At 70.7% G+C, this 52113-nt stretch carries 51 protein-coding genes; 5 read left to right on the top strand and 46 right to left on the bottom strand.

Going from position 1 to position 52113, the window contains the following annotated elements; all coding sequences use genetic code 11:
• The coding region (gene zapE, locus KBA23_RS03560; RefSeq protein ID WP_290736968.1) for a cell division protein ZapE at positions 1-968 on the bottom strand (968 nt) is incomplete at its 3' end.
• Positions 965-1696, bottom strand: coding sequence for an alanyl-tRNA editing protein (locus tag KBA23_RS03555; protein ID WP_290736966.1), 732 nt, complete (start codon positions 1694-1696; stop codon positions 965-967). The genes KBA23_RS03555 and zapE, both read right to left, overlap by 4 nt.
• Before the next feature lie 201 nt (positions 1697-1897).
• On the opposite strand from KBA23_RS03555, the gene KBA23_RS03550 reads away from it, so the two are divergent.
• From KBA23_RS03550 to aspS, 3 genes are all read left to right on the top strand, one after another.
• Positions 1898-3154 carry an MFS transporter gene (locus tag KBA23_RS03550; RefSeq protein ID WP_290736964.1) on the top strand — a complete coding sequence of 419 codons (1257 nt, stop codon included), beginning with the start codon at positions 1898-1900 and terminating at the stop codon, positions 3152-3154.
• Between the two features lie 78 nt (positions 3155-3232).
• Positions 3233-3649, top strand: a complete 417-nt coding sequence (locus KBA23_RS03545; RefSeq protein ID WP_290736962.1) for a globin domain-containing protein — start codon at positions 3233-3235, stop codon at positions 3647-3649.
• Positions 3650-3918: 269 nt separating this feature from the next.
• On the top strand, positions 3919-5703 hold the full coding sequence (gene aspS / locus KBA23_RS03540) for an aspartate--tRNA ligase (protein WP_290736960.1): 1785 nt from the start codon (positions 3919-3921) through the stop codon (positions 5701-5703).
• Positions 5704-5754: 51 nt separating this feature from the next.
• Here the strand turns inward: aspS and KBA23_RS03535 are convergent, their stop codons facing one another.
• The gene (locus tag KBA23_RS03535; RefSeq protein ID WP_290736958.1) at positions 5755-6387 is read right to left on the bottom strand and encodes an MT-A70 family methyltransferase; all 633 of its coding nucleotides are present in this window, start codon (positions 6385-6387) and stop codon (positions 5755-5757) included.
• 130 nt (positions 6388-6517) lie between these two features.
• Between KBA23_RS03535 and KBA23_RS03530 the strand changes: the two genes are divergently transcribed.
• Positions 6518-7132 (top strand): septation protein A, encoded by a 615-nt coding sequence (locus KBA23_RS03530; protein WP_290736956.1) that lies wholly within the window; start codon positions 6518-6520, stop codon positions 7130-7132.
• Positions 7133-7135: 3 nt separating this feature from the next.
• Here KBA23_RS03530 and KBA23_RS03525 read toward each other — a convergent pair whose 3' ends face one another.
• From KBA23_RS03525 to gltX, 38 genes are all read right to left on the bottom strand, one after another.
• Positions 7136-7852, bottom strand: coding sequence for a tRNA (guanosine(46)-N(7))-methyltransferase TrmB (locus tag KBA23_RS03525; protein WP_290736954.1), 717 nt, complete (start codon positions 7850-7852; stop codon positions 7136-7138).
• On the bottom strand, positions 7849-9018 hold the full coding sequence (gene metK / locus KBA23_RS03520) for a methionine adenosyltransferase (protein WP_290736952.1): 1170 nt from the start codon (positions 9016-9018) through the stop codon (positions 7849-7851). Before metK ends, KBA23_RS03525 begins: the two co-directional genes overlap by 4 nt.
• Positions 9019-9233: 215 nt before the next feature.
• Positions 9234-9602, bottom strand: a complete 369-nt coding sequence (locus KBA23_RS03515) for a helix-turn-helix transcriptional regulator (protein WP_290736951.1) — start codon at positions 9600-9602, stop codon at positions 9234-9236.
• Positions 9603-9744: 142 nt separating this feature from the next.
• Entirely contained in the window at positions 9745-11295 is a 1551-nt protein-coding gene (gene lnt, locus KBA23_RS03510; RefSeq protein WP_290736950.1) for an apolipoprotein N-acyltransferase, read from the bottom strand.
• A 9-nt stretch (positions 11296-11304) separates the two neighbouring features.
• Entirely contained in the window at positions 11305-12243 is a 939-nt protein-coding gene (locus KBA23_RS03505) for a hemolysin family protein (RefSeq protein ID WP_366935292.1), read from the bottom strand.
• Positions 12244-12253: 10 nt separating this feature from the next.
• Complete coding sequence (ybeY, locus tag KBA23_RS03500) at positions 12254-12733, bottom strand: rRNA maturation RNase YbeY (RefSeq protein WP_290736948.1); 480 nt, start codon at positions 12731-12733, stop codon at positions 12254-12256.
• Positions 12726-13733, bottom strand: a complete 1008-nt coding sequence (locus KBA23_RS03495; protein ID WP_290736946.1) for a PhoH family protein — start codon at positions 13731-13733, stop codon at positions 12726-12728. The genes ybeY and KBA23_RS03495 overlap by 8 nt, the downstream gene beginning before the upstream one ends.
• A gap of 106 nt (positions 13734-13839) precedes the next feature.
• Complete coding sequence (gene miaB / locus KBA23_RS03490; RefSeq protein WP_290736944.1) at positions 13840-15153, bottom strand: tRNA (N6-isopentenyl adenosine(37)-C2)-methylthiotransferase MiaB; 1314 nt, start codon at positions 15151-15153, stop codon at positions 13840-13842.
• Between the two features lie 108 nt (positions 15154-15261).
• The gene (locus KBA23_RS03485) at positions 15262-15693 is read right to left on the bottom strand and encodes a MucR family transcriptional regulator (RefSeq protein WP_290736942.1); all 432 of its coding nucleotides are present in this window, start codon (positions 15691-15693) and stop codon (positions 15262-15264) included.
• 404 nt (positions 15694-16097) lie between these two features.
• Positions 16098-18125 (bottom strand): M3 family metallopeptidase, encoded by a 2028-nt coding sequence (locus KBA23_RS03480; protein WP_290736940.1) that lies wholly within the window; start codon positions 18123-18125, stop codon positions 16098-16100.
• A 55-nt stretch (positions 18126-18180) separates the two neighbouring features.
• Positions 18181-19092, bottom strand: coding sequence for a cytochrome c (locus tag KBA23_RS03475; RefSeq protein WP_290736937.1), 912 nt, complete (start codon positions 19090-19092; stop codon positions 18181-18183).
• A 13-nt stretch (positions 19093-19105) separates the two neighbouring features.
• Complete coding sequence (locus KBA23_RS03470; RefSeq protein ID WP_290736935.1) at positions 19106-19552, bottom strand: cytochrome c; 447 nt, start codon at positions 19550-19552, stop codon at positions 19106-19108.
• A 59-nt stretch (positions 19553-19611) separates the two neighbouring features.
• The gene (locus tag KBA23_RS03465; RefSeq protein WP_290736933.1) at positions 19612-20856 is read right to left on the bottom strand and encodes a cytochrome P450; all 1245 of its coding nucleotides are present in this window, start codon (positions 20854-20856) and stop codon (positions 19612-19614) included.
• Positions 20844-22004 carry a PLP-dependent aspartate aminotransferase family protein gene (locus tag KBA23_RS03460; protein ID WP_290736931.1) on the bottom strand — a complete coding sequence of 387 codons (1161 nt, stop codon included), beginning with the start codon at positions 22002-22004 and terminating at the stop codon, positions 20844-20846. The genes KBA23_RS03465 and KBA23_RS03460 overlap by 13 nt, the downstream gene beginning before the upstream one ends.
• A gap of 13 nt (positions 22005-22017) precedes the next feature.
• Positions 22018-22998, bottom strand: coding sequence for an ATP-grasp fold amidoligase family protein (locus KBA23_RS03455; protein ID WP_290736929.1), 981 nt, complete (start codon positions 22996-22998; stop codon positions 22018-22020).
• 173 nt (positions 22999-23171) lie between these two features.
• Positions 23172-24101 carry an ATP-grasp fold amidoligase family protein gene (locus tag KBA23_RS03450; RefSeq protein WP_290736927.1) on the bottom strand — a complete coding sequence of 310 codons (930 nt, stop codon included), beginning with the start codon at positions 24099-24101 and terminating at the stop codon, positions 23172-23174.
• 223 nt (positions 24102-24324) lie between these two features.
• Positions 24325-24894 (bottom strand): peroxidase-related enzyme, encoded by a 570-nt coding sequence (locus tag KBA23_RS03445; RefSeq protein WP_290736926.1) that lies wholly within the window; start codon positions 24892-24894, stop codon positions 24325-24327.
• 156 nt (positions 24895-25050) lie between these two features.
• Positions 25051-25440 (bottom strand): RidA family protein, encoded by a 390-nt coding sequence (locus KBA23_RS03440; RefSeq protein ID WP_290736924.1) that lies wholly within the window; start codon positions 25438-25440, stop codon positions 25051-25053.
• Positions 25437-25856, bottom strand: coding sequence for a thioesterase family protein (locus KBA23_RS03435; protein ID WP_290736922.1), 420 nt, complete (start codon positions 25854-25856; stop codon positions 25437-25439). The genes KBA23_RS03440 and KBA23_RS03435 overlap by 4 nt, the downstream gene beginning before the upstream one ends.
• 3 nt (positions 25857-25859) lie before the next feature.
• On the bottom strand, positions 25860-26546 hold the full coding sequence (locus KBA23_RS03430; RefSeq protein WP_290736920.1) for an ABC transporter ATP-binding protein: 687 nt from the start codon (positions 26544-26546) through the stop codon (positions 25860-25862).
• Complete coding sequence (locus KBA23_RS03425) at positions 26543-27295, bottom strand: ABC transporter ATP-binding protein (protein WP_290736918.1); 753 nt, start codon at positions 27293-27295, stop codon at positions 26543-26545. Before KBA23_RS03425 ends, KBA23_RS03430 begins: the two co-directional genes overlap by 4 nt.
• Complete coding sequence (locus tag KBA23_RS03420; RefSeq protein WP_290736916.1) at positions 27288-28268, bottom strand: branched-chain amino acid ABC transporter permease; 981 nt, start codon at positions 28266-28268, stop codon at positions 27288-27290. Before KBA23_RS03420 ends, KBA23_RS03425 begins: the two co-directional genes overlap by 8 nt.
• Positions 28269-29177, bottom strand: a complete 909-nt coding sequence (locus KBA23_RS03415) for a branched-chain amino acid ABC transporter permease (RefSeq protein WP_290736914.1) — start codon at positions 29175-29177, stop codon at positions 28269-28271.
• A gap of 151 nt (positions 29178-29328) precedes the next feature.
• Complete coding sequence (locus KBA23_RS03410) at positions 29329-30480, bottom strand: ABC transporter substrate-binding protein (RefSeq protein ID WP_290736912.1); 1152 nt, start codon at positions 30478-30480, stop codon at positions 29329-29331.
• 59 nt (positions 30481-30539) lie between these two features.
• Positions 30540-32030 (bottom strand): NAD(P)/FAD-dependent oxidoreductase, encoded by a 1491-nt coding sequence (locus KBA23_RS03405; protein ID WP_290736910.1) that lies wholly within the window; start codon positions 32028-32030, stop codon positions 30540-30542.
• An 8-nt stretch (positions 32031-32038) separates the two neighbouring features.
• The gene (locus KBA23_RS03400) at positions 32039-32485 is read right to left on the bottom strand and encodes a cupin domain-containing protein (RefSeq protein ID WP_290736908.1); all 447 of its coding nucleotides are present in this window, start codon (positions 32483-32485) and stop codon (positions 32039-32041) included.
• Positions 32486-32507: 22 nt separating this feature from the next.
• The gene (locus tag KBA23_RS03395) at positions 32508-34139 is read right to left on the bottom strand and encodes an AMP-binding protein (RefSeq protein ID WP_290736906.1); all 1632 of its coding nucleotides are present in this window, start codon (positions 34137-34139) and stop codon (positions 32508-32510) included.
• Between the two features lie 22 nt (positions 34140-34161).
• Positions 34162-34989 (bottom strand): tryptophan 2,3-dioxygenase, encoded by an 828-nt coding sequence (gene kynA, locus KBA23_RS03390; protein WP_290736904.1) that lies wholly within the window; start codon positions 34987-34989, stop codon positions 34162-34164.
• Positions 34986-35438: a cupin domain-containing protein gene (locus KBA23_RS03385; protein ID WP_290736902.1), complete on the bottom strand. Its 453-nt coding sequence runs from the start codon at positions 35436-35438 to the stop codon at positions 34986-34988. The genes kynA and KBA23_RS03385 overlap by 4 nt, the downstream gene beginning before the upstream one ends.
• On the bottom strand, positions 35435-36601 hold the full coding sequence (locus KBA23_RS03380; protein WP_290736900.1) for an acyl-CoA dehydrogenase family protein: 1167 nt from the start codon (positions 36599-36601) through the stop codon (positions 35435-35437). The genes KBA23_RS03385 and KBA23_RS03380 overlap by 4 nt, the downstream gene beginning before the upstream one ends.
• A complete protein-coding gene (locus KBA23_RS03375) occupies positions 36601-37398 on the bottom strand; it encodes an enoyl-CoA hydratase family protein (RefSeq protein WP_290736898.1) in 798 nt (265 codons plus the stop codon). Before KBA23_RS03375 ends, KBA23_RS03380 begins: the two co-directional genes overlap by 1 nt.
• Positions 37395-37868 (bottom strand): MarR family transcriptional regulator, encoded by a 474-nt coding sequence (locus KBA23_RS03370; RefSeq protein WP_290736896.1) that lies wholly within the window; start codon positions 37866-37868, stop codon positions 37395-37397. The genes KBA23_RS03375 and KBA23_RS03370 overlap by 4 nt, the downstream gene beginning before the upstream one ends.
• Positions 37865-38629, bottom strand: a complete 765-nt coding sequence (locus tag KBA23_RS03365) for an SDR family NAD(P)-dependent oxidoreductase (RefSeq protein ID WP_290736894.1) — start codon at positions 38627-38629, stop codon at positions 37865-37867. Before KBA23_RS03365 ends, KBA23_RS03370 begins: the two co-directional genes overlap by 4 nt.
• 4 nt (positions 38630-38633) lie before the next feature.
• On the bottom strand, positions 38634-40934 hold the full coding sequence (locus tag KBA23_RS03360) for a bifunctional salicylyl-CoA 5-hydroxylase/oxidoreductase (protein WP_290736892.1): 2301 nt from the start codon (positions 40932-40934) through the stop codon (positions 38634-38636).
• Positions 40935-41225: 291 nt separating this feature from the next.
• Positions 41226-41966 carry a TlyA family RNA methyltransferase gene (locus KBA23_RS03355; protein ID WP_290736890.1) on the bottom strand — a complete coding sequence of 247 codons (741 nt, stop codon included), beginning with the start codon at positions 41964-41966 and terminating at the stop codon, positions 41226-41228.
• 82 nt (positions 41967-42048) lie between these two features.
• The gene (locus KBA23_RS03350) at positions 42049-42552 is read right to left on the bottom strand and encodes a YbaK/EbsC family protein (protein ID WP_290736888.1); all 504 of its coding nucleotides are present in this window, start codon (positions 42550-42552) and stop codon (positions 42049-42051) included.
• On the bottom strand, positions 42530-43828 hold the full coding sequence (gene gltA / locus KBA23_RS03345; protein ID WP_290736886.1) for a citrate synthase: 1299 nt from the start codon (positions 43826-43828) through the stop codon (positions 42530-42532). Before gltA ends, KBA23_RS03350 begins: the two co-directional genes overlap by 23 nt.
• Positions 43829-43924: 96 nt before the next feature.
• Positions 43925-45364, bottom strand: coding sequence for a glutamate--tRNA ligase (gltX, locus tag KBA23_RS03340; protein WP_290736884.1), 1440 nt, complete (start codon positions 45362-45364; stop codon positions 43925-43927).
• Between the two features lie 74 nt (positions 45365-45438).
• On the opposite strand from gltX, the gene KBA23_RS03335 reads away from it, so the two are divergent.
• Positions 45439-47571 (top strand): ComEC/Rec2 family competence protein, encoded by a 2133-nt coding sequence (locus tag KBA23_RS03335; protein ID WP_290736882.1) that lies wholly within the window; start codon positions 45439-45441, stop codon positions 47569-47571.
• A gap of 96 nt (positions 47572-47667) precedes the next feature.
• Here KBA23_RS03335 and lexA read toward each other — a convergent pair whose 3' ends face one another.
• From lexA to trpD, 5 genes are all read right to left on the bottom strand, one after another.
• Entirely contained in the window at positions 47668-48363 is a 696-nt protein-coding gene (lexA, locus tag KBA23_RS03330) for a transcriptional repressor LexA (protein ID WP_290736880.1), read from the bottom strand.
• 90 nt (positions 48364-48453) lie between these two features.
• Positions 48454-49641, bottom strand: coding sequence for a gephyrin-like molybdotransferase Glp (glp, locus tag KBA23_RS03325; protein ID WP_290736970.1), 1188 nt, complete (start codon positions 49639-49641; stop codon positions 48454-48456).
• Positions 49642-49658: 17 nt separating this feature from the next.
• On the bottom strand, positions 49659-50135 hold the full coding sequence (gene moaC / locus KBA23_RS03320; RefSeq protein ID WP_290736879.1) for a cyclic pyranopterin monophosphate synthase MoaC: 477 nt from the start codon (positions 50133-50135) through the stop codon (positions 49659-49661).
• Positions 50136-50148: 13 nt separating this feature from the next.
• On the bottom strand, positions 50149-50955 hold the full coding sequence (trpC, locus tag KBA23_RS03315; RefSeq protein ID WP_290736877.1) for an indole-3-glycerol phosphate synthase TrpC: 807 nt from the start codon (positions 50953-50955) through the stop codon (positions 50149-50151).
• A 3-nt stretch (positions 50956-50958) separates the two neighbouring features.
• On the bottom strand, positions 50959-51993 hold the full coding sequence (gene trpD / locus KBA23_RS03310) for an anthranilate phosphoribosyltransferase (RefSeq protein WP_290736875.1): 1035 nt from the start codon (positions 51991-51993) through the stop codon (positions 50959-50961).
• Between the last annotated feature and the right edge of the window lie 120 nt (positions 51994-52113).

The following is a 52113-nucleotide window of genomic DNA, read 5'->3' as shown; positions in this document are numbered from 1 at the left end:
GCCTCATAGAGCGCGTCGATCAGGGTCACGAAGCGCTTGGCCTCGTCGGCGCGCGCCCGCGACAGGGCCGGCACCCGGTCGAGGAGAAGCGCGTCGACCGTGCGGGCGATGGCGAGGTAGTCGCCCGGCCCGAGCGGCCGGCCGCAGAGCTCGGCGAAGCTCGCCCGCGCCACGCCGTCGCGAAAGGCGGGCAGGATCAGCGTGCGCCCGGCGACCTCGAGGTCGAGCGGCTCGCCCGGCCCCCCGGCGAGCCGGTCCCAGGCGCGGTCCATCGCCGCGTCGGCCTCCGGGCCGAGCGGTGCGTGCCAGGCCCTTTCGCCCTCGACGCGGCCCATGCGGTGGTCGCGGGCCGAATCGAGCTCGTGGACCTCGAGGCGCTCCTTCAGCATGGCGATGAAGGGCAGGAAGAGGTGGCGGTTCAGCCCGTCCTTGTAGAGCTCGTCCGGCGCCCGGTTCGAGGTCGTCACGACGACGACGCCGCGCTCGAAGAGGCGCTGGAACAGGCGGCCCACCAGCATCGCGTCGGTGATGTCGGTGATCGTCATCTCGTCGAAGGCGAGCAGCGTCGCCCCGTCGGCGATGACGTCGGCCACCGGCTTGACGGGGTCGGCGAGGCCGCGCACCCGGGCGGCGTGGATCCCGGCGTGGACCTCCTGCATGAAGGCGTGGAAGTGGACGCGGCGCTTCGGGCTGATCGCGGTCGCCTCGAAGAACAGGTCCATCAGCATGGACTTGCCGCGCCCGACGCCGCCGCAGAGGTAAAGGCCGGGCACCGGCTTCTGCTCCAGCCGGTCGCGGCCCCAGCCGAAGCGACCGAGACCGACGCGCTTCGGCCGCGCCGGGTTGTAGTCGGCGAGGCGCATCCAGAGGAGTTGCAGCTTCTCCATCGCCAGCCGCTGCGCCGGATCGGCCGCGATCGCGCCCGAGGCGATCCGGGCGCGATAGACCGCCATGGGCCCGTCGCTCACGCCGGATCCGCCAGCAGGAGGTGGACGCGGCGGTTCTCGCGCCCCTTCTTCTCGACCTTGCCGATCGCCAGCCGGCCGATCTCGCCGGTGCGCGCCACATGGGTGCCGCCGCAGGGTTGCAGGTCGACCGTCGCGTCGCCGGTCCCGATCCGCACCAGCCGCACCCGGCCCTGGCCCGTCGGCGGCTTCACCTTCATCGTCTTGACGAGATCCGGCCGCGCCGCCAGTTCGTCGTCGGTGATCCACTCCGCCGTCACCGGGAGATCGCGTGCGACGAGATCGGCGAGCGCCGCCTCGACCGCCGCGAGGTCCTCCGGCGGTGTCGCCATGTCGAAGTCGAGCCGCCCCTTCTCCTCGCCGATCGCGCCGCCCGTCACCGGAAAGGGCAGGACCACCGAAAGCAGGTGGAGCGCGGTATGGACCCGCATCAGCCGGCGCCGGCGCGCCGCGTCGAGGCGCAGCGCCACCGCCTCGCCCACGGCGGGCACGGGCGCTCCCTCGGCCAGAACGTGCAGCACGCGGGTCCGGTCGCCGCCGGGGTGGACCGTATCCACGACGCCCGCCTCGCGGCCGTCGGCGAGAACCAGCACGCCCGTGTCGCCGGGCTGGCCGCCCGAGGCCGCGTAGAAGATGGTCCTGTCGAGTTCGACGCCCCCGGGTCCGACAGCCGTCACCCTGGCTTCGGCGTCGGTCAGGTAGGCGTCGTCGCGGAACAGGTATTCGGTCATCGGCAGCCCCTCCGCAGCGTTGCCTAGCAGCCGCCGCGGCGAAGGCCAAGCGGCTCGCAGGGCGCTCGATGCGCCGGGATGAGGGCGCGGCGAGAGGGCCTGGGTCCATCACGCTCGGTGATGGGGGGCGCAACGCAATCTCCTTTGACGCGCCCGCAGGTCGCGGTCAGATTGGCGGGCCTGTGTCCTTGCGAGTCCCCCATGCCCGCCGTCCCCACCACCCGCGCGAAGCTCTTCACGCCGATCCTGATCGCCGCCTCGGTGATCCTGATGGTCGGCTTCGGCGTACGCGCCAGCTTCGGGGTCTTTCAGATACCGATCGCGTCGCAGTTCGGCTGGCCGCGGGCGGAGTTCTCCTTCGCCATCGCCGTGCAGAATCTCGCCTGGGGCATCGGGCAGCCGATCTTCAGCGCCATGGCGGAGCGCTTTGGCGATCGCAAGGCAATCGTCCTCGGCGCGCTGTTCTACGCGCTGGGCCTGACGCTCTCCGCCTTCGCGGTGACGCCCGAGGGGCACCAGTTCTACAACATCCTGATCGGCTTCGGCATCGCCGGCACCGGGTTCGGCGTCATCCTCGCCATCGTCGGCCGGGCGGCTTCGCCCCAGCATCGCTCGCTCACCCTCGGCATCGCCACCGCCGCCGGCTCCGCGGGCCAGGTGATCGGCCCGCCGATCGCGGAGGCGCTGCTTTCGGTCATGAGCTGGTCGGGCGTCTTTCTCGTCTTTGCGGCGGCGGTGCTCGCGAGCCTCGCCGCGCTCCCGTTCCTGCGCGCCGCCCCTGCCGCCGCGCGCGTGGCGGCCGCGCCCGACGAGCCGATGGGACGGGCGCTCGCGCGCGCCTTCCGCGATCCGTCGTTCACGCTGATCTTCGTGGGCTTCTTCTCCTGCGGCTATCAGCTCGGCTTCATCACCGCGCATTTCCCCGCCTTCGTCACCGAGGTCTGCGGACCGATCGCGCCGGGTTCGATGCTCGCCGGGATGGGGATCACGACGACCTCCGCGCTCGGCGCCATCGCCATCTCGGTGATCGGCCTCGCCAACATCTGCGGCACGCTCGCCGCCGGCGCGCTGGGGGCGCATTTCCGCAAGAAGTACCTGCTCGCGCAGATCTACCTCGCCCGGACGGTCGTGTCGGCGGCGTTCATCCTCGCGCCGATGACGCCGGGAACCGTCCTCCTGTTCTCGCTCCTGATGGGCGCGCTCTGGCTCGCCACCGTGCCGCTCACGTCGGGGCTCATCGCCGAGATCTACGGGCTGCGCTACATGGGCACGCTCTACGGGATCGTGTTCCTCAGCCACCAGATCGGCGGGTTCGTCGGCATCTGGCTCGGCGGCGCGCTCTACGACGTCTATGGCAACTACAACCTCGTCTGGTGGGTCGGCGTCGGCGTCGGCCTGTTTTCCGCCATCGTCCACCTGCCGATCCGCGAGCGTCCGCTCCTGCCCGTTGCGGCCTGACGCGCCGGCAGTTTGCGCGGGATCAAGGTTCCCGCCGCCCGCCTCGTGCTTTGCTGGTCGCGAATCGGGGAGGGGGCCATGGCGATTGCTCCGGACGACGTGCGGCGGGTCAGGGAGAGCCTGCCGCTGCTGCGCGAGCACTTCGAGCCCGCGGCCTCGCGCTTCTACGACAACCTCTTCTCCCTGGCGCCGGAGATGCGTGCGCTTTTCCGCGGCGACATGGACGACCAGGGGATGAAGTTCATGTCGACCATGGCGATGATCGCCGAGGTGGTGGGCGATGCCGACGCGCTCGCCGGCGCGACGGCGGGCCTTGCCCGCGCCCATGCCCGCCTCGGCGTGGCGCCCGAGCACTTCGCGCCGATGGGCCACGCGCTCCTCGTCACGCTCGGCGAGACGCTCGGGCCCGACTTCACCCCCGAGGTGCAATCGGCTTGGCGCGCCGCCTACGCCACCCTTTCCGAGGCGATGATCGCCCACGGCGCGATGGCCTGACGGTTCCGTCCGAAGACTTCGGCGTCAAGGGTTTACGGCGGATCCTTCGATGCACGCTCCATGCACGACGTATGCACAACGCATATGCCAAGCAAAAGAGTCAGAATTGAATCGTTAATGCAGGCGCGAGACAGCGGCTCCACCTTGGGAACGAGGCCCCGCCGACCCTTCCGGCATTCGCGCCGGCTGCTTCCGACCGCCGGCTATTGCCTAGCGGGCGGGCGGCCGATATGTCCGGCCGGCCTTTCCCGAGCCTACGAGGGCCGATCATGCACGCCTATCGCACCCATACCTGCGCCGACCTGCGCCTTGCGAACGTCGGGGACGTCGTGCGGCTTTCGGGCTGGGTTCACCGGGTGCGTGACCATGGCGGCGTGCTGTTCGTCGACCTGCGCGACCACTACGGCGTGACCCAGGTTCTGTGCGACGGCGACAGCCCCGCCTTCGCCGAGGTCGAGAAGCTCCGCGCCGAATGGGTCGTCCGCATCGACGGCGAGGTGAAGGCCCGCGACGCCGCCCTCGTCAACCCGAAGATCCCGACCGGCGAGATCGAGGTCTTCATCCGCGACGTCGAGGTGCTGTCGGCCGTCGAGGGAGAACTGCCGCTCCAGATCTTCGGCGAGGCCGAGTATCCCGAGGAGACCCGGCTCAGGCACCGCTTCCTCGACCTCCGCCGCGACAGCCTGCACCACACGATCATGCTGCGCTCGAAGGTGATCCGCCACCTGCGCGAGGCGATGCACGAGCAGGGCTTCACCGAGTTCCAGACGCCGATCCTCACCGCCTCCTCGCCCGAGGGCGCGCGCGACTTTCTCGTGCCCTCGCGCCTGCATCCGGGCAAGTTCTACGCGCTCCCCCAGGCGCCGCAGCAGTTCAAGCAGTTGATCATGGTCGCGGGCTTTGACCGCTACTTCCAGATCGCGCCGTGCTTCCGCGACGAGGATCCGCGCGCCGACCGCTCGCCCGGCGAGTTCTATCAGCTCGACATGGAGATGAGCTTCGCCACCCAGGAGGACGTCTTCCAGGTGATCGAGCCGGTGATGCGCGGCGTCTTCGAGACCTTTGGCGGCGGGCGGCCGGTGACGCCGGAGTTCCCGCGCATCGCCTATCGCGACGCGATGCTGTGGTACGGCTCGGACAAGCCGGACCTGCGCAACCCCCTGAAGATGCAGGTGGTGAGCGAGCATTTCCGCGGCTCGGACTTCAAGGTCTTCGCCGGTCTGCTGGAACAGCCCGGCACGCAGGTCCGCGCCATCCCGGCGCCGGGGGGCGGCAGCCGCAAGTTCTGTGACCGGATGAACGCCTATGCCCAGTCCGAGGGCCTGCCGGGGATGGGCTACATCTTCTGGCGCGCCCTCGACGCCGGCGGCATGGAAGCCGCCGGCCCGGTCGCCAAGGCTCTCGGACCGGAACGCACAGAGGCGATCCGCTCGCAGATGGGCGTTGGCGAGGGGGACGCGGTCTTCTTCCTCGGCGGTCTGCCGGCGAAGTTCGAGGCCGTCGCCGGCAAGGCCCGCAACGTGATCGGCAAGGAGCTGGGGCTGACCGTCGAGGACCGCTTCGATTTCGCGTGGATCGTCGACTTCCCGATGTACGAGAAAGACCCGGAGACCGGGAACCTCGACTTCAGCCACAACCCGTTCTCGATGCCCCAGGGCGGCATGGAGGCGCTGGAGACGAAAGACCCGCTCGACATCCTCGGCTATCAGTACGACATCGTCTGCAACGGCGTGGAGCTGTCCTCCGGCGCGGTGCGCAACCACAGGCCCGAGCTGATGTACAAGGCATTCGAGGTCGTCGGCCATGACCGCGCCTTCGTCGACGGCCATTTCGGCGGGATGATCTCGGCCTTCCGCACCGGCGCGCCGCCGCACGCGGGCATCGCGCCGGGCGTCGACCGCATCGTCATGCTGCTGGCCGGGGCGGAGAACATCCGCGAGGTCATCATGTTCCCGATGAACCAGCGCGCCGAGGACCTGATGATGGGCGCGCCCTCGGCCCCGACCAACGAGCAGCTCCGCGACCTCGGGCTGAGGCTCGCGCCGAAGGCGTGAGCGGGCGCCGATCGGCCTGCCGCTCGGCACGGTTGGCGGGGCCGGCGACGGCTACCCGGCGGCGACCGAGCCGGAGTTGTAGGCGTAGGTGTCCCAGTCGGGCCTGTAGTCGTCGTCGGCCTGGTTGCCCCAGACCGTCCAGCCCTTGCGCAGTCCCCGGCCGAAGAGTTCGAGACAGGGTCCCCACGAGCAGGCCTCGATGACGTCATACTGCTCGTCGGGCTTGCGGGAATGCTCGCGCTTGCGGGTGGCGAGCAGATTGACCTGACGGCGCCCGGGGGGCAGCGTGCGGACGTCCCGTCCGCGCGTGCCGAAAAGCAGCAGTTCGGTGACGTTGCGGAAGTAGAAGCCGACGCCGCGCCCGTCGGAGCCGCCGTCCTTGCGGACCTTGTGCCAGACGATGTTCGACTTGTAACTGAAGCCCCAGCCGGCGAGCACCGCCAGTCCCTCGGGCAGGAGCGCATTCGGAACCCAGAGGTAGCAGTGCGACCGCTCCGCCATCAGGGCGGGCACGGGCAGCCCTGCGATCTCGTCGGTCGACATGGTGCCGTAGCGGCTGAGCCGCCTGTGCTCCGGGGCGACCTTGCCCGTGCGGTTGACGAACCGCCAGGGCGGATCCGCCAGCAGCGTGCCGAACTGTGAGCCGGCGAGTCGTGAAAGGTCTTGGGCTGCCGAGTTGGTCATGCGCAACATGTTGCGACAAACCGGTTGCCGGCTCAAGACACGTCGCGGCCTCATCCCCGGGCTCGATCCGGTCCGGTTTCCGCGCGGTTGGGCATGGAACTTCCGCCCACCTACGGATATGAGGGCGCCCATGACCGCACGCCATATCAACCCGATCCTGAAGCTCGTCCTCGAGATCGGCCCGATCGCGGTGTTCTTCCTCGCCTATCGCTGGGCGCCGGTGCCCGAGGGACTGCCCGATACGGAGCGGCAGCTCGAGCAGATCCTGTTCTCGACCAAGGTGTTCGTGCCGACGATCCTCGCCGCGCTCGCGATCAGCTATGCGCTTACGCGAAAGCTGCCGAAGATGGCGGTGATCACCGCCGTCGTGGTGACGATCTTCGGCGGTCTGACGCTGATCCTGCGCGACGACACCTTCGTGAAGATGAAGCCGACGATCCTCTATGCGCTGTTCGCGGGGATCCTCGGTTTCGGGCTGCTGCGCGGACAGAGCTACCTGAAGTACCTGATGGACGAGATCCTGCCCATGCGCGACGAGGGCTGGATGAAGTTCACGCGCCGGTTCATCGTCTTCTACGCGGTCCTTGCGGTGCTGAACGAGGTGGTCTGGCGCGGCTGGGGCACGGATGTCTGGGTGAACTTTCGCACCTTCGTGCTGCCGCTGGCGAACTTCGCCTTCGTGATGGCGCAGGTGCCGTTGTTCACGCGCTACGCGATCGTCGACGCCAGGCGTTCGGATCCCTGACGGTCAGGCCCTGCGGAAGCTGAGATAGGCCGGCGTGCGGCCCTCGCGCAGCGCCTTGGCCTCGTACCGGGTGCGCGTCCAGTCGGGCCAGGGCGTGGCCGGGTCGCGCTCCTCGCGCCGGAAGCCGCTCGCCGCCACGGCGGCGAGGGCGTGGGCCACGTAGTCCGGGATGTCGGTGGCGAGGCGCAGCTCGGCCCCCGGCGCCATGGCCCGGACGAGCAAAGCGAGGTTCTCCGGGCTCATGAAGCGACGGTCGCGGTGGCGGGTCTTGGGCCAGGGATCGGGGTAGAGCAGGAAGACCCGCGAGAGCGACGCCGGCGGCAGCAGTTCGACGAGATCGCGGGCGTCGCCGGGGTGGATGCGGATGTTCGCCAGTCCCCGCGCCTCGACCTTGCCGAGGAAGGCCGCCACGCCGTTGACGAACGGCTCGGCGCCGAGAAAGCCGGTCCCGGGATGGAGCGCGGCCTGGTGGGCGAGGTGTTCGCCCGCCCCGAAGCCGATCTCGAGCCAGACGGGCCGGTCGTCGCCGAAGAGCGCCGCCGGATCGACCGGCGCGCGCGCCGGGTCGCCCTGCCGCGCCGCGCCCGGGATGGCGAGCCGCGGCAGCAGATCCTCGACGAGCCGGGCCTGGGCCGGGCGCAGCGCCTTGCCGTGGCGCCGGCCGTAGAACTTGCGCGCCGGCTGCGGTCGCTCGCCGGCGACGGGCGGGGCCTCGGTCACACCGCCGCGCGGAGCGCCTCGACGAGGTCGGTTCGCTCCCAGGAGAAGCCGCCGTCGGCATCGGGCGTGCGGCCGAAATGGCCGTAGGCCGAGGTGCGCTGGTAGATCGGCCGGTTGAGCCCGAGCCGGGTGCGGATGCCCCGCGGGGTCAGGTCCATCACCTGGCCGAGCGCCTTCTCGATCGCGGCGGCGGGGACCGTGCCGGCGCCGTAGGTGTCGGCGTAGATCGAGAGCGGCCGCGCCACGCCGATCGCGTAGCTGAGCTGGATCGCGCAGCGATGCGCGAGCCCCGCCGCGACCACGTTCTTGGCGAGGTAGCGCGCGGCGTAGGCGGCCGAGCGGTCGACCTTGGTCGGATCCTTGCCCGAGAAGGCGCCGCCGCCGTGCGGGGCCGCGCCGCCGTAGGTGTCGACGATGATCTTGCGCCCGGTGAGGCCGGCGTCGCCGTCCGGGCCGCCGATGACGAAGCGGCCCGTCGGGTTGACGTGCCAGACGGTGTCGCGGGTCAGCCAGCCCTCGGGCAGGACCTCGGCGATGTAGGGCTCGACCATGGCGCGGACGTCGGCCGAGGTCATGTCGGCGTCGAGATGCTGGGTGGAGAGCACCAGCGAGGAGACCTCGACCGGCTTGCCCTTCTCGTAGCGCAGCGAGAGCTGGCTCTTGGCGTCCGGTCCGAGGCGGGGCTCCGCGCCGGACTTGCGCGCCTCGGCCAGGCGTCGGAGGATCGCGTGGGCGTAGTGGATCGGCGCGGGCATCAGTTCCGGGGTCTCGGCGACGGCATAGCCGAACATGATGCCCTGGTCGCCGGCGCCTTCTTCCTTGCCGTCCCCGCCGTCGACGCCCTGGGCGATGTGCTCGGACTGGCCGTGGATGTAGTTCTCGACCTGCAACGTGGCCCAGTGGAAGCCCTTCTGCTCGTAGCCGATGTCGCGCACGCAGTCGCGGACGATGTCTTCGACGCGGGCGAGCACGGAGCCGGGGCCGCGCACCTCGCCGCCGACGACCACGCGGTCGGTGGTGGCGAAGGTCTCGCAGGCGACGCGCGCCTCGGGGTCCGCCTCCAGGAAGGCGTCGAGCACGGCGTCGGAGATGCGGTCGCAGACCTTGTCCGGGTGCCCTTCGGACACCGATTCCGAAGCGAACGTGTAGTCCTCGCGAATCTCCATATGCTCGAAGCCCTTCCCGCCTGTTCGTCGCCCTTCGGGGCGCGGCCCTGCCTACTTCCGGACCGGAGGAGGGTCAACGGAGGAAGCCGTCTTGCGAGGGCGATGTGGCCCGTCGGGGAAACGGGGCGATGCCGGCCGCCGCAGGGACCGGCGTTGGCGGCGGCGCGGAGGACGCGCCGGCCGGGCGGTCAGGGCGGCCCGGCCGGCGGGGATGGTCAGCGCCGGGCGCGGTCGCGGTCCTCGTCGGCGAGCGAACGGACGAGCGCGAGGACCGAGGCCCGCGTGCTCGATTCGCCGATGGCGCCGAAGGCCGTGGTGAGCTGGCGCACCTCGTCCGGCCCGGCCGCCGACGCGGTTCCGTTCCCGCGGTTGGCCTGGTCGTCGGCGGCAAGGCCCTCGAAGAAGTAGCCGGGCGGAACGCCGAGATGCTCGGCGATCTGGTAGAGCCGGCCCGCGCCGATGCGGTTCGAGCCCTTCTCGTATTTCTGCACCTGGCTGAAGGTCAGGCCGAGATGCCGGCCGAGCCGCCCCTGGCTGATGCCGAGCGCCTCGCGCCGGTCACGCAGCCGCTGGCCCACGTGCACGTCAATATCCCTCGCGGACAAGGTCAAGTTTGCCACCCCTAAAACGAGAACCCCCGGCGCCGTCCGGCGAAATGCCGCGTCCCCATGGACCTCGGCGCACGCCTCCTGGCGACTTCGGGTGTCCCACCACTCCCTGTTCCGGTTATCGGCGCGGAGAGCGAGAAACGCGACTCATAAGATTTGAAGCAGTTAATCCGAAAACTGCCACGAGCGCCAAGAGGACCGGAACATCTCCCCATCGAGCGTACATCGTTTCGGGCCATGCGGCGGGAAGCGGGGCGTCGATGTATCCTTCGACCCCGAGCGGCAGCATGGCGACGACCCGACCGCGGGAATCGATCATCGCGGACACGCCGGTGTTCGCGGCCCGAGCGATCGGCAGGCCCTGCTCGATCGCCCGCGCTCGTGCCTGGGCGAAGTGCTGGTAGGGACCGGCCAGCGCCCCGAACCATGCGTCGTTGGTCACCTGGACGACCCATTCGGGCCGGCCCTCCGGCGCTCGCAGCGCCGCCGGGAAGATGGCCTCGTAGCAGACGAGCGGCAGGAACGGCGGCAGCCCGGCCGCCGTCACCAGATGCGGCCCCGGTCCCGGCGAGAACCCGCGGACGGTCAGCGTGGCGATCTCCGGACCGCCGAGGCGGCCGATCAGCCCGCCGAGCGGGATGTACTCGCCGAAGGGAACCAGCCGGGTCTTGTCGTAGACGGCCAGCGCCCCGCCGTCCTCGCCGAGGACCGCGAGGGAGTTGAACCAGAGTTCGCCGTCCGCGGCCGGCTGCGCGCGGTTGATCCCGAGGATCACCGGCCGCCCGCCCGCGGCCGCCGCGATCTCGGCCTGGAGCCAGGGCGCCTCGCCGAGGAGGAACGGCGCGGCGGTCTCGGGCCAGATCGTCACGTCGGGCGCGGGCTCGGCGGTGTCGCGCGTGGCGGCGAGGTGGCGCTCGAAGAACTCCTGCTGAAGCTCGGGCCGCCACTTCAGCCGTTGCGGGATGTTCGGCTGCACCAGCCGCGCCACCAGCGGCGGCGCGCGTTCCGGCTCGGGCAGGGCAAGCCGCCAGGCGCCGTAGCTCCATCCCGCCGCCGCCAGCGCCAGCGCGGCGGTCGCGCCGGCGGCGAGGCCCCGGCGCCCGGGCGCCGCGCCGGGGAGGAGCCCGGCCGTCAGCGTGAGCAGGGTCAGGCCGTAGGGACCGACGACGGAGGCGACCTGCATCACCGGCGTCTCGATCCACGCATAGCCGGGAAGCGCCCAGGGGAATCCGGTCAGCACGTGCCCGCGCAACCATTCCGCGAAGGTCCACAGGCAAGCGAGGACCAGGGCGCCGGCGAGACCCTGCCGACCGATGCGGCGCGCCACGGCGAAGGCCGCGCCCCAGAACAGCGCGAGCCCGCCCGCCATGCCGAGGAGCGCGAAGGGGGCGAGGGCCCCGTACCGTTCCGGCTCCACCAGAAAGGGCTCGACGATCCAGAAGAGGCCGGCGCCGAAATAGCCCGCGCCGGCGGCCCAGCCGCGCAGGAATGCGGCCCGCGGCCGCGCCGCGGCCTCGCATAGCCACAGAAGCGGCGGCAGCGCGAGGAAGATCGTCCAGGGAAACGAGACGGGCGGTTGTGTCGCCGCGAGCGCGACGCCGCAGAGGGCTGCAAGGAACGCGGCGCGCACGGGTGACAGCGCGGCGACGCGCGCGCGCGCCCGGTCCAAGGGGGGAGCCTACTCGGCGGCTTCGGACGCGCCCGGGGCGGAGCGCCGCAGCCGCAGCCGCAGCCGCTTGATCCGGCGCGCGTCGGCGTCGAGCACCTCGAATTCGTGTCCGTCGGGATGGACCACGATCTCGCCTCGCGCCGGAACGCGCCCCGCGAGGCGCGACACTAGCCCCCCGAGGGTGTCGACCTCCTCCGCGACGTCCGGGGCGGCGAGGCGCACGCCGGTCTCCTTGGCGAAGTCGTCGAGTTCCATGCGCGCGGGGGCGACATAGACCCCGTCGCTCTCCTGCGTCGAGAGCGCGACCTCGTCCTCGTCGTGCTCGTCGCCGATCTCGCCGACGATCTGCTCGAGGATGTCCTCGATCGTCACCAGTCCGTCGACGCCGCCGTATTCGTCGATGATGAGCGCCATGTGGATGCGGTCGGACTGCATCTTCTGCAACAGGACCCCGATCGGCATCGAGGGCGGCACATAGAGGAGCGGCCGGAGCAACCCCTCGAGGTCGAACTCGCTTTCGCCTTCGTCGAAGCCGAAGCGCAACGCGAGATCCTTCAGGTGGACGAGGCCCTTAGGCCGGTCGAGCGTGCCGGAATAGACCGGCAGCCGGGTCATCGTGCTCGACTTGAAGGTGGCGACAAGGTCCCTCAGGGTCGCGTCGTCGGGAACCGCGATGATTTCCGTGCGCGGAACGCTGACATCCTCGACGCGCATCCGGCGGATGCGGCGGACATTGCCGATGATCTCGCTCGCCCCGGGGTGGGCGGCGGCCCGCTCCGTGTCGTCGCCGTCGTCGGATTGAGATTCCGGGCCCTCGCGCCGGAAAAGCCGCGCAAGGAAGGATGGTCGGGCGGAACTGTCTGGTTCCGCCTCGTCGGGGCCTGCGGTCGACGCCGCGGCTCCGCTATCGTGATCGCCCATCGGGGCATGGTCCGTTGCGACGCGCAAGGGGCGCCTCCTAGCGGCTATATGGGTCCGCCACCCCGAGGCTGGCAAGCACTTTCCGCTCCAGCGCCTCCATGGCCTCGGCTTCGCCGTCGTCCTCGTGGTCGTGGCCGACAAGGTGGAGCACGCCGTGGACGACGAGGTGCGTCACGTGGTCGGCCGCAGGAACCCCCGCGGCCTCGGCCTCGGCGGCGCAGGTCTCGAAGGCAAGCGCGAGGTCGCCGAGGAAGCGCGCCTCGCCGGGAAGCGCCGGACCGTCGGCGGACGGCCAGGACAGCACGTTGGTGGCGTCCTGCTTGCCGCGCCACTCGGCGTTAAGGGCGGCGATGCGGGCGTCGTCGGCGGCGAGGAGGCCGATCTCGCAGCCGCCGGGATCGAGGCCTGCGGCCTCCAGTGCGGCGGCGGCGGCACGGTCGGCGAGCGCCGGCAGGCCGAGCGCCTCCCAGCGCGCGTCCTCGATCAGCGTGTCGACGGGGCCGCCGGCCTCAGTCATCCGCTTTCGCGGCCGCCTCGTAGGCGGTGATTATTCGCGCGACGAGCGAGTGGCGCACCACATCCGCCGCGGTGAAGCGGGTGAAGCCGACGCCCTCCACGCCCTTCAGGATGCGCTCGGCCTCGACGAGGCCGGAGGCGACGCCGCGGGGCAGGTCGATCTGGGTCGTGTCGCCGGTCACCGCCATGCGCGAGCCCTCGCCGAGGCGGGTGAGGAACATCTTCATCTGCATCGTCGTGGCGTTCTGGGCCTCGTCGAGCACGACGAAGGCGTTCGACAGCGTGCGGCCGCGCATGAAGGCGAGGGGCGCGATCTCGATCTGGCGCTCCTCGATCATCTTCTGCACCTGGCGCGCCGGGAAGAAGTCGTTCAGCGCGTCGTAGAGCGGCTGCATGTAGGGATCGACCTTCTCCTTCATGTCGCCGGGGAGGAAGCCGAGCCGCTCGCCCGCCTCGACCGCCGGGCGGGAGAGGATGATCCGCTCGACCTGGCCCTCGATGAACATCGAAACGGCGGCGGCGACGGCGAGGTAGGTCTTGCCGGTGCCGGCCGGTCCGAGGCCGAAGACGAGTTCGTTGCGGAAGAGGCTGCGCACGTAGCCCGTCTGGGCGGCGGTGCGCGGCTCGACCAACTTTTTCCGCGTGCGGATCTCGAGAGGCTCCGCGCCGAACATGTCGAGCTGGCCGACCCGGGCGGTCGCGGGCGCCGGTCCCGCCGGCATCCGCACGGCCGCGTCGATGTCGCCCGGCGTGACGGGGCGGCCCTGCTCCAGCCGGGCGTAGAGCGCCCGCAGGACCTGCTCGGCCTGTTCGCGCTCGGCGTCGCCGCCATGGAGCGTGAGCATGTTGCCGCGGCGGTGGATGGCGACGCCCAGACGAACCTCGACCTGGACGAGATTGCGGTCAAGCTCGCCGCAGAGGTCGATCAGGAGGCGGTTGTCGGGGAAATCGAGGACACTGTCGCCGGCGTTCGGGGCAGGGGAGCGCGCGCTGGTCGCCAAGGGGCCTCCGGGCCGTGAGAGAAACTCTACCGGTCCAAGAGTGCCCCAGCCGCTGACCCGGCGCAAGCCGGCTCGGCGCGTCGACGCCGGGGTCCGGAGGAGAGGCTCAGGCGGCCAGAGCGCCCGCGAGCGAGTTGCGGCCGGCGGCGAGGATGCGGGCCGGCACGATGCGCCCCACGAGCGTCGCGTCGGCTTCGAGATGGACGGCGGTGAGGTAGGGGGAGCGGCCGGTCATCTGCCCGGGCTCGCGGCCGGGCTTCTCGATGAGCACGGGCAGCGTGCGGCCGACGAGCCCCAGCTGAAAGGCGGACTGCTGGCGCGCGAGCAGCGCCTGGAGACGGTGGAGGCGGTCGGCCTTGACGTCCTCGGCGAGCTGCGGCCGGTCGGCGGCGGGGGTGCCGGGACGGGAGGAGTACGCGAAGGAATAGGCCTGCGCGTAGCCGACCGTCTCCACCAGCGCCAGCGTGTCGGCGAAGTCGGCCTCGGTCTCGCCCGGAAATCCGACGATGAAGTCGCCCGACAGCGCCATGTCCGGGCGGGCGGCGCGGATGCGCTCGACGAGGCGGAGGTAGGCGGCGGCGGTATGGCGGCGGTTCATCGCCTTGAGCACCCGGTCGCTGCCGGCCTGCACGGGCAGGTGCAGGTAGGGCATCAGCTTCGGCTCGTCGCCGTGGGCGGCGATCAGGTCGTCGGCCATGTCGTTGGGGTGCGAGGTGGTGTAGCGCAGCCGCTCCAGTCCCTCGATGCGCGCGAGGTGGCGCACGAGGGCGGCGAGCGTGACGCCTTCCGCGTCGCGGTAGGCGTTGACGTTCTGGCCGAGCAGCGTGATCTCGACCACGCCGCGGGCGACGAGATCGCGCGCCTCCGCCTCGATCCGCGCTGCGGGGCGCGAGACCTCGGCGCCGCGGGTATAGGGCACGACGCAGAAGGCGCAGAACTTGTCGCAGCCCTCCTGCACGGTCAGGAACGCCGCCGGCGCGCGCCGGGCGCGCCGGTCGGCCGGCAGGTGCTCGAACTTGTCCTCCGCGGGGAACTCGGTATCGACCGGGCGCTCGCCGCGGCCGACGCGGTCGAGGAGGGAGGGAAGCCGGTGATAGGCCTGCGGGCCGACCACGAAGTCGACGGCTGGCGCGCGGGCCAGCATCTCGGCGCCCTCGGCCTGCGCGACGCAGCCGGCGACGCCGATCGCCATTCCGGGGCGGGCGGTCTTCAGCCGGCGCAGGCGGCCGATCTCGGAATAGACCTTCTCGGCGGCCTTCTCGCGGATGTGGCAGGTGTTCAGCAGCACGAGGTCCGCGTCGTCGACGACATCGGTCGGGGCATAGCCCTGCGCGGCGAGCGCAGCGGTCATGCGCTCGCTGTCGTAGACGTTCATCTGGCAGCCGTAGGTGCGGACGAACAGCTTCTTCGGCGCGGTCATGGCGGTCCACCGGAAAAGGCAAGGGCGCGCCGCGGGACCGGCCCCCGGCGCGCCCTCGATCTAGCGGCGCGGCCTGGGCTGATCAACCCTGGCCGCCTGGCGTCGAGGCTACTTCGCCCGCCCGCTTTGCACCCGCGGCTTGCGGCCGAGGCCGATTTTCTTGGCGAGTTCCTGCCGCTTGGCGGCGTAGTTCGGCGCCACCATGGGATAGTCGGGCTTCAGGCCCCACTTGGCCCGGTACTCCTCAGGGGTCATGTTGTAGGACGTCATAAGATGCCGCTTCAGCATCTTGAGCTTCTTTCCGTCCTCAAGACAGACGATGTAGTCGTCCGTGACCGATTTCTTGATCGGAACGGCAGGCGTCAGCTCGATCAGCGCCACTTCTTCTCCGGCGGCGAGCTCGCTGAGCTTGTTGAATACGGATTGGATTAGCTCGGCGACGTCACTCTGCACGATCGGATTGTTCGCGACATGAGCGGACACGATTTCTGTTGTCAGGGCGAGAATCTCTCCCCGACCGATGTTTTGCTCTTCAGTCATCAAGCCTCATCCTTTATCTGCAGCCGGCGCAGACCGTCCGGTCAGCTCGGTTGCATTCTTGTAGCGCCCATACGGCTGCGAGATGTCAGACGCGGTTGCCATAGTAGTTCCGTTTTTCGTCAACGCAAGATAGCAGGCGAAAGATAGAACTGAAAATTTTCGCATACGCGGGTATCGGCGCAAGTTTGCTCGTCGCGCGAAAGTATGAGTCCCCGCGGTTTCGTTGCCGCACGGGTCGTCTAGGAACCCGAATCAAGGCTGTTTCTATCGGCTGTACCACTTGCGCCGTGGCGGCCGTCGAGGTGGGTAGAGATCCCCCCGAAAACACCAATGGTTGAGCGGGCAGGCGGATGCACCCATGCACAATCCGCACGCACGGAGCGCCCCGGCTTCGACCCGTGGCGTCACTCGCGGTTCCCGGCAAGGCCGCGCTGCTCGATGAGCGCGTCGACGCCCGGCAGCCGGCCGCGGAAGGCCTTGTAGAGTTGGGCCGCGTCGCGCGATCCGCCCTTGCTCAGGATGTTCTCGGCGAGGCTCGCCGCGACGGTCGGATCGAAGAGGTCGCCCGTCTCGCGGAAGGCGGCGAAGGCGTCGGCGTCCATCACCTCGGACCACATGTAGGAGTAGTAGCCGGCCGAATAGCCGTCGCCGGCGAAGATATGGTCGAAATGCGGGGTGGCGTGGCGCATCACGATCGCCTCCGGCATCCCGAGCCGGTCGAGCGTCGCCGCCTGCGCCGCCATCGGGTCGGCGGGCGCGGGTCCGGAATGCAGGTCGAGGTCGACGACGGCCGAGGCGACGTATTCCACGGTGGCGAAGCCCTGGTCGAAGTTGCGCGCCGCGATCAGGCGCGAGAGCAGTTCGGGCGGCATCGGCTCGCCGGTCTCGGCGTGGCGGGCATGGGCGGCCAGAACCTCGGGCGCCTCGAGCCAGTGCTCGTAGAGCTGGCTCGGCAGCTCCACGAAGTCGCGGGCGACCGAGGTTCCGGAGACGAAGGGATAGGTCACGTCCGACATGAGCACATGGAGCGCGTGGCCCATCTCGTGGAAGAGCGTGCGCGCGTCGTCGAAGGTCAGGAGCGTCGGCTGGCCGGCCGGGGCCTTGGCGAAGTTGCAGACGTTGATGGCGATCGGGGTCTCGTCGCCGTCGAGCCGCGACTGGCTGCGGAAGGACGAGCACCAGGCGCCGGACTTCTTCGACGGCCGGGCGAAGTAGTCGCCGATGAAGACGCCGACATGTCGGCCGTCGCGGGTCACCTCCCAGGCGCGGGCGTCCGGGTGGTGGAGGGCCGCGTCGATCGGGCGGAAAGCGAGGCCGAACAGCCTGCCGGCGACGTCGAAGGCGGCTGCGATCATCGCGTCGAGCTGGAGGTAGGGTTTCACCTCCGCCTCGTCGAGCGCGTGCTCCACCCGCTGGCGGATCGCGGCATAGCGCCGCCAGTCCCAGGGCGCGAGCGCGTCGTTGACGCCCTCGGCGCGCATCAGCTCGGCGAGCCGCACGGCGTCGGCCTCGGCGCGGGCGCGGGCGGGCGCCCAGACCGCCATCAGGAGATCGCGGACGCTGGCCGGGGTCTTGGCCATCTCGGGGGCGAGCTTGTAGTCGGCGAAGGTGTCGTAGCCGAGGAGCTTCGCCCGTTCGGCGCGGAGCGAGAGGATCTCGGCGGCGACGGCCCGGTTGTCGGTCTCGCCGCCGTTCGCGCCGCGGGCGACCCAGGCGCGGAAGGCCTTCTCGCGCAGGTCGCGGCGGGCGGAGAATTGCAGGAAGGGCACGATCAGGCTGCGCGACAGGGTGACGACGTGGCCCGGCAGGCCGCGGTCGGCGGCCGCCTGCGCCAGCGCGTCGACGAGGAACGGCGGCAGGCTGTCGAGGTCGCCGGAGGCGAGCGGCATCGTCCAGGACTTCTCGTCGGCGCGGACGTTCTGGGAGAACCGGGTCGAGAGCGTGGCGAGCCGCTCCAGCACGGCGGCGAGGCGTCCGCGGTCGGCGCCTTCGAGCCGGGCCCCGGCGCGGACGAACATCCGGTGGTAGAGTTCGAGCACGCGTCCCTGCTCGGGCGTGAGCTCGAGGCCGGCCCGGCCCTGCATCAGCGCGTCGACGCGGGCGAAGAGCTTCGCGTTCATCATCGTCGCCGAGCCGTGCGCCGAGAGGCGGGGCGACAGTTCGCGCTGGAGCGCCTCGATCGTGTCGTTCGTATGGGCGCTCGCGAGGTTGAAGAACACCGCGCAGACGCGGTCGAGCGTCTTCTCGGCGCGCTCCATCGCCTCGATCGTGTTGGCGAAGCTCGGCGGCTCGGGATTGTCGGCGATCGCGTCGATGTTGGCGCGGGCCTCGGTCAGGCCCTCGTCGAAGGCGGGCGCGAACTCCTCGTCGCGGAGCGCGTCGAGCGGCGGCATCCCGTAGGGCCGGTCCCATTCCCGAACGAGCTGGTTCATCGGCTCGGCCTCCCTGCATCGCGCCGCGACTACCTCGGGCGCGCGAGGGACGGCGTCAACCCCCGGAGGCGTGCGACGGGACCGCGAGGAGGTAGGCGGCGATCGCCTCGCGGTCGGAGGCGGGCAGCATCGCCATGTTCTCCTGCACGGCGACCATGCTGCCGCCGGCGCTGTCGAACTCGGGGGTGAAGCCGGTCTCGAGGTAGTAGGCGATGTCGCCGGGCGACCAGTCGAGGCCGCCCGGGGTGACGTTCGGAATCGTGCCCTTGCCTTCGGGGTTGGGTCCGCCCGCCAGCCAGCGGGACTTGTCGAGGCCGCCGGCGAGGTTGCGTGGCGTGTGGCATTCGCCGCAATGGCCCGGGCCCTCGACGAGGTAGCGGCCCCGGACGAGCCGGGGGTCGGTCTCGTCGATCGCGGTCACCGGCGCATCGGAAAGGAATGCGAGCTTCCAGAGGCCGACGCCGCGCCGGATGGTGAACGGGAAGGCGAGTTCGTGGTCGGGCGCGCGCCCGGCGACCGCCGGGAGCGTGGCGAGGTAGGCGCGCAGGTCGGCGATGTCGACCGGGTCCATGCGTGCATAGGAGGTGTAGGGGAAGGCCGGGTAGTAGTGTCGTCCGTCGGGCGAGACGCCACGCATCATCGCGTTCGCGAGGTCGGCCGTCGTCCAGGCGCCGATGCCGTCCTCGGGATCGGAGGAGATGTTCGGGGCGACGAAGGTTCCGAAGTCGCTGGCGAGACGCCGGCCGCCGCCGAGCTTCAGCCTATCCTCGCCGCGCGCGCCTTCGGCCGCGTGGCACGAGGCGCAGCCGCCGGCCCAGAACACCAGCTCGCCCCGGCCCGCGGCGCCCTCCGGGAGCGCGGACAGCGTCGCGAGATCCAGCCGCTCGGGCCGGGTCAGGAACCAGAACAGCCCGCCCCCGACGAGGGCGAGCAGGACGGCGGCGACGACGAGGCGGATCCCGAGCATGGGCGCGCCGCCGCTATTCCAGCCGGAATTTCTCGTGGCAGCTCTTGCACTCGTCCATGATCGGACCCATCAGCGCGGCGAAGGCGGCCGCGTCGGCGGGGCCGGCGCGGCCCGCCGCCTCGTTCGCCGCGGCGGCGGCCTCGCGGAGCTTGGCCAGCTCGGCGTCGAAGCCGGCGCGATCCGTCCAGATCTTCGGGCTCGCCTTGGAGCGGGCGGCGTCCTCGGCCCCCTCGGGGAAGAAGTCGCCATAGGTCATCGCCGCGGCGTGGATGGTGGCGATCGCCGACTTGCCCACCGCGGGCGCATAGGTGATCTCGCCCTTCATCACGCCGCCGGCGACGCCCGCCGCGGCGCCGACGCTGCTCATGATCGCCTGGCGCACCGCGATCGGATCCTCGGCGGCGACCGAGGGGACTGCGAGCGCTCCGAAGGCGCCGATGAGAAGGCCGAGGCGGTGCATCTGTCCCTGTCCTTTCCGTTGCGCGCGTCCCATGGTGGCGCGCGGCTTCGTACGGGCGACTATTCCCGAAGGCGCCACTGTAACGCGATAGCAATTTCGTGATCGGGCGGGGGATCGCCGATCGTCACGTCGAGGCGTTCGAGGCCATGGAAGTGGTAGCGGTCGGCGAACGTCGGCGGGCGGGCGAGGGCGAGGCCGGGGAGCCGGGCGAAGAGCGTCGGCAGGGCGACGGCGAGTTCGAGCCGGGCAAGGGGCGCGCCGACGCAGAAATGGATGCCGGCGCCGAAGGCGAGCTGCGCCGGTCCGCTCCGGTCCGGGTCGAAGCGGCCGGGGTCGGGGAAGCGCGCCGGGTCGCGGTTCGCGGCGGCGAGCAGGCAGCCGACGACGTCGCCCGGCGCGAAACGATGGCCGCAGATTTCCACGTTCTCCCGCGCGATCCGGGTGAACAGGTGGAGCGGCGGGTCGAAGCGGAGGATCTCCTCGACGCTGCGCTCGGTGGCGGCGGGGTCGGCGAAGAGACGGCCGGGATCGAGGCCGAGGGTCAGGATGGCGCGCACGCCGTTGCCGATGGCGTGGACGGTGGCCTCGTGGCCGGCGTTGAGGAGCAGGACGCAGGTGGCGATCAGCTCGTCGGGGGTGAGGCGTTCGCCGTCGGCCTCGGCGGCGATCAGGCTGGAGACGAGGTCGTCGGCGGGAGCGGCGCGGCGGGTCTCGACACGGGCGCGGAGGCAGGCGGCGAAGTCGCGGGCGGCGGCGTCGGCGGCGTCCTCGACGGCGCGGTCGCGGCGGGCCTGGTACATCGCGACCATGGCGTGCGACCAGGCGAGGAACTGGTCGGCCATGTCCTCCGGCACGCCGAGGAGGCGGGCGATGATGACGACGGGCAGCCGCTCGGCGAAGCTGGCGAGGAGGTCCGTCTCCGGGCCTTGCAGGCGGTCGATCAGGTCGTTCGCGAGCGTCGCGATCTCGGGGCGCAGCGCGGCGATGCGGCGCGAGGTGAAGGCGCGCAGGACGAGGCCGCGCAGCCGGGTGTGGGCGGGGGGTTCGCGGTCGAGGAGCGAGAGGTCGTCGATGGCGTAGAAGTGCGCGAGGTGCGCCGGGCGGGTCGGGCGCATCCCCTCCGGCGGCTCGCGGCCGAAGCGGCGGTCGCGCAGGAGCGCGCTCACCGCGTCGTAGCCGGCGGCGCAGGGGTAGCCGTACTCCTCCCAGAGAAAGAGCGGGCCCTGCGCGCGGGCGCGGTCGTAGAAGGGGTAGGGGTCCTGGACGAAGGCCGGATCGCGCGGGTTCTGGCTCAGCCGCCGCATCCGGCACGCTCCAGCGCCTGCTCGAGATCGGCGATAAGGTCGGCGGGATCCTCGATCCCGACGGAGAGGCGCAGCAGCGTCGGCGGCGCCGGCGAGTCCTCGCCCTCGACGGTGCGCCGGTGCTCGATCAGGCTCTCGACCCCGCCGAGCGAGGTGGCGGGGATGAAGACCTCGGCGAAGCGCGCCACGTCGACCGCCTGCGGCTCGGTTCCGGCGACGAGGAGCGACAGCATGCCGCCGAAGCCGCCGGTCATCTGCCGCGCGGCGACGGCGTGGCCGGGATGCGCGGGAAGGCCGGGGTAGAGCACGCGCGCGACGCCGGGATGGCCGTCGAAATGGCGGGCGATGGCGAGGGCGGAGGCGCTCGACCGGGCGTAGCGCAGGTGGAGCGTGCGCAGGCCCCGCAGCAGGAGCCAGGCCTCGAAGGCGGCCATGACGCTGCCCATCAGGCGGCGGATGGCGCAGAGATCCTCCCAGAATGGGTCGCGCGCGGCAAGGCTGAGGACGCCGGCGGTCAGGTCGGAATGGCCGCCGAGGTATTTCGTGCCGGAGTGGTAGGCGACGTCGGCGCCGAGCGCCAGCGCCCGGGTGGTGCAGGGCGGCGCGGCGGTGCAATCGACGCCGAGCCGGGCGCCGGCGGCGTGCGTGGCGGTCGCGGTCGCGGCGATGTCGGCGATGTCCCAGGTCGGATTGCTCGGCGTCTCCAGCCAGACGAGACGGGTCCGGCCGGGCCGGATCGCGGCCTCGGCGGCGCCGGGCTCGGGGCCGACGAAGGTGACGTCGATCCCGCGCCGGGCCTGCATCCGCCGCAGCCAGTTCGCGCCGCCGAGGTACATCCCGGCCGGCGCCACGACGTGCTCGCCGGTCGCGAGCGTCTCGGCGAGCGCGACCATCGCCGCCATGCCGCTCGCGAAGACGAGCGTGCCCGCGGCGCCTTCGAGCGCGGCGAGGACCGCTTCGACATGCTCCACGGTCGGCCCGCCGTCGCGGGCATAGATATAGCCCTGCCGGGCGACGTAGTCCTCGTCGCGCGCGAAGGTCGAGGCGAGTTCGATGCCGGGGACCACCGCGCCGGTGCGCGGGTCGATGCGCCGCAACGCCTGCGCCGCGATCGTGTCGGGCGCAGGAGGCGCGTTGCGTCGGGTCATGGGTGCGGCGCGGTCAGCCCGCGCTGGGCGCTGCCCGGCCGGACAGGAACCGGGCAGGCGTCGGCACGGGCCCCTCGCGGCGCCGGCGCGTCTCCTCGAGGCGGGACAGGTCGATCATGTCGCCGAACTTCCGCTCGAACTCCTTGGGCTGGAAGCGGATCAGGCCGGCGCCGTGGTGGAAGGTGATCTCGCCGAACCACGGCCGGTCGCCTCGACCGAGCAGGAAGTCGATGCGGCAGCAAAGGAACGGTTCGGAAAGGATCGAAGCCCATTCCATCAGTTGCGCGAGATTGTGCGGGGGATCGATCTCGTGTTCGAGCTGCGCTCCCGGGCCGGAGAAAGGCATCCGCTTCCAGTCCGGGTCGTAGAAGATCTCGCGGCGATTCACGAAACGATCGTACACGACCTGAATGAAACCGGGAACGCCATGAAAGCAGTAGAATTTGATCTCGCGAACGTTGCCGTCGTCGCTGTCGATGAAATCCTCGACAAGGATGCCGGGGCGGATGTCCTTGTACTGGTGCTCGCGGAATTCGTAGTACTTGTTGACCGCGAGCCGGGCGGCAACTTCCTTGCGCACCTCGGCCCAATTGAACGTGGATCGGTCGCTGCAGAGAAAGACACCGCCCTGGTCGTGGTTCGTCTTGACGACGAACCGGTCGGCGTCGATCTTGGTCGGCTCGATATCGGCCGGATCGTAGGTGATGCGCAGCGCCGGAATGATCGTCTCCGGCCCGAGCTTGGCGGCGACGTAGTCGCGGGCGCGGATCTTGTCGGCGCACTGGGTGTGCAGGGCCGAGCGGTCGTACATCTTCAGCCAGAGGAGCTTTTCGGAAAGGTCCTTCGGCTCCACGAGGTCTGGCGCGAAGCCATGCCGGTTGATGTACTGCTTGCGGAAAAGCATCGAGTCGGGAAGCACATAGCGGTCGATGGCCCGCTTGAGGTTCCTTGTCGCCGTCTGGACGAGCGAGGCGGAAGGGTTGGTGGTGGTCATGAAGCTACGATCCTGTGCCGCGAACGGCTTCTGCCCTGTCTACAACACGTGGCCCGGCCGCGACGCCATCCGCCGGCGGGTGCGGCCAGAAGTTTCCAACGCCGGCTCCGAATTGGCAACCCCCCATGCTCGCGCAACGATGAACGGGAGGGCAGGCCGGGCGGCGCCCGGCCTCACCGCACGTCCTGAAGGTGGGCCCAGGTATGCCCGAGGTTGAGCCGACGGCTCTCGTCCAGGGCAGCCCGCTGGACCCGGCGGGATTCGTCGATCCGCGACAGGTCGAGCATGTCGCCGAGCGCGCGCTCCATCTCGGGCGGGTTGTAGCGCACCAGTCCGGCGGCCGGATGGAAGGTGATCTCGCCGAACCAGGGCCGGCCGCTGGCGTCGATCAGGAAGTCGATCCGGCAGAAGAGGAACGGCTCTGACAGCCGCGCCGCGGCGGCGAGCATGCGATCGAGCGCGTCCGGGCGGGGCACGTCGTGCTCGATATCGGCCGTGCGGCCCTGAAAGGGCATGCGCTTCCAGTCGAGGTCGTAGTTGGCGTGGCGGCGATCGGTGAAACGGCCGACGATTGCCTGCATGAAACGCGGTTCGCCGTGGAAGCAGTTGATCTTGATCTCGAGAATGTCCTGACCCTTCTCGCCCTCGATGAATCTCTCGACGAGGATGCCGGGCCTGATGTCCTTGTACTGCGGCTCTCGGAACTCGTAGTACTTGTTGGTCTTGGCGCGTTTTCGGATCTGGGCGCGCGTGTCGTCCCAGTCGAAGGTCTCGCGGTCGCGGCAGATGAAGACGCCGCCCTGGTCATGGTTGGTCTTTACCACGAAACGGTCCTGGCGGATCGCGTCGGGCGTGACCTCGGCCGGATCGTAGGTGACGAGCAGCGTCGGGACGAGGAACTCGCTGCCGGCGCGGCCGGCCACGTAGTCGCGCACCAGGATCTTGTCGGCGCAGAGCGTGTGCAGGCGCGAACGGTCATGGAGCTTGAGCCAGAGCACCTTCTCGGACAGGTCACGCGGCTTCAGGAGGTCTGGATAGAAGCCGTTCCGATGCCGATACTGGAGTAGCGCCATCAGGTAGTCCGGATAGAGATAGCGCTTCAATCGATCCTTGATGGATCGCGCCAGACCTTTTTCTCGGGGGACGCTGCTCAATTGCGTTCACGAATGGCGTAGGGCGTTCCCTGCGGGGGCAAGGAACTCGGTTGCGGGCGATGATACGTCGGGGCAGCAGACATGGATGCCGTCGTAGGCGAACTTGGTTAAGGGCATCTCTCACGCGCGGAGGGCCGTTGCAAGCATCGACGCTCGGGGGCGCAAGCCCGGGTCAGCGGCCGAGGGCGTAGAACTCGGGGTTCGGGCGCATGTCCCCGGCGTTGGCGAGGCGATTCGACATGCCGAAGAACGCGGCGATCGCGGCGACGTCCCAGGCGTCATCATCGGAAAAGCCATGGGACTTCAATGCGTCATAGTCCTCGTCGCCAATCTCCCACGACCGGGTGGCGACCTTCATGGCGAAGGCGAGCATGGCTTTCTGGCGGGGGGTGAGGTCGGCCTTGCGCCAGTTCACGGCGACCTGGTCGGCGATGTGGGGGTCCTTGGCGCGGATGCGCAGGATCGCGCCGTGGGCGACGACGCAGTACTGGCACTGGTTGGCGTTCGAGGTGGCGACGACGATCATCTCGCGCTCGGCCTTGGTGAGGCCGCCGGGGCCGTCCATCAGCGCATCGTGGTAGGCGAAGAAGGCGCGGAACTCGTCCGGTCGGTGAGCGAGGGCCAGGAAGACGTTGGGAATGAAGCCGGATTTCTCCTGCACCGCGAGGATGCGGTCGCGGATATCCTCGGGAAGCCCGGCAATCTCGGGGACCGGGAAGCGGCTGATCGGGGCGGCGGGCATCGGCAGGTCTCCTGCGGTTTCGGTCTCCGGGCCGCTATCGGGCGTCCCGGAGATGCTGAGGTTCGCGCCTTGCGGGGGCATGCACAAGTCATGCACCGGGCATGCACAAGGCATATGCACAGGAAAAAGGTCGGGATTGGCGCGGCCGGCCGAGGGTCAGCCGATCTCGGCGCTGGCCTCGATCTCGATGAGGGCCTCGTCCTCGATCAGGCCGGCGACGACGACCATGGTCATGACCGGGAAGTGGCGGCCCATCACGCGGCGGTAGGCCTCGCCGACCTCGCGCTGGGCGGCGAGGTAGGCCTTCTTGTCGGTGACGTACCAGGTGAGCCGGGTGATGTCCTCGACCTTGCCGCCGGCGGCGCGGACGATGGCGACGATGTTGGCGAGCGCCTGCTCCATCTGGCCGACGAAGTCCCTGGCGACGAAGACCTGCTCGGCGTTCCAGCCGATCTGGCCGCCGATGTAGAGCCGCCCGTCCTTGAGCATGCCGTTGGCGTAGCCCTTGGGCTTTGCCCATCCCTCGGGCTGGATGGTCTCGATCATCGGGCGTCTCCTTTCATTTCGTTCTCGATGCCGGCCCGGAGCCGGTCCGGCCAGGGCCGGGGCCGTCCGTCCGTCTTGGCGAACCAGACGAGCGTGGTGATGAAGCTGACCCGCGGCTCGCCGGCGCAGGTCGCTTCGACCGAGAGCGTGACGCTCGACCCGCCGAGGCGGACGGGCGTCAGGGTGAAGTCGAGCCGCTCGCCGAGGCGGGAGGGCTTGCGAAAGCGGGTCTCGTGGGCGACGGTCGGCACGCCCATGCCCATCGACCCGTGGATCTCGGCGAAGCCGACACCCAGCCGGGTCTCGAACCAGTCCTCGATCGTGGCGTTCAGCATCTCGTAGTAGCGGGGATAGAACACGATCTCCGCCGGATCGCAGTGCTGGAAGCGCACAAGCTGGGTAAGGGTGAAGGCCATGGCTCAGACCCCGAGATAGCGGTCGGTCAGCTCGGGCGTGAGCCCGGCCGGCGTACCGGCCCAGACCGTGCGGCCGCGCTCGATCAGGAAGCAGCGGTCGGCGACGCGGGAAAGCTCCTTCAGCGTCTTGTCGATGACGAGGATGGCGAGTTCGCCCTTCAACCGGTGGATCGCCGCCCAGATCTCCTGGCGCACCACGGGGGCGAGGCCCTCGGTCGCCTCGTCGAGGATCAGGAGACGGGGGTTCGTCATCAGCGCCCGGCCGATGGCGAGCATCTGCTGCTCGCCGCCGGAGAGGGTGCTGGATTTCTGGGCGCGGCGCTCGGCGAGGCGCGGGAAGAGTTGCTCGACATGCTGTTGCGTCCAGCCGCCGGGACGGGCGGCGGCGGTGAGGTTCTCCTCGACGGTCAGCGGCGCGAAGCAGCGGCGGCCCTCGGGGACGAGGCCGATCCCGAGGCGGGCGACGCGGTGGATCGCCATGCCGCGGGTCGGCTGTCCGGCGAAGGTGATCGCGCCGTCGCGGGGACGCAGCAGGTTCGAGATGGTGCGGACGGTGGTGGTCTTGCCCATGCCGTTGCGGCCCATCAGCGCCACGACCTCGCCCTCGGCGATGTCGAGGTCGATGCCGAAGAGCGCCTGGGAGGCGCCGTAGAAGGCGGTCACGCCCTTGAGGTCGAGGAGCGTCGTCATGCGGCTTCGTCTCCCAGATAGGCGGTGCGGACCTCCGGGTTCGCGCGGATGTCAGCGACGGTTCCGGTGGCGATCACCTGGCCGTAGACGAGGACCGAGATGCGGTCGGCGAGCGCGAAGACCGCCTCCATGTCGTGCTCGACGAGGAGGATGGGCGCGGTGTGGCGAAGCTCGGAGAGAAAGGCGGTCATCCGCTTCGAGCCGTCGGGCGAGAGGCCGGCCATCGGTTCGTCCATCAGGAAGACCTTGGGCTTCAGGGCGAGCGCCATGGCGAATTCGAGCTGGCGGCGCTCGCCGTGGCTGAGGTCGGCGGCGTGGATGGCCGCGCGCTCGCCGAGGCCGGCGTCGTGGAGGAAGGCCATGGCGGCGGCGATCAGGTCGAGGTCGCGCGAGACCGGGCGGAAGAAGCGGAACACCCGGCCCTCGCGCGCCTCGACGGCGAGCATGACGTTCCTCACCGCCGACAGCTCGGGGGCGATCTGGGAGACCTGGAAGGTGCGGGCGAGGCCGATGCGGGCGCGGTCGGCGGCGTCGAGCCGGTCGATCGGCTGGCCCTCGAAGTCGATCGAGCCGGCATCCGGGCGGATCTCGCCGACGATCTGCTTGATCAGCGTCGACTTGCCGGCGCCGTTCGGGCCGATGAGCGCGTGGATCTCGCCGGGGTAGAGGTCGAGGGTGACGCCGTTCGTCGCCTTGAGCGCGCCGAAGGACTTCTCGAGGCCGTTGATCCTGAGGATCGGCTTAGGCATTGGCGTTCCTCCCGGTGACGAGGCCGATCACGCCGCCGCGGGCGAAGAGGACGACGAGGAGCAGGATGACCCCGAGGGGGAACTGCCAGTAGTCGGTGAGGCCGCCGAGCCACTGCTCCAGCAGCACGTAGATGCAGGCGCCGATGAGCGGGCCGCAGGGACGCCCGACGCCGCCGAGAATGACGAAGACGATCAGCTCGCCCGAGAGGTGCCAGGACAGCATCGTCGGCGAGACGAAGCGGTTGAGATCGGCATAGAGCGCGCCGGCCAGCGCCACCGCCATGGCGGAGAGGACGAAGGCGGTCAGCCGCACGTTGAAGGGCCGCACGCCCATCGAGGTGAGCCGCAGCGGGTTCTGGCGCGCCATCGCGAGCGCGAGGCCGAAGCGGGAGCGGGTGGCGACGAGGACGAGCCCGAGGACGAGGAGGAGGAGCGCGAAGGCGATCAGGAAGAAGGTCAGCGGGCTCATGGTGTCGAGCGTGCCGAGCGAGTTGCGCACGTAGATCGAGAGCCCGTCCTCGCCGCCATAGGCCGGCCAGGAGATGGCGAAGTAGTAGATCATCTGCGCGAAGGCCAGCGTGATCATGATGAAGTGGACGCCGCCGGTGCGCAGCGAGAGGGCGCCGATGGGCAGGGCGATCAGGCCGGCGGCAATGACGGCGGTGAGCCAGATGATCGGCATGGAGGTGGTGCCGGGAAGCTCGACCGGCCAGGTCATCAGCGGCTCGTAGTTCTGGGCGGCGGAGGCGAGGATGCCGGCCGCGTAGCCGCCGATGCCGAAGAAGGCGGCGTGGCCGAAGGAGACGAGGCCGCCGTAGCCGAGCGCGAGGTTGAGGCCGACGCCGGCCATGCCGAGGATGGCGGCCCGGGTGGCGAGTTGCACCACGAAGGGCTCGCCGGAGGCCCAGGCGCCGAGGGCGACCGCGAGGAGGCCCGCGAGGATCGCGACGTTGAGGATGGTTTCGCGGGACATTCAGTGCGCTCCCATCAGGCCGGTCGGGCGCCACACGAGGATGACGGCCATCAGGATGTAGATCGACATCGAGGCGAGCGCCGAGCCGACCGACATGGCGGAGGCCTGGTCCATGAAGCCGCCGAGGACGATCGGCAGCAGGAAGCGGCCGAGGGTGTCGGTGACGCCGACGAGGATGGCGCCGACGAGCGCGCCCCTGATCGAGCCGATGCCGCCGATCACCACGACGACGAAGGCCATGATGAGCACGGGCTCGCCCATGCCGACCTGCACCGACTGGATCGGGCCGATCAGCGCGCCGGCGAGGCCGGCCAGCGCGGCGCCGAGGGCGAAGACGACGGTGTAGAGCCTGGCGATGTCGATGCCGAGGGCGGCGATCATCTCGCGGTCGGCCTCGCCGGCGCGGATCTGCACGCCGAGGCGGGTTCGGTTGATGAGGAGCCAGAGGCCGACCGCCACGGCGATGCCGACGACGATGATGGCGAGGCGGTAGAGCGGGTAGGAGAGCGGGCCGACATGGACGGCGCCGGCGAGGGCGCGGGGCACGTCGAGGTAGAGCGGGAACGAGCCGAAGATCCAGCGCACGCCTTCGGAGAAGATCAGGATGAGGGCGAAGGTGGCGAGCACCTGGTCGAGATGGTCGCGGCGGTAGAGACGGCGCAGGACGACGATCTCGACGATCGCGCCGGCGAGGGCGGCGGCGGCGAGGGCGGCGACGATGGCGAGGAGGAAGTTGCCGGTCGCGGCGGCCGCGGCGGCGGCGGCGAAGGCGCCGACCATGTAGAGCGAGCCGTGGGCGAGGTTGATCAGCCCCATGACGCCGAAGACCAGCGTGAGGCCGGCGGCCATCAGGAACAGCATCGTGCCGAACTGGAGGCCGTTCAGGACCTGCTCGAGGAAGAGCGTCATGCGGCGGTCCTCGCGGACGGGCGCGCGGAGCCGTCGGGTCTTGTTGCGCTGGGGAACATGGCTGGTCGCACACCCTCTCTGGCCCGGTCGTGTGGCCGGGCGCGGCGGTATCTGTCGGGCGGGGGCGGCCGGAGCCGCCCCTGCCGGCGCGTCATTGCATCGGGCACTCGGCCGCGTAGGCGTCGACGTGGTTCTCGAAGGCGGTGCCGACGATGCGGTTGGTGATCACCCCGTCGTCGCGCTTCACCACCTCGCGGGCGTAGAAATTCTGGATCGGGTGCTGGTTGTTGCCGAACTTGAAGCTGCCCCGCACCGAGGGGAAGTCCGCCGCCTTGAGCGCCGCGTGGTAGGCGTCGTGGTCGGCGATGTCGGCGGCCGCCTGGGCCGAGAGGATGAGCTGCGCGGTGTCGTAGCCCTGGGAGGCGTAGACCGAGGGCAGGCGGCCGTACTCGGCCTCGAAGGCGGCGACGAAGCCCTTGTTGGCCTCGTTGTCGAGGTCGGGCGACCATTGCGCGGTGTTGATCGCGCCGAGGGCGGCGTCGCCGACCGCGCCGAGCACGTCCTGGTCGAAGGAGAAGCCCGGGCCCATCATCGGCAGGCCGGCGTCGGCGTTGGCGAACTGCTTGATGAAGGAGATGCCCATGCCGCCGGGCAGGAAGAAGAACACGCTGTCGGCGCCGGAGGCCTTGATCTGGGCGATCTCGGCGGCGAAGTCGGTCTGGCCGAGCTTGGTGTAGAGCTCGCCGGCCAGTTCGCCCTTGTAGAACCGCTTGAAGCCGTTGAGGCTGTCCTTGCCGGCCGGGTAGTTCGGTGCGAGGATGAAGATGTTCTTGTAACCCAGCGTGTTTGCGTACTCTCCGGCGGCCTCGTGCTGGTTGTCGTTCTGGTAGGCGACGTTGAAATAGTTCGGGTCGCAGCCCTTGCCGGCGAGCTGGGACGGGCCGGCGTTGGGCGAGAGGTAGAACTTGCCCTGCTTGACCGCGGCCGGGACGACGGCGAGCGCGATGTTGGAGAAGATGATCCCCGTGAGAATGTCGACGTTGTCGGACTGGATCATCTTGTCGGCGAGCTGGACGCCGACCTCGGGCTTCTGCTGGTCGTCCTCGGTGATGAGCGTCACCTCGGCGCCGGCGTCGCCCGCCTGCTTCAGCGCCAGCATGAAGCCGTCGCGCACGTCGATGCCGAGGCCGGCGCCGCCGCCCGAGAGCGTGGTGATCATGCCGACCTTGACCGGCGCGGCGATGGCGGTCGAGGCGAGCAGCGCCGCGGAAAGCGCCGCTGCGAATGTGGTCCTGGCTGTCATTGGTTCCTCCTCCTTGTTGATGGCCGGGCCGATTGCATGGCCGGCCCGGCTCGTGGTTCTCAGGATGCGACGTATTGGGGCGTGGACGCCAGATAGGCGCCGTAGGCGTCGGCGTTGGGATAGGAGAACATCTCGGCGAGCGGGTTCGACCGGCGCCTGACGCGCGCCCCCATGTCGTCGAGCAGCTCGTCGAAGTGCTGGAAGTGGAACGGCGCCGAGCAGAGGCCGCCGTAGACCTGCGCCGCCGGGCGCCGCCGGCGCCGCCAGTCCAGGTTCTCCTCGATCTCCGCGCGCATCTCGCCGTCGGTCGGCTGGTGGGCAAGCTGGCCGTCGGCATAGCGGACCAGCCAGTTCGCGATCACTTCGGCCGAGAGCACGGTGCAGTAGCTGTTGTTGAAGCCGACGAAGCCCATGTCGGGCAGGTCCGGGTGCACCGCGAGCCGATAGATCTGGTACTGCCCGTCCGGCGCGACCAGCTTGGCGCGATACTCCTCGGGAAGCACCGGCACGCCGAGCCGCCAGCCGACGGCGAGCGCGGCGATGTCGCAGGGAATCCGGTCCCCGGTCGTGAGCACGACCGCGCCGTCCTCGTAGCGCTCGAACGTGCCCCGGATCGGCCGCACCGTTCCGTTCTCGAAGCACTCGTACATGCCGGGCGTGACGATCGGCACCGAGCACGACATCTCGTCCTCGATCCTGGCCTCGGGCACCATGTTCCACTTCTTCATCGGAACCTGAGCCTTGAGGAGGGTCTCGACCAGGCGGAAGTTGGCCCAGACCAGCGGCCTGGCCGCCGTCGCCGCCATCGCGCGAAGCGGGCTTCGCTTCCCCCATCCGCCGAACTGCATCTCCTGCGCGCGCATGTAGAGCAGCCGCTTGAAGTTGATCCCGGCGATGAAATAGGGGATGCGCCAGACGTTCTCGCGATAGACGAGCGTGACCTGCTTGGCCCCGTTCTTCGCCGCGTTGACGGCGAGGTCGGTGGCGGACTTCGAGCCGCCGAGCACGACGACGTGCTTGCCGCGCGCGAGTTCGGGGTCGGTGTACTCCGAGGAGTGCATCACCTGTCCGCCCGCCGCCACGAAGGCCTCCTGCCCCGGGTGGGAGATGATGTTCTTCTCGGAGAACTGGCCGGTGCAGATCGCGACGAAGTCGAAGTCCTCCTGCCGCTCGCGCCCGGCGGAGCGCAGCGTCAGCGTCCAGCCCGGCTTGCCGTCGGCGCGGCGCGCCATCGACACGACGTCGGTGTCGAGCTGGAACAGCCGCGCCAGCCGGTGCTTGGCGGCGTAGGAATGCAGATAGGCGTGGACCTGCGGACCTTTCGGCCACTCGGGATAGCTCTCCGGCATCGGGTGGTCGGTGTAGCGGTAGAGATCCTTCGGCGACTGGGTCTGGACGCCCGGATAGGAGCGCGACAGCTCCCAGACGCCGCCGAAGTCGTGCGTGCGCTCGAAGCCGGTGACCCGGTGCCCGCGCTCGTCGAAGGCCTTCGCCGCCGCGAGGCCGCTGATCCCGCCGCCGATGACGGCGACCGTCTTGCGTTTCACCATGGCCGGCCTCACGCGGTCTCGGGCGGCGGCAGGAAATCGACCTCGTGCAGCGCCGAGATGCGCACCAGCTCGGCCGGGTCGGTCACGCCGTCGAGCGCGGCGAACAGATCGAACAGCTTGCGGGAGGGCGCGACGCCGAAGACGCAGGTGGCGGTGGCGCCGGAGCGGTTGAAGATGCCGTGGGCGATGCCCTTCGGCATCCGCACGGTGTCGCCGGCGCCCGCCTGGTGGCGGTCCGGGCCGAACTCGATCTCGAGCGCGCCGTCGAGCACGGTGATCCACTCGTCCTGGGTCGGGTGGATGTGCGGCGGCACGAAGGTGCCGGCGGGGATCACCGCGTGCCAGACGAAGACGTTGTCGGTGTGGAGCTTGGGCGTGTAGGTGTGCCCCACCACGTTCCACGATGCGCCGCCGAGCGCGTCGGCCGCGCGCGTCACGCCCTGTTCATTCGACATTCCGGTTCTTCCTTGATTTGGGTCAGACATTCTCAGTCTTGGTGCGCAGCGCGAAGCGCTGGATCTTTCCGGTCGCCGTCTTGGGCAGTTCCTCGACGAATATCACCGAGCGGGGATACTTGTAGGGGGCGATCATCGCCTTCACGTGGTCCTGCAGGCGCTTGGCGGTCGCGGCGTTGGTCTCCACGCCCTGGACGAGCACGACATGGGCCTGGACGATCTGGCCGCGGTCCTCGTCGGCGACGCCGATCACCGCGCATTCGGAGACGTCCGGGTGCTTGAGCAGCGCCGCCTCCACCTCCGGCCCGGCGATGTTGTAGCCGGCGGAGATGATCATGTCGTCGTTGCGGGCGGCGAAGTGGAAGTAGCCGTTCTCGTCCTGGGTGAAGGCGTCCCCGGTCAGGTTCCAGCCGTTGCGGACGAAGGTGCGCTGGCGCTTGTCCGCGAGATAGCGGCAGCCGGTCGGGCCCTGCACGGCGAGGCGGCCGACCGTGCCGCGCGGAACCTCGTTCATCTGCTCGTCGACGACGATGGCGCGGTATCCGGTCACCGGGCGGCCGGTGCAGGCGGGAAAGCTGTCGCCGAAGCGGTTGGAGATGAAGATGTGCAGCATCTCGGTGCCGCCGATGCCGTCGAGCATGGGCTTGCCGGTCTTGGCCAGCCATTCGTCGTAGACGGGCGCGGGCAGGGTCTCGCCGGCGGATACGGCGCAGCGCAGCGACGAGAGGTCGGCCCCCTCGTCCATCGCCTTGAGCATGACGCGGTAGGCGGTGGGGGCGGTGAAGCAGATCGTCGCCTTGTAGGTCTCGATGATCTCGATCATGTTCGGCGGCGAGGCGGTCTCCAGCAGGGTCGCGGCGGCGCCGAAGCGCAGCGGGAAGATGGCGAGCCCGCCGAGGCCGAAGGTGAAGGCGAGCGGCGGCGAGCCGACGAAGATGTCCTGCGGGGTGACGCCGAGCACTTCCCTGGCGTAGCCGTCGGCGATGATCAGCAGGTCGCGGTGGAAGTGCATCGTCGCCTTCGGGTCGCCGGTGGTCCCGGAGGTGAAGCCGAGGAGCGCTACGTCGTCGCGGCCGGTGCGGACCGCCTCGAACCGGACCGACTTGCGCAGCGCGGCGCGGTCGAGCTCCGCGTCGTGGTTCGCGGTGCCGTCGAAGCCGATCACCGTCTCGAGGAAGCGGCTGTCCTTGGCGCAGGTGACGATCTCGTCCATCAGCCGGGTGTCGCAGAGGGCGAAGGCGATCTCGGCCTTGTCGACGATCCTGGCGAGTTCGCCCGCGCGCAGCATCGGCATGGTGTTGACGACGACGGCGCCCGCCTTGGTCGCCGCGAGCCAGCAGGCGACCATGGCCGGGTTGTTGGCCGAGCGGATCAGGATGCGGTTGCCGGGGCGCACGCCGTAGTCCTCGACCAGCGCATGGGCGATGCGGTTCGTCCAGTCGGCCAGCTCCTTGTAGGTGCGCTGGCGGCCGTTGCCGATCAGGGCGACGTTGTCGCCGAAGCCCTTCTCCACCATGCGGTCGGTCAGCTCGACGGCGGCGTTGAGGTATTCGGGATAGTCGAAGCCGGTCAGGTCGATGACCGGCCACGCTTCGGCCGGCGGCAGGTTGTCGCGGCTGAAGGTGTCGGTGTGTCCGGTGGGTCCGAGCTGCATTTTTCCTCCCTTGGCCCGCGTTTCAGAGCGCGGTGCGTACTTCCCAGAGTTCGGGGAAGAGCACGACGTCGAGCATCTTCCTCAGGTAGCTGACCCCGCCGGTGCCGCCGGTGCCGCGCTTGAGCCCGATGATCCGCTCGACGGTGGTGACGTGGTTGAAGCGCCAGCGGCGGAAATAGTCCTCGAGATCGACGAGTTTCTCGGCGAGCTCGTAGATCGGCCAGTGCGCGCGGGGGTCGCGGTAGACCTGCGCCCACATCTCGGCCACCTGCGGGTCCGCGACGCGCGGTCCGTCGTGGGGGAGCGTCGCCCCGGGGGGCACGGGCAGGCCGGCGCGGGCGGCGGCGGTCAGGGCGACGGCGTAGAGGTCGGGGCGGGCAAGCTCGGCCTCGAGCGCGGCGACGGTGTCGGGGCGGTGGGCGTGCGGCTTCAGCATGGCGCGGTTGCGGTTGCCGAGGACGTACTCGATCAGGCGGTACTGGGCGGACTGGAAGCCCGAGGACTGGCCGAGGGCGTCGCGGAACTCGGTGTAGTCCGAGGGCGTCATGGTGCGCAGCACGTCCCAGGCGTTGTTGAGCTGCTCGAAGATGCGCGAGACGCGGGCGAGCAGCTTCTGGGATTCCTCCAGCCGGTCCGTGGCGATCGCCTCGCGGGCGGCGGCGAGTTCGTGGATGGCGAGCTTCATCCACAGCTCCGAGGTCTGGTGCTGGATGATGAACAGCAGCTCGTCGTTCGCCCGCGACAACGGGTGCTGGGCGTCGAGAATGGTGTCGATGTGGAGATAGTCGCCATAGGACATTCGCTGTGCGAAGTCCGTCACGGCTCCCGCGTCGGCGCCCGGCCCGGTCATTCGTTGGCCTCGGGCGGCAGGAAGTCGACGTCGCGCTCCTTCGAGGCGGCGACGATGGCGGGGATGTCGGTCATGCCGTGGAGGGTCTCGAAGAGCTCCTTCAGCCGGCCCGCCGGAGAGACCCAGAAGAGCGCCCGGGCGGGCTGGTCGGACTTGTTGAAGTAGCCGTGGGGCACGCCGCGGGGCATGCGCACGAGATCGCCGGCGCGGGCGGTCTGCCATTGGCCGTCGAGCTTCAGTTCCAGTTGGCCCTCCTGCACGAGGATGAACTCGTCCTGGTGGGGGTGGATGTGGACGGGGACGAACTGGCCGGGTTCGCTGTTCGTCTCGAAGGCGAAGGTGGAGGCGCAGGTCGCCTTGGGGAAGTAGCGCTGGCCGAGGATGTTCCACTCGGTCGCCTGATAGCCTTCCCCGTTCCGGGTGATGCCGCCGTCGAGGTATTTGGTCATGGGTTCGCTCCCTGGGTTGCGAGGGTCTGTCTCGCGATCACCACCTTCTGCACATCGGAGGCGCCTTCATAGATGCGGAGTGCGCGGATCTCGCGGTAGAGGCTCTCGACGACGCTGCCCTTGCGCACCCCGTCGCCGCCGTGGAGCTGGACGGCCTTGTCGATGACGGCCTGCGCCCGGTCGGTGGCGTAGAGCTTGGCCATCGCCGCCTCGCGGGTGACGCGGGGGGCGCCTGCGTCCTTCGTCCACGCGGCGCGGTAGGTCAGCAGCGCCGCCGCGTCGATGTCGAGCGCCATGTCGGCGATGTGGCCCTGCACCATCTGGAGATCCGCGAGGGGCGCGCCGAAGAGCTGGCGGCCGGCGGCGCGGGCCAGCGTCTCGTCCAGCGCCCGGCGGGCGAAGCCGAGGGCGGCAGCGGCGACGGTCGAGCGGAACACGTCGAGGACCGACATGGCGATCCTGAAGCCGTCGCCGGGCTTGCCGATCAGGGCGGAGGCCGGCAGGCGGATGTCGTCGAGGACGAGGCGCGCCAGCGGGTGGGGGGCGATGGTCTCCAGCCGCTCGGCGATGAAGAGGCCGGGGGCGTCGGCCGGGAGCAGGAAGGCGGAGAGGCCGCGGGCGCCGGGGGCCTCGCCGGTGCGGGCGAAGACGGTGTAGACGTCGGCGATGCCGCCGTTGGAGATCCAGGTCTTTTCGCCGGAGAGGATGTAGCCGTCGCCGTCGCGGGTCGCGGTCGTCGCGGTGGCGGCGACGTCGGAGCCGGACTGCGGCTCGGTCAGCGCGAAGGCGGACAGCGCTCGCCCCGAGCGGGTCTCGGGGAGCCAGCGGGACCGCTGCTCGGGCGTGCCGAAGAGCGAGATCGCGCCGGTCCCGAGGCCCTGCATGGCGAAGGCGAAGTCGGCGAGGCCGTCGTGGCGCGCGAGGGTCTCGCGGATCAGGCAGAGGCTGCGGACGTCGAGCGGGGCCGGGGCGGCCGGGTCGATGGCGGAGTAGGTGAGCCAGCCGGCTTCGCCGAGCTTCGCCACCAGCGTCTTGCAGGCGGCGTCGGTGTCGGCGTGGTCGACATCGGCGAGGCTGGCGGCGGCCCAGGCGTCGAGGTCGAGCGCGAGCGCCTTGTGGCGCGGCTCGAGGAAGGGCCAGTCGAGGAAGCTGCGGTCGGCCATCAGTCGCCCTCGAACACGGGTTTTTCCTTCGCGACGAAGGCGTGGTAGGCGCGGGCGAAGTCCCGGGTCTGCATGCAGATCGCCTGGGCCTGGGCCTCGGCCTCGATCGCCTGTTCGAGCCCCATCGACCATTCGAGGTTGAGCTGGGTCTTGGTCATCATGTGGGCGAAGGTCGGTCCCTTGGCGATGCGGCGGGCCAGCGTCATCGCCTCGGCGTCGAGGTCGGCCGCGGGGACGAGGCGGTTGAAGAAGCCCCAGGCGGCGGCCTCGTCGGCGGTCATGACGCGCCCGGTGTAGAGCAGTTCGGCGGCGCGGCCCTGGCCGATGATGCGCGGCAGCATGGCGCAGGCGCCCATGTCGCAGCCGGCGAGGCCGACGCGGGTGAAGAGGAAGGCGGTCTTGGCCTCGGGCGTGCCGAGGCGGAGGTCGGAGGCCATGGCGACGATGGCGCCGGCCCCGACGCAGATGCCGTCGACCGCGGCGATGATCGGCTTGCCGCAGGCGAGCATCGCCTTGACGAGGTCGCCGGTCATGCGGGTGAAGGCGAGCAGGCCCTTCATGTCCTTGTCGATCAGCGGGCCGATGATGTCGTGCACGTCGCCGCCGGAGCAGAAGTTGCCGCCGTTCGAGCCGAACACCACGACGTCGATCTCGTCGGAGTAGACGAGGCCGCGGAACCAGTCGCGCAGCTCGGCGTAGCTCTCGAAGGTCAGCGGGTTCTTGCGCTCGGGCCGGTCGAGCGAGACGCGGGCGATGCGCTCGACGACCTCGAGCCGGAAGTGCTGCGGCGCTGTCATGGCCTGTCTCCTCGTTCGGCGAGACGGTTGCGCACCGCCTGAAGCTGCTCGATCAGATGCTCGGCCTCGGCGGCGGTGACCGCGCCGAGGAGTTCGTTCACCCAGTCCTCGTGGCGGGCGGCCAGTTCGGCGAATCCGGCCTCGCCGGCGGGGGTCAGGCGCACCAGCATGGCGCGGCGGTCGCCCTCGACGGGCAGCCGCACGGCGAGGCCCTCGGCCTCCAGCCGGTCGACGATGCCGGTGACGTTGCCGTTCGAGACGCGCAGGACCGAGGAGAGCGCGCTCATCTTCAGCCCGTCGGGGGCGCGGCTGAGCGCGGCCATCACGTCGAAGCGGGGCAGCGTGCTGTCGCGCTCGCGCAGGCGCTCGCGCAGCTCGGCCTCGACCATGCGCGACACGGCGAGCATTCGCAGCCAGAGGCGCAGCCGCGCCTTCGCAGCGGTCGGGTCGTGGCGCTCCATCATGCTCATACCTCGCCCCCGGAGATCGAGATCGCCTGTCCGGTGACCGAGGCGGCCCCCGGGCCGCAGAGCCAGAGCACGGTCGCGGCCACCTCGTCGGGCTCGATGAAGCGGCCCTGCGGGTTGGCGGCGAGGAGCGGCGCCTCCGCCTCGGCGCGCGAGCGGCCGGTCTTGCCCATGATCGTTTCGATCGAGCGTTCCAGCATGGGCGTCAGCATGTAGCCGGGGCAGACGGCGTTCACCGTGATCCCGCTCCGGGCCGTCTCGGCGGCAAGCGCCCGGGTCAGGCCGACGACGCCGTGCTTGGCCGCGCAATAGGCGGAGACGTAGGGGTAGCCCTTGAGGCCGGCGGTGGAGGCGACGGCGATCAGGCGGCCCCAGTTCGCCTCCAGCATCGGCTCGATCCCGGCGCGCCAAGTGGAGAACACGCCGGCGAGGTTGAGGTCGACCATGCCGGCGAAGTCCTGCGCGGTCATCTTCGCGAAGGGCTTGCTCGACGCGGCGCCGGCGTTGGCCACGACGATGGCGGGCGGGCCCCATTCGGCGGAGGCGGCGGCGAACATCGCCTCGACGTCCGCGGGCTGCGTCACGTCGCCGGTGACATAGCGCATCTCGGCGCCCGCGGTCTCGGCCAGCGCGACGGCGTTGCGCCCCGCGATCGTCACCCGCGCGCCGGCCCCCGCCAGCGCCCGGGCGATCGCCGCGCCGACGCCGCTGGCGCTGCCGGTGACGAGGGCGTGCCTGCCGCCGAGTTGGGGGGCCGGGCTCATGGCGTCAGACCTTGCCGAGCATGGTGTCGCTGCGCTCGGCGAGCCGCCAGAGCTGGTTGCGGCCGGGCAGGTAGGGAAGCGGCCACTTCTCGGCCTTGTCGCCGAGCTGGCCGGCGGCGCGGAGCGTCCAGTAGGGGTCGGTCAGGTGCGGGCGGGCGAGCGCGACCAGGTCGGCGCGTCCGGCCATCAGGATCGAGTTGACGTGATCGGGTTCGTAGATGTTGCCGACGGCGATCGTCGCCATGCCGGTCTCGTTGCGGATGCGGTCCGAGAACGGCGTCTGGAACATGCGGCCATAGACCGGCTTCGCCTTCGTGGTGGTCTGGCCGGCCGAGACGTCGCAGATGTCGACGCCGGCTTCCTGGAGCATCCGGGCGATCTCGACGGCGTCCTCCGGCGTGATGCCGTCGTCGCCGACCCAGTCGTTGGCGGAGATGCGCACCGAGATCGGCTTCGCCTCCGGCCAGGCGGCGCGGACGGCGCGGAAGACTTCCAGCGGATAGCGCATCCGGTTCTTGAGCGAGCCGCCGTATTCGTCCGTCCGGGTGTTGGTGACGGGCGTGATGAAGGCCGAGAGCAGGTAGCCGTGCGCCATGTGCAGCTCGAGCATGTCGAAGCCGCATCGGTCCGCCATGCGCGCGCCCTCGACGAAGGCGTCGCGGATGCGGTCCATCTCGGCGCGGTCCATCGCCTTGGGCGTCTGGTTCGCGGGCGACCAAGGCACGTCGGAGACCGAGACGATCGGCCAGTTGCCCGAGGCGAGCGGGCGGTTGTCCTCGACCCAGCCGAGTTCGGTCGAGCCCTTCGGGCCGGAATGGCCGAGCTGCATGCAGACCTTGGCGTCGGTCTCGGCGTGGATGAAGTCGACGATGCGCTTCCACGCGGCCTCGGCCTCGGGCGAATAGGTGCCGGGGCAGCCGGGGCTGATGCGGCCCTCGGGCGTGACGCAGGTCATCTCGGTGTAGACGAGCCCGGCGCCGCCCTTGGCGCGCTCGCCGAGGTGGACGAGGTGCCAGTCGGTCGGCACGCCGTCCACGGCCTTGTACTGGGCCATCGGCGAGACGACGACGCGGTTCTTGAGCTCGAGCCCGCGCAGCCTGAACGGCGCGAACATCGGGCGGCGCGCGGCGGCGTTCTCGCCGACGCCGGCCTGCTGCTGGAACCAGGCTTCGGCGCCGTTCAGCCAGTCCTCGTCGCGCAGGCGCAGGTTCTCGTGGCTGATGCGCTGGGAGCGGGTGAGCAGCGAATAGGTGAACTGCACGGGGTCGAGGTGGAAGTAGCGCTCGATTTCCTCGAACCATTCCATCGAGTTGCGCGCGGCCGACTGGAGCCGCAGCACGTCGAGGCGCCGCGCGTCCTGGTACTGGGCGAAGGCGGCCTCCATCGTCGGCTCGCTGTGGAGGTAGGTCGCGAGCGCGATGGCGCTGTCGAAGGCGAGCCGCGAGCCGGAGCCGATGGAGAAATGCGCCGTCGCGGCGGCGTCGCCCATCAGCACGACGTTCCTGTAGCTCCACTTCTCGCAGAGCACGCGCGGGAAGTTGATCCAGGCCGAGCCGCGGATGTGGGCGGCGTTGGAGATGAGGTTGTGGCCGCCGAGTTCGTCCTTGAAGATCGCCTCGCAGGTGGCGATCGACTCCTGCTGGCTCATGCCGCCGAAGCCGTAGGCGTTCCACGTTTCTTCGGTGCATTCGACGATGAAGGTCGCGGTGTCGGCGTCGAACTGGTAGGCGTGCGCCCAGAGCCAGCCCTTGTCCGTCTCTTTGAAGATGAACGTGAAGGCGTCGTGGAACTTCTGCTTGGTGCCGAGCCAGACGAACTTGCACTTGCGCACGTCGACGTCGGGCTTGAAGTGTTCGGCATAGAGGCTGCGGGTCCTGGAGTTCAGTCCGTCGCTCGCCACCACGATGTCGTAGTCGCGCGAGAGCTGCTCGATCTGGGCCTCGGAAATGTCGTTCTGGAAGCGGAGATCGACGCCGAGCTCGCGGGCGCGGGCCTGGAGCAGCAGCAGCAGCTTCATGCGGCCGATGCCGCAGAAGCCATGGCCGCCCGAGACGATGCGCTCGCCCTTGAACTCGACCGCCACGTCGTCCCAGTAGGCGAAGTTCTCGCGGATCGCGGCGGCGCTGACCGGGTCGTTCTTGGCGAGGTTGCCGAGCGCGTCGTCGGAGAGCACCACGCCCCAGCCGAACGTGTCGTCGGCGCGGTTGCGCTCGAACACCACGACCTCGTGCGAGGGGTCGCGGAGCTTCATCGAGATGGCGAAGTAGAGGCCGGCCGGCCCTCCGCCCAGGCAAGCGACGCGCATTCCCGATCCTCCCTGTCGTCCCGGGGCCGATCGCCCCCGTCTTGCCTCGACCATAGCGATTCGGAAAATTAAGTTCAAGCATAAAATATTCGTGCTTAAAATGTTGCGGTGCAGCATGGCAGGCGCGCGGGCTCGCCCGTCCGGGCCGGGCGTCAGTCCCGGCGGGCTCATGAAACGACTCGCGGACCTTTTTGACCTATGACATTTTTATCGTGTGTATTCAGGTAGTTACTATACCTATCACGCGTGTTAGCCCTTGTTGCGCCGGGTGGCCTGGTAGACTCGCCGGTGTCAGTCCCGGCGGGCGGCGAGCAGGCGTTCGGCGTTGCCGTCGCCGCCGAGGATCGGGCTCGGGATCTCGCCGAGGACGGTCCAGCCGGCGCCGGCGACGAAATCGCGGACGGCGGCCGCCGCCGCCTCCGCGGCCGCCGGGTCGCGCACGATCCCGCCCCTGCCGACATGGGCGGGGCCGACCTCGAACTGCGGCTTGACGAGGGCGACGAGCGTCGCGCCGGGGCCGGCGAGGGCGAGGGCGGGGCCGATCGCCTTGGCGAGCGAGATGAAGGACAAATCCGCGGTGATCCAGCCGGGCGCCGGCACGTCGCCGGGGCGGAGGTCGCGGACGTTCTGCCCCTCGATCGCGTGGACGCGCGGGTCGGCGCGCAGGGCGGGCGCGAGCTGGCCGTGGCCGACATCGACCGCCCAGACCTCCGATGCGCCACGGGCCAGCAGCACCTCGGTGAACCCGCCCGTCGAGGCGCCGAGGTCGAGGGCGACGGCGCCCGCGGGCGAGAGGCCGAAGGCGTCGAGCGCGTGCAGGAGCTTCAGCGCGCCGCGCGAGACCCAGGGCAGCGGGTCGCCCGTCACCGCGAGGCGCGCGCCCGGGGCGACGCGGGCCCCGGGGCGGGCGGCGGGCGCGCCGTCGACGGTGACGACGCCGGCGGCGACCAGCGCCTGCGCGCGGGTTCGGGTCGGCGCGATGCCCGCCTCCACCAGCGCCTGGTCGAGCCGCGGCCGGCGCCCGTCGGTCATGCCCGCATCTCCCAGCCGCGCCGGTGATGGCGCGCGAGGCGTGGAATGCGCCGCGCGACGACGTTCGCGGTCGGCGGGGCGTTCAGGCGGTGAAGGGCGCGACGGCGGCGTTCGCCGCGGCGCGCAGTGGCTCGGGGGCCACGGAGAAGACGTGGTTGGGCGAACCGGCGGCGGCCCAGATCGTCGCGAAGCGGAAGAGCGCCGGGTCCATCCATACCGCGATCGGATTGAGATGGCCGAGCGGGGAGACGCCGCCGATGGCGAAGCCGGTGAAGGCGCGCACGCCGGCGGCGTCGGCCTTTTCCAGCGCCGCCCCGGCGAGGGCGGAGGCGCGCGCGGGATCGACGCGGGCGCCGCCGCAGGTCAGGAACAGCACGTGGCGGTCGGAGCCGGCCACCCGGAACACGATCGACTTGACGATCTGGTCGACCTCGCAGCCGCAGGCGCGCGCCGCCTCGGCCGCGGTGCGGGTGCTTTCGTCGAGGCGCACGACCGCGATGTCGAGGCCGAGGCGGGCGGCCTCGGCCGCGACGCGGTCGACCGAGCCGAGGCGCGCCTCGGGCTCAGCGGTTCTCGACGTCGACATAGTCGCGCTGGGTCGCGCCGACGTAGAGCTGGCGCGGGCGGCCGATCTTGAGGGCGGGGTCGGCCAGCATCTCCTTCCACTGCGAGATCCAGCCGACGGTCCGGGCCAGCGCGAAGATCGGCGTGAACATCGAGGTCGGGAAGCCGATGGCGTCGAGGATGATGCCGGAGTAGAAGTCGACGTTCGGATAGAGCTTCTTCTCGACGAAATAGGGATCCTCCAGCGCGATCCGCTCGAGTTCCTTGGCGACCTGAAGCGTCGGGTTGTTCTCGATGCCGAGCAGGCCGAGAACCTCGTCGGCGGACTGCTTCATCACCTTCGCCCGCGGGTCGAAGTTCTTGTAGACGCGATGGCCGAAGCCCATCAGGCGGAAGGGGTCGTCCTTGTCCTTGGCCCTGGCGATATACTCGGGGATGCGGTCGACCGTGCCGATCTCGCGCAGCATCGTCAGGCAGGCCTCGTTGGCGCCGCCATGCGCCGGCCCCCACAGACAGGCGACGCCGGCCGCGATGCAGGCGAACGGGTTCGCGCCCGACGAGGAGGCGAGGCGCACCGTCGAGGTCGAGGCGTTCTGCTCGTGGTCGGCGTGGAGCGTGAAGATGCGATCCATCGCCCGGCTCAGGATCGGGTCGACCACGTAGTCGGACGCCGGCACCGAGAAGCACATGTTGAGGAAGTTCGAGGCGTAGTCGAGGTTGTTCTTCGGATAGACGAAGGGCTGTCCGGCAGAATACTTGTAGGCCCAGGCGACGATCGTCGGCATCTTGGCGATCAGGCGGATCGAGGCGACCTCGCGCTGCCAGGGATCGTGGATGTCCGTCGAGTCGTGGTAGAAGGCCGACATCGCCCCGACCATGCCGCACACCACGGCCATGGGGTGAGCGTCGCGCCGGAAGCCCCGGAAGAAATACGCCATCTGCTCGTGCAGCATGGTGTGGTTCGTCACGCGGGCCTCGAAATCCTCGAGCTGGGTGGCGGTGGGCAGCTCGCCGTAGAGCAGCAGGTAGCAGACCTCGAGGAAGTGCGACTTCTCCGCCAGCTGTTCGATCGGATAGCCACGATAGAGGAGATGGCCGAGGTCGCCGTCGATGTAGGTGATCGCGCTCTCGCAGGAACCCGTCGACGTGAAGCCCGGGTCGAAGGTGAACACGTCGCCGTCCGAGTAAAGCCGGCGGATGTCGATGACGTCGGGGCCGAGCGTGCCGCTGTAGACCGGAAGGTCCAGGGTCTTGTCGCCAATGGTCAGCTTTGCGGACTTGTGGGCCTGGCTGGTCATACGTCGTCGTCCCCTTGTTTTCGGGCCCGCCTTGCGGCCGGGCCGGGTTCGAGCACGACCACGGGCCGCGCCGAGAAGAGCGGTCGGCGCGAGGCGTCAAGCCTTCGCCGGTTCTCCTTCGGCACATTCCGCGAGTCGGGCAAGCGTTTCTTCGGGCCCGAGAATCTCCATGATGTCGAAGACGCTCGGGGAGATGGCGCGGCCGGTGAGCGCGGCGCGGACCGGCTGGGCGACCTTGCCGAGCCCCAGCCCCTCATCCGCCGCGAAGTTGCGCACATACGCCTCCAGACCGCTTGCGGTCCAGCTAGCATGCTGCATCCGCGAAGTCAAACGACCCAGCATGCCGCGGGATGCCGGATCGAGGAGCTTCGCGCCGGCCGCATCGGCTTCCACGGGGCGGTCGATTAGCGCAAATCGCCCCATTTCAAGGAGTTCCGGCAGCGTCTTCGCGCGTTCCTTCATCCCGGGCATCGCGCGGAGCAGCATTTTGCGCCGCTGCGGCTCGAGAGGCGGTTTCTGCTGCGACGCGAGAAAGGCGTCGAGCTCCGCCATCAGCGCGTCGTCGGCGGCGACGCGGATGTGCTGGCCGGAAAGGTGGGTCAGCTTGGAGAAGTCGAAGCGGGCCGGGGCCTTGCCGAGGTGGTCGAGGTCGAACCACGCGATCGCCTGTTCGGTGGTGAAGAACTCGTCGTTGCCATGGCTCCAGCCGAGGCGGGCGAGGTAGTTGCGCATCGCCTCCGGCAGGAAGCCCATGTCGCGATAGGCCTCGACCCCGAGCGCGCCGTGGCGCTTGGAGAGCTTGGCGCCGTCGGGGCCGTGGATGAGCGGGATGTGCGCCCATTTCGGCACGTCCCAGCCGAGCGCCCGGTAGATGAGCGTCTGGCGCGCCGCGTTGGTCAGGTGGTCGTCGCCGCGGATGACATGGGTCACGTTCATGTCGTGGTCGTCGACAACCACCGCGTGCATGTAGGTCGGCACCCCGTCCGAGCGCATGAGGATCAGGTCGTCGAGCGTCTCGTTGCGAAAGGTCACCGTGCCCTGCACCGCGTCCTCGATCACCGTCTCGCCGTCGCGGGGGGCGCGCAGGCGGATGACGCAGGGCGCGTCGGCGGGCCAGGTCGCCGGGTCGGCGTCGCGCCAGGGCGAGACGAAGAGCGGCGGGCGGCCGTTGGCGCGGGCCTCGGCGCGGAAGGTCTCGATCTCCTCCGCGGTGGCGAAGCAGCGGTAGGCGACGCCCCTGGCCAGCATCTCGCGGGCGACTTCGGCGTGGCGCTCCACGCGGGAGAACTGGCTGACCGCCTCGCCGTCCCAGTCGAGCCCGAGCCAGCGCAGGCCGGCGAAGATCGCCTCGGTCGCCTCGGGCGTCGAGCGGGCGCGGTCGGTGTCCTCGATGCGCAGGAGAAACCTGCCGCCGGCATGGCGGGCGTAGAGCCAATTGAAGAGCGCCGTGCGGGCTCCGCCGATGTGCAGATAGCCCGTCGGCGAGGGGGCGAAGCGCGTCACCACGGGCGCGTCGCGGGTCGCGTCGGCGGGCATCGGTCAACCTCCCGTTAACCAGCGGATTGCTAAGCCGAGGTTCTTAGGGGCTTCGGTCAGGGAGAACAAGGCGCGTGGGCGATTGGCTCGCCGCTCGGATCGAGGCCCAGCGGGCCAGCCTGCCGCTCTGGGCGCCCGCGTTGTTCGGATGCGGGATCGCCGGCTACTTCGCCCTGCCGTCGGAGCCGGGCGGCGGCGTGCTGCTCGCGCTGGCCGCCGTCATGGTCGTCGCCGTGGCGGGTCTGTGGCGCGGCGGGTCGATGGCGCGGCTCTGCCTCGTGCTGGCGCTGCTTCCGGCGCTCGGCTTCGCGGCCGCGGCGCTCAGGACCCGGGTCGTGGCGGCGCCGGTGCTGCCATACGAGATGACGGCGGCCGTCGAGGGGCGGGTCGTCGGCCTCGGCCGCTCTGCCTCCGATCGCACGCGCGTTCTGCTCGACCGGGTGGTGATCCACGGCCTGGAGCCGGAGCGCACGCCGGCGCAGGTGCGCATCTCGATCGAGGAAGGCACGTCGGCGGAGGTCCTGCGCCCCGGGGCGCGCGTTCTCGGGCAGGCGCGGCTGTCGCCGCCGGCCGCGCCGAGCGCGCCGGGCGGGTTCGACTTCCGTCGCGTCGCCTGGTTCGACCGGCTCGGCGCCGTCGGCTATGCGCGCAGCCCGCTCGTCGAGGTGGAAGGGGGCGACGGGTCGCCGCTGTCGCTGCTCGCCTTCCGGCTGCGCATGGTCCTGTCGGCGCACATCCAGGCGCGGATGCCGGGACAGGAGGGCGCCTTCTCGGCGGCAATCCTGACCGGGGACCGCTCGGCGATCGATCCGGCGATCGAGGAGGATCTCCGGGACTCGACGCTCTATCATCTGGTCTCGATCTCGGGCCTGCACATGACGCTGATCGCGGCTTCGGTCTTCGTGATCGTGCGCGGCGGGCTCGCGTTCGTGCCGGGGCTGGCGCTGCGCTGGCCGCTGAAGAAGATCGCGGCCTGGGGGGCGCTGGCGGCGGGGTTCCTCTATCTCGCGCTGTCGGGGTTCGAGGTGCCGGCGCAACGGGCCTACGTGATGACGGCCTGCGTCCTCGGGGCGGTGCTGCTCGACAGACCGGCGCTGACGTTGCGTTCGGTGGCGCTGGCAGCGCTCGTCGTGCTCGTCGTCGCGCCGGAGAGCCTGATGGAGGCGGGGTTCCAGATGTCCTTCGCCGCGACGATCGCCCTCGTCGCGGTGTTTGACGGATTGCGCGGGCGGAGCTGGTGGATGGTCACCCAGACCGACCGACGTTGGCGGCTGGCCAAGCCGGTTCTGGCGCTGGCGATGACCTCGCTGGTGGCGGGGAGCGCGACGGCGCCGTTCTCGGCGTTCCATTTCAACGTCGTGGCGCAGTACGGGCTGGTGGCCAACATGCTCGCCGTGCCGATGATGGGGGCGGTGGTGATGCCGGCGGCGGTGGTGGCGGCGATGCTGGCGCCGCTCGGCCTCGACTGGCTGCCCTTCGCGGCGATGGGCTGGGGCGTCGGCTACGTGCTCGCCGTCGCGCATTTCGTCTCGGGGCTCGGGGGCGCCGTGTCGGGCGTGCCCTCCGCGCCGGGAATCGTGCCGGGGCTTGTGGCGCTGGGCGGCCTCGTGCTGGTGCTCTGGAACGGGCGGGGGCGCTGGGCCGGGCTGGCGCCGCTGGCCGCGGCGCTGGCGCTCTGGGCAGGGGCGGCGCGGCCGCCGCTGCTGATCGCCCCGGACGGGCGGCTCTTCGGGTTCATGACCGCGGAGGGTCGCGCTATCAGCTCGGCGACGAGCCAGACCTATGCTGCGGCGACGTGGCTCGAGGACGACGGCGACGTGGCGAGCCAGGAGGAGGCCCATGCGCGCGCCGACTTCCGCGGCAGGCGCGGCCGGGTCGAGGCGCAGGCGCCGGGCTTCGGGGTGATCCGCTACGTCGGATTCCGCGATTCCGCGACCGGGCCGCGCGACTGCGCCGATGCGGCCGTCCTGATCGCGCCGCAATGGCGTGCTGCGCCGCCGGGACCGTGTCTTTTCATTGGGGCCGAGGCGCTGCGGCAGTTGGGGGCGCTGTCGGTGACGCCGGGACCGGGCGGGTTCGTCGTCGAGGGCGCGCTGGCGCCGGACGCCGGACGGCCATGGGCCTCGGCGCCCCGTCCGACCGGTCGCGACCGACCCGCGGCCCCGACCGCGCCGCCGCCCGGCGCCGTGGCGGCGATGACGCGCTGACGCCGCCGCCCTCCGTTTCGGCGAGGCGGGAAGGGGCGCCCCCGCCTGCCTCGTCAACCGGTCCCTGCGCGCGGAACCGTCGCCGGGCGGCCGGGATCAGGCGTGGTAGGTGCGGATCAGGCCCACGAGCTTGCCCTGCACCTCGACCTGGTGGTCCTGGTAGAGCCGGGTCTCATAGGCGGGGTTCGCGGCCTCGAGCGCGATGGTGGCGCCGCGGCGGCGGAAGGTCTTGAGCGTGACTTCCTCGCCCTCGACGAGGGCGACGACGATGTCGCCGTTCTGGGCGGTCGCCTGCTCCTGGATCACCACGACGTCGCCGTTGTTGATGCCGGCGCCGATCATCGAATCGCCCTTCACCTCGAGCGCGTAGTGGCGCGAGCGGCCCGCCAGCATGGCGGCGGGGACGGCGACGTTGTGCGAGGCGGTGCGAATCGCCTCGATCGGCGTGCCGGCGGCGATGCGGCCCATGACCGGAAGCTCGATCGCGGCGGTCTCGCCGGGAGCGGAAGGCGCGCCGCCCGGCGCGGCGCGGCCGCCGTCGACGACCGACGGCCGGAAGCCCGAGGCCGCCTCGAGGCTGTCGGGCAGCTTGACGATCTCGATCGCGCGGGCGCGGTGGGCGAGGCGACGGATGAAGCCGCGCTCCTCGAGCGCGGTGATCAGCCGGTGGATGCCGGATTTGGAGCGCAGGTCGAGCGCGTCCTTCATCTCCTCGAACGAGGGCGGCACCCCGTCGCGTTGCAGTCGGTCGTGAATGAAATGGAGGAGGTCGTATTGCTTGCGCGTCAGCATCCCAGTCCGTCCCTGCCCGGCAGAACCCACGCTGTTCTAGGAACGTTCCTGATTTGTGTCAAGATTCAAATGCGACACACAATCTTGGGTTTATGCGGCCCAGATGAACTCAACCTTGTCTCCGGCGGGCTGGGAAGGGGCGTCGGGGGGCCGGACGAGCAGGGCGTTGGCGGCGGCGAGGACGGAGAGGAGCGCGCTGTCCTGCCGGACGAAGGGGGTGCAGGACCAGCCCGCGGGGCCGGCCTCGACGCGGGCGCGCATGTAGTGCGTGCGCGGGCCGTTCGGCCCGACCGCCTCGGCGAGCCGCGCCGGCAGGGCGGTCGGCAGGTCGCCGGGCAGGCCGAGCATCCGCTCGACGGCGGGAAGCACGAAGAGCTGGCCGCAGACCAGCGCGGAGACGGGGTTGCCGGGCAGGCCGATCATGGCGCGCGCGCCGAGGCGGCCGGCCATCAGCGGCTTGCCGGGGCGTATCGCCACCTTGTGGAAATCGAGCGCGAGCCCGTGGGCGATCGCGGTCTTCTGCACGATGTCGAAGTCGCCGACGGAGGCGCCGCCGAGGGTGACGACGAGATCGGCGTCCCCGGTCAGCGCCAGCACCGCGGCGAGGCTTTCCGGCGTGTCGCGGGCGATGGGCAGCAGGCGGGCCTCGCCCCCGGCCGCCTCGACCATCGCCTTGAGGCCGTAGTTGTTCGAGGCGACGATCTGGTCCGGGCCGGGGACGCCGCCGGGGGCGACGATCTCGTCCCCGGTCGGGATGATCGCCACGACGGGCCGGCGGGCGACGGGCACGCGCGCGGCGTTCATCGCCGCGAGGAGCGCCACGTCGGCCGGGCGCAGGCGGCGCGGCGCGGAGATGGTCGTCCCGGCGGCAAAATCGGCGGCGGCCGGGCGCACGTGGCGGGCGCCGTCGCGGCCGGGGCGCACGAGGATGGTGTCGCCCTCGCGTTCGGCGTCCTCCTGGATGACCACGGCGTCGGCGCCGGGAGGCATGGGGGCGCCAGTGAAGATGCGCGCCGCCTCGCCCGGGCCGACCACGCCGGAGAAGGCGGCGCCGGCCTGGGCCGCGCCGATGACGCGCAGGCGTGCGCCGGGGACGGCGTCGGCGTCGCGGACCGCGTAGCCGTCCATCGCCGAGGCGGCGAAGGGCGGTTGGTCGCGGCTCGCCGCGACCGGGCGGGCGAGGACGCGGCCGCCGGCCTCGGCGAGCGGGATCTCCTCCTCGCCGAGCGGCGCGACGAGGGCGAGGATTCGGGCATGCGCGTCGGCGACGCTGAGCATCGGGGCAGGGGGGCGGGTCATGGCGCCTCGAAGCGCCCGGACTTGCCGCCGTCCTTGAGGACGACGCGGACGTCCTCGATGACCATGCCGCGATCGACGGCCTTCAACATGTCGTAGACGGTGAGCGCCGCGACCGAGACGGCGGTGAGCGCTTCCATCTCCACGCCGGTCTGGCCGGTCACGCCGACGCGGGCCTCGATCAGCACCCGGGCGCCGTCGTCGCCGGGGGCGAGGTCGACCTCGACCCTGGAAAGGGCGAGCGGATGGCAGAGCGGGACGAGATCGGCGGTGCGCTTGGCGGCCATGATCCCGGCGAGGCGGGCCACGGCGAGGACGTCGCCCTTGGCCGCGCGGCCCTCGCGCACCAGCGCCAGCGTCGACGGCGCCATCCGCACCGCGCCGCGGGCGACCGCGACGCGGCTGGTGGCGGGCTTGGACCCGACATCGACCATGCGCGCGGCGCCGGCCTCGTCGAAATGGGTCAGGCCGGGCATCGGTCCGCTCCCATCATCCGGCCTCGGGGGTCCAGGGGCTGCGCAGCAGGTCGCGGGTGGCGAGCTCGACGTTCTCCGCGCGCATCAGCGCCTCGCCGATCAGGAAGCAGCGCACGCCGAAGCGGGCGAGCTGCGCCAGATCCTGCCGGGTCGAGAGGCCGCTTTCGGCGACGATGATCCGGTCGGCCGGCACGTCGCGGGCCAGCCGCCGGGTGACGCCGACGTCGACGTCGAAGGTGGCGAGGTCGCGGTTGTTGATGCCGAGGAGCGGCGAGCGCAGCCGCTTGGCGCGCTCCAGCTCCTCCGGGGTGTGGACCTCGACCAGCATGTCGACGCCCCATTCGAACGCCGCCGCCTCGATGGCGAGCGCCTCGTCGTCGGAGAGCATGGCGAGCAGGACGAGGATGCAGTCGGCGCCCATGGCGCGGGACTGCGCGACCTGCCAGGGATCGACGATGAAGTCCTTGCGCAGCACCGGCAGGTCGCAGACGGCGCGGGCCGCGACGAGATGCGCCGGATCTCCCTGGAAGCTCGGCCCGTCGGTCAGCACGCTCAGGCAGGCGGCGCCGCCCGCCGCATAGGCCGCGCCGAGCGTCGTTGGGTCGAAGTCCTCGCGGATCAAGCCCCTGGACGGGCTCGCGCGCTTGATCTCGGCGATGAGGCCATAGCCGCCGCCGGAGGAGGCGCGTTGCAGCGCCTCGGCGAAGCCGCGGGTCGGGCCGGCGGCGCGGGCGGCCGCCTCGATCTCGCCCGGGCGGTCGGCCCTGGCGGCGGCGACCTCGGCGATCTTGTACTCGCGGATGCGGGCCAGCACGCTCATCGGTCAGGCTCCCGCGCCGGCGGCGGCCGCGGTCGTCAGCCGGGCGAGCGCCTCGGCCTTGCCGCGGGCGGCGCCGCTGTCGATGCTGTCGACGGCCATTGCCACGCCCTCGCGCAGGTCGGCGGCGCGCTCGGCGACGAGGAGGGCCGCGGCGGCGTTCAGGAGCGTGGCGTCGCGATAGGCGGAGGGGGCGCCGTCGAGCACGGCGCGCAGCGCCGCGGCGTTCTCGGCGGGCGCGCCGCCTTCGATGGCGGAGAAGGGATGAACGGGCAGGCCGGCCTCCTCGGGATGAACGGTGAACTCGGTGACGGTCCCGTCGCGCAGTTCGGCGACGTGGGTCTCGCCGGCGATGGAGACCTCGTCGGCGCCGTCGGCGCCGTGGACGAGCCAGGCGCGGTCGGAGCCGAGGGCGGCGAGCGTGAGCGCCATCGGCCGGATGACGGCGCGGGAGTAGGCGCCGGTCAGCCGCCGGCGCACCGAGGCGGGATTGGTGAGCGGCCCGAGGATGTTGAAGATCGTCCTCGTCCCCAGTTCCTGGCGCGCCGGCATGACGTGCCGCGTCGCCGGATGGTGCAGGGGAGCCATCATGAAGCCGATGCCGATCTCGGCCAACGCGCGCTCGACCACCTCCGGCCCGACCATGACGTTGACGCCGAGCTCGGTCAGCGCGTCGGCCGCGCCGGATTTCGACGAGAGGTTGCGGTTGCCGTGCTTGGCGACCACGACGCCCGCGCCCGCCACGACGAAGGCGGCGGCGGTCGAGATGTTGAGCGTGCCCTTGCCGTCGCCGCCGGTGCCGACGATGTCGATCGCGCCCTCGGGCGCATGGACGCGCACGCATTTCGCCCGCATCACGCTCGCCGCGGCGGCGTATTCCTCGACCGTCTCGCCGCGGGTGCGCAGCGCCATCAGGAAGCCGCCGATCTGGGCCGGCGTCGCGTCGCCCTCCATGATCGCCGCGAAGGCCGCCTCGGCCTGGGCGCGCCCCAGCGGACCCTCGGCGGCCTTGCCGATCAGCGGCTTCAGGCGCTCGCTCATCAGTGCACCCTTGCGGTGGTTGAGCTTTTCACCCCGCATGCGGGGTGAAAAGCTCGGCCCGCACCGAGCGCCCGCCGCGACGGCCAAGCTCGCTTGCCAGCGAACGGCCAGCATGAGACC

The organism is Amaricoccus sp. (assembly GCF_017995835.1).
Taxonomy (GTDB): Bacteria; Pseudomonadota; Alphaproteobacteria; order Rhodobacterales; family Rhodobacteraceae; genus Amaricoccus.
Note: the sequence above shows the minus strand (reverse complement) of the source record. Positions and strands in the feature narration are given on the sequence as shown.

Bases quoted from the DNA above. Each gene is read 5' to 3' on its own strand.
- KBA23_RS03555 (WP_290736966.1), bottom strand. From the start codon at position 1,696: ATGACCGAATACCTGTTCCGCGACGACGCCTACCTGACCGACGCCGAA.
- KBA23_RS03550 (WP_290736964.1), top strand. From the start codon at position 1,898: ATGCCCGCCGTCCCCACCACCCGCGCGAAGCTCTTCACGCCGATCCTG.
- KBA23_RS03545 (WP_290736962.1), top strand. From the start codon at position 3,233: ATGGCGATTGCTCCGGACGACGTGCGGCGGGTCAGGGAGAGCCTGCCG.
- aspS (WP_290736960.1), top strand. From the start codon at position 3,919: ATGCACGCCTATCGCACCCATACCTGCGCCGACCTGCGCCTTGCGAAC.
- KBA23_RS03535 (WP_290736958.1), bottom strand. From the start codon at position 6,387: ATGACCAACTCGGCAGCCCAAGACCTTTCACGACTCGCCGGCTCACAG.
- KBA23_RS03530 (WP_290736956.1), top strand. From the start codon at position 6,518: ATGACCGCACGCCATATCAACCCGATCCTGAAGCTCGTCCTCGAGATC.
- metK (WP_290736952.1), bottom strand. From the start codon at position 9,018: ATGGAGATTCGCGAGGACTACACGTTCGCTTCGGAATCGGTGTCCGAA.
- ybeY (WP_290736948.1), bottom strand. From the start codon at position 12,733: ATGACTGAGGCCGGCGGCCCCGTCGACACGCTGATCGAGGACGCGCGC.
- miaB (WP_290736944.1), bottom strand. From the start codon at position 15,153: ATGACCGCGCCGAAGAAGCTGTTCGTCCGCACCTACGGCTGCCAGATG.
- KBA23_RS03485 (WP_290736942.1), bottom strand. From the start codon at position 15,693: ATGACTGAAGAGCAAAACATCGGTCGGGGAGAGATTCTCGCCCTGACA.
- KBA23_RS03480 (WP_290736940.1), bottom strand. From the start codon at position 18,125: ATGAACCAGCTCGTTCGGGAATGGGACCGGCCCTACGGGATGCCGCCG.
- KBA23_RS03475 (WP_290736937.1), bottom strand. From the start codon at position 19,092: ATGCTCGGGATCCGCCTCGTCGTCGCCGCCGTCCTGCTCGCCCTCGTC.
- KBA23_RS03470 (WP_290736935.1), bottom strand. From the start codon at position 19,552: ATGCACCGCCTCGGCCTTCTCATCGGCGCCTTCGGAGCGCTCGCAGTC.
- KBA23_RS03465 (WP_290736933.1), bottom strand. From the start codon at position 20,856: ATGCGGCGGCTGAGCCAGAACCCGCGCGATCCGGCCTTCGTCCAGGAC.
- KBA23_RS03460 (WP_290736931.1), bottom strand. From the start codon at position 22,004: ATGACCCGACGCAACGCGCCTCCTGCGCCCGACACGATCGCGGCGCAG.
- KBA23_RS03455 (WP_290736929.1), bottom strand. From the start codon at position 22,998: ATGACCACCACCAACCCTTCCGCCTCGCTCGTCCAGACGGCGACAAGG.
- KBA23_RS03445 (WP_290736926.1), bottom strand. From the start codon at position 24,894: ATGCCCGCCGCCCCGATCAGCCGCTTCCCGGTCCCCGAGATTGCCGGG.
- KBA23_RS03440 (WP_290736924.1), bottom strand. From the start codon at position 25,440: ATGATCGAGACCATCCAGCCCGAGGGATGGGCAAAGCCCAAGGGCTAC.
- KBA23_RS03435 (WP_290736922.1), bottom strand. From the start codon at position 25,856: ATGGCCTTCACCCTTACCCAGCTTGTGCGCTTCCAGCACTGCGATCCG.
- KBA23_RS03430 (WP_290736920.1), bottom strand. From the start codon at position 26,546: ATGACGACGCTCCTCGACCTCAAGGGCGTGACCGCCTTCTACGGCGCC.
- KBA23_RS03425 (WP_290736918.1), bottom strand. From the start codon at position 27,295: ATGCCTAAGCCGATCCTCAGGATCAACGGCCTCGAGAAGTCCTTCGGC.
- KBA23_RS03420 (WP_290736916.1), bottom strand. From the start codon at position 28,268: ATGTCCCGCGAAACCATCCTCAACGTCGCGATCCTCGCGGGCCTCCTC.
- KBA23_RS03415 (WP_290736914.1), bottom strand. From the start codon at position 29,177: ATGACGCTCTTCCTCGAGCAGGTCCTGAACGGCCTCCAGTTCGGCACG.
- KBA23_RS03410 (WP_290736912.1), bottom strand. From the start codon at position 30,480: ATGACAGCCAGGACCACATTCGCAGCGGCGCTTTCCGCGGCGCTGCTC.
- KBA23_RS03405 (WP_290736910.1), bottom strand. From the start codon at position 32,030: ATGGTGAAACGCAAGACGGTCGCCGTCATCGGCGGCGGGATCAGCGGC.
- KBA23_RS03400 (WP_290736908.1), bottom strand. From the start codon at position 32,485: ATGTCGAATGAACAGGGCGTGACGCGCGCGGCCGACGCGCTCGGCGGC.
- KBA23_RS03395 (WP_290736906.1), bottom strand. From the start codon at position 34,139: ATGCAGCTCGGACCCACCGGACACACCGACACCTTCAGCCGCGACAAC.
- kynA (WP_290736904.1), bottom strand. From the start codon at position 34,989: ATGACCGGGCCGGGCGCCGACGCGGGAGCCGTGACGGACTTCGCACAG.
- KBA23_RS03385 (WP_290736902.1), bottom strand. From the start codon at position 35,438: ATGACCAAATACCTCGACGGCGGCATCACCCGGAACGGGGAAGGCTAT.
- KBA23_RS03380 (WP_290736900.1), bottom strand. From the start codon at position 36,601: ATGGCCGACCGCAGCTTCCTCGACTGGCCCTTCCTCGAGCCGCGCCAC.
- KBA23_RS03375 (WP_290736898.1), bottom strand. From the start codon at position 37,398: ATGACAGCGCCGCAGCACTTCCGGCTCGAGGTCGTCGAGCGCATCGCC.
- KBA23_RS03370 (WP_290736896.1), bottom strand. From the start codon at position 37,868: ATGAGCATGATGGAGCGCCACGACCCGACCGCTGCGAAGGCGCGGCTG.
- KBA23_RS03365 (WP_290736894.1), bottom strand. From the start codon at position 38,629: ATGAGCCCGGCCCCCCAACTCGGCGGCAGGCACGCCCTCGTCACCGGC.
- KBA23_RS03360 (WP_290736892.1), bottom strand. From the start codon at position 40,934: ATGCGCGTCGCTTGCCTGGGCGGAGGGCCGGCCGGCCTCTACTTCGCC.
- KBA23_RS03355 (WP_290736890.1), bottom strand. From the start codon at position 41,966: ATGACCGACGGGCGCCGGCCGCGGCTCGACCAGGCGCTGGTGGAGGCG.
- KBA23_RS03350 (WP_290736888.1), bottom strand. From the start codon at position 42,552: ATGTCGACGTCGAGAACCGCTGAGCCCGAGGCGCGCCTCGGCTCGGTC.
- gltA (WP_290736886.1), bottom strand. From the start codon at position 43,828: ATGACCAGCCAGGCCCACAAGTCCGCAAAGCTGACCATTGGCGACAAG.
- gltX (WP_290736884.1), bottom strand. From the start codon at position 45,364: ATGCCCGCCGACGCGACCCGCGACGCGCCCGTGGTGACGCGCTTCGCC.
- lexA (WP_290736880.1), bottom strand. From the start codon at position 48,363: ATGCTGACGCGCAAGCAATACGACCTCCTCCATTTCATTCACGACCGA.
- glp (WP_290736970.1), bottom strand. From the start codon at position 49,641: ATGCTCAGCGTCGCCGACGCGCATGCCCGAATCCTCGCCCTCGTCGCG.
- moaC (WP_290736879.1), bottom strand. From the start codon at position 50,135: ATGCCCGGCCTGACCCATTTCGACGAGGCCGGCGCCGCGCGCATGGTC.
- trpC (WP_290736877.1), bottom strand. From the start codon at position 50,955: ATGAGCGTGCTGGCCCGCATCCGCGAGTACAAGATCGCCGAGGTCGCC.
- trpD (WP_290736875.1), bottom strand. From the start codon at position 51,993: ATGAGCGAGCGCCTGAAGCCGCTGATCGGCAAGGCCGCCGAGGGTCCG.